48 protein-coding genes and 1 riboswitch (1 of these 49 running past the window's edge) are annotated in these 47,146 nt (G+C 38.6%); of the genes, 29 read left to right on the top strand and 19 right to left on the bottom strand.

Annotated elements, in window-relative coordinates; genetic code table 11:
* The 6 genes from A6749_RS19235 to A6749_RS19260 all read left to right on the top strand — a co-directional run.
* Nucleotides 1-803 carry the 3' portion of a gluconokinase gene (locus A6749_RS19235; RefSeq protein ID WP_066394288.1) on the top strand. Its footprint begins 673 nt before the window's first position, so the window shows 803 of its 1,476 coding nt (coding positions 674-1,476); the start codon falls outside the window, past its left edge; the stop codon is at nucleotides 801-803.
* A gap of 16 nt (nucleotides 804-819) precedes the next feature.
* On the top strand, nucleotides 820-1,593 hold the full coding sequence (larB, locus tag A6749_RS19240; RefSeq protein WP_066394295.1) for a nickel pincer cofactor biosynthesis protein LarB: 774 nt from the start codon (nucleotides 820-822) through the stop codon (nucleotides 1,591-1,593).
* A complete protein-coding gene (larC, locus tag A6749_RS29175) occupies nucleotides 1,574-2,413 on the top strand; it encodes a nickel pincer cofactor biosynthesis protein LarC (RefSeq protein WP_066394298.1) in 840 nt (279 codons plus the stop codon). Before larB ends, larC begins: the two co-directional genes overlap by 20 nt.
* A 38-nt stretch (nucleotides 2,414-2,451) precedes the next feature.
* Nucleotides 2,452-2,934, top strand: coding sequence for a nickel pincer cofactor biosynthesis protein LarC2 (gene larC2 / locus A6749_RS29180; RefSeq protein ID WP_066394301.1), 483 nt, complete (start codon nucleotides 2,452-2,454; stop codon nucleotides 2,932-2,934).
* A 169-nt stretch (nucleotides 2,935-3,103) separates the two neighbouring features.
* Nucleotides 3,104-4,120, top strand: a complete 1,017-nt coding sequence (locus A6749_RS19255) for a DUF1646 family protein (RefSeq protein ID WP_066394302.1) — start codon at nucleotides 3,104-3,106, stop codon at nucleotides 4,118-4,120.
* 457 nt (nucleotides 4,121-4,577) lie between these two features.
* Nucleotides 4,578-6,890 (top strand): WD40/YVTN/BNR-like repeat-containing protein, encoded by a 2,313-nt coding sequence (locus A6749_RS19260; protein WP_066394304.1) that lies wholly within the window; start codon nucleotides 4,578-4,580, stop codon nucleotides 6,888-6,890.
* 47 nt (nucleotides 6,891-6,937) lie between these two features.
* Here A6749_RS19260 and A6749_RS19265 read toward each other — a convergent pair whose 3' ends face one another.
* A complete protein-coding gene (locus tag A6749_RS19265; protein WP_066401060.1) occupies nucleotides 6,938-9,076 on the bottom strand; it encodes a YhgE/Pip domain-containing protein in 2,139 nt (712 codons plus the stop codon).
* A 200-nt stretch (nucleotides 9,077-9,276) separates the two neighbouring features.
* Between A6749_RS19265 and A6749_RS19270 the strand changes: the two genes are divergently transcribed.
* Both A6749_RS19270 and A6749_RS19275 read left to right on the top strand, forming a co-directional pair.
* On the top strand, nucleotides 9,277-9,594 hold the full coding sequence (locus tag A6749_RS19270) for a hypothetical protein (RefSeq protein ID WP_066394312.1): 318 nt from the start codon (nucleotides 9,277-9,279) through the stop codon (nucleotides 9,592-9,594).
* Between the two features lie 147 nt (nucleotides 9,595-9,741).
* On the top strand, nucleotides 9,742-10,083 hold the full coding sequence (locus A6749_RS19275; RefSeq protein WP_066394316.1) for a cupin domain-containing protein: 342 nt from the start codon (nucleotides 9,742-9,744) through the stop codon (nucleotides 10,081-10,083).
* 18 nt (nucleotides 10,084-10,101) lie between these two features.
* On the opposite strand, the gene A6749_RS19280 is transcribed toward A6749_RS19275, so the two are convergent.
* Complete coding sequence (locus A6749_RS19280) at nucleotides 10,102-12,276, bottom strand: MMPL family transporter (protein ID WP_066394320.1); 2,175 nt, start codon at nucleotides 12,274-12,276, stop codon at nucleotides 10,102-10,104.
* Between the two features lie 254 nt (nucleotides 12,277-12,530).
* On the opposite strand from A6749_RS19280, the gene deoC reads away from it, so the two are divergent.
* Nucleotides 12,531-13,205, top strand: a complete 675-nt coding sequence (gene deoC / locus A6749_RS19285) for a deoxyribose-phosphate aldolase (protein WP_066394323.1) — start codon at nucleotides 12,531-12,533, stop codon at nucleotides 13,203-13,205.
* Nucleotides 13,206-13,261: 56 nt separating this feature from the next.
* On the opposite strand, the gene A6749_RS19290 is transcribed toward deoC, so the two are convergent.
* Both A6749_RS19290 and A6749_RS19295 read right to left on the bottom strand, forming a co-directional pair.
* Entirely contained in the window at nucleotides 13,262-14,263 is a 1,002-nt protein-coding gene (locus A6749_RS19290) for an inorganic phosphate transporter (protein WP_066394328.1), read from the bottom strand.
* Nucleotides 14,264-14,274: 11 nt separating this feature from the next.
* Entirely contained in the window at nucleotides 14,275-14,889 is a 615-nt protein-coding gene (locus tag A6749_RS19295; protein ID WP_066394330.1) for a DUF47 domain-containing protein, read from the bottom strand.
* A 331-nt stretch (nucleotides 14,890-15,220) separates the two neighbouring features.
* Between A6749_RS19295 and A6749_RS19300 the strand changes: the two genes are divergently transcribed.
* Nucleotides 15,221-15,475, top strand: coding sequence for a GlsB/YeaQ/YmgE family stress response membrane protein (locus tag A6749_RS19300; RefSeq protein WP_066394335.1), 255 nt, complete (start codon nucleotides 15,221-15,223; stop codon nucleotides 15,473-15,475).
* Nucleotides 15,476-15,519: 44 nt separating this feature from the next.
* On the opposite strand, the gene A6749_RS19305 is transcribed toward A6749_RS19300, so the two are convergent.
* Nucleotides 15,520-16,434 (bottom strand): RluA family pseudouridine synthase, encoded by a 915-nt coding sequence (locus A6749_RS19305; RefSeq protein WP_066394338.1) that lies wholly within the window; start codon nucleotides 16,432-16,434, stop codon nucleotides 15,520-15,522.
* A gap of 109 nt (nucleotides 16,435-16,543) precedes the next feature.
* On the opposite strand from A6749_RS19305, the gene A6749_RS19310 reads away from it, so the two are divergent.
* Entirely contained in the window at nucleotides 16,544-16,942 is a 399-nt protein-coding gene (locus A6749_RS19310) for a DUF5365 family protein (RefSeq protein ID WP_066394346.1), read from the top strand.
* 175 nt (nucleotides 16,943-17,117) lie between these two features.
* On the top strand, nucleotides 17,118-18,851 hold the full coding sequence (locus A6749_RS19315) for a phospho-sugar mutase (protein WP_066394350.1): 1,734 nt from the start codon (nucleotides 17,118-17,120) through the stop codon (nucleotides 18,849-18,851).
* 102 nt (nucleotides 18,852-18,953) lie between these two features.
* Here A6749_RS19315 and A6749_RS19320 read toward each other — a convergent pair whose 3' ends face one another.
* Entirely contained in the window at nucleotides 18,954-19,208 is a 255-nt protein-coding gene (locus tag A6749_RS19320; RefSeq protein ID WP_066394359.1) for a YhdB family protein, read from the bottom strand.
* A gap of 136 nt (nucleotides 19,209-19,344) precedes the next feature.
* Here A6749_RS19320 and A6749_RS19325 point away from each other — a divergent pair, with 136 nt between their 5' ends.
* Nucleotides 19,345-20,328, top strand: coding sequence for a M14 family zinc carboxypeptidase (locus A6749_RS19325; RefSeq protein WP_066394363.1), 984 nt, complete (start codon nucleotides 19,345-19,347; stop codon nucleotides 20,326-20,328).
* A gap of 134 nt (nucleotides 20,329-20,462) precedes the next feature.
* Nucleotides 20,463-21,875, top strand: a complete 1,413-nt coding sequence (locus A6749_RS19330; protein WP_066394366.1) for a SpoVR family protein — start codon at nucleotides 20,463-20,465, stop codon at nucleotides 21,873-21,875.
* Between the two features lie 33 nt (nucleotides 21,876-21,908).
* On the opposite strand, the gene A6749_RS19335 is transcribed toward A6749_RS19330, so the two are convergent.
* The gene (locus A6749_RS19335) at nucleotides 21,909-22,436 is read right to left on the bottom strand and encodes a helix-turn-helix domain-containing protein (RefSeq protein ID WP_066394378.1); all 528 of its coding nucleotides are present in this window, start codon (nucleotides 22,434-22,436) and stop codon (nucleotides 21,909-21,911) included.
* Between the two features lie 224 nt (nucleotides 22,437-22,660).
* Here A6749_RS19335 and A6749_RS19340 point away from each other — a divergent pair, with 224 nt between their 5' ends.
* The 3 genes from A6749_RS19340 to A6749_RS19350 all read left to right on the top strand — a co-directional run bounded on the left by A6749_RS19340 (nucleotide 22,661) and on the right by A6749_RS19350 (nucleotide 24,602).
* Nucleotides 22,661-23,440 carry a dioxygenase family protein gene (locus A6749_RS19340; RefSeq protein WP_066394381.1) on the top strand — a complete coding sequence of 260 codons (780 nt, stop codon included), beginning with the start codon at nucleotides 22,661-22,663 and terminating at the stop codon, nucleotides 23,438-23,440.
* Nucleotides 23,441-23,532: 92 nt separating this feature from the next.
* On the top strand, nucleotides 23,533-23,946 hold the full coding sequence (locus A6749_RS19345) for a DoxX family protein (RefSeq protein WP_066394388.1): 414 nt from the start codon (nucleotides 23,533-23,535) through the stop codon (nucleotides 23,944-23,946).
* Nucleotides 23,947-23,999: 53 nt separating this feature from the next.
* The gene (locus A6749_RS19350) at nucleotides 24,000-24,602 is read left to right on the top strand and encodes an NADPH-dependent FMN reductase (protein ID WP_066394397.1); all 603 of its coding nucleotides are present in this window, start codon (nucleotides 24,000-24,002) and stop codon (nucleotides 24,600-24,602) included.
* Between the two features lie 86 nt (nucleotides 24,603-24,688).
* On the opposite strand, the gene A6749_RS19355 is transcribed toward A6749_RS19350, so the two are convergent.
* Nucleotides 24,689-25,561, bottom strand: coding sequence for a cation diffusion facilitator family transporter (locus A6749_RS19355; protein ID WP_066394406.1), 873 nt, complete (start codon nucleotides 25,559-25,561; stop codon nucleotides 24,689-24,691).
* 217 nt (nucleotides 25,562-25,778) lie between these two features.
* Here A6749_RS19355 and A6749_RS19360 point away from each other — a divergent pair, with 217 nt between their 5' ends.
* Nucleotides 25,779-26,684: a DUF2935 domain-containing protein gene (locus A6749_RS19360; protein WP_066394408.1), complete on the top strand. Its 906-nt coding sequence runs from the start codon at nucleotides 25,779-25,781 to the stop codon at nucleotides 26,682-26,684.
* A 74-nt stretch (nucleotides 26,685-26,758) separates the two neighbouring features.
* Here A6749_RS19360 and ald read toward each other — a convergent pair whose 3' ends face one another.
* Nucleotides 26,759-27,895: an alanine dehydrogenase gene (ald, locus tag A6749_RS19365; protein ID WP_066394412.1), complete on the bottom strand. Its 1,137-nt coding sequence runs from the start codon at nucleotides 27,893-27,895 to the stop codon at nucleotides 26,759-26,761.
* A gap of 123 nt (nucleotides 27,896-28,018) precedes the next feature.
* Nucleotides 28,019-29,257: a helix-turn-helix domain-containing protein gene (locus tag A6749_RS19370; RefSeq protein WP_066394421.1), complete on the bottom strand. Its 1,239-nt coding sequence runs from the start codon at nucleotides 29,255-29,257 to the stop codon at nucleotides 28,019-28,021.
* A 204-nt stretch (nucleotides 29,258-29,461) separates the two neighbouring features.
* Between A6749_RS19370 and alaP the strand changes: the two genes are divergently transcribed.
* Nucleotides 29,462-30,877: an alanine permease AlaP gene (gene alaP, locus A6749_RS19375; RefSeq protein ID WP_066394429.1), complete on the top strand. Its 1,416-nt coding sequence runs from the start codon at nucleotides 29,462-29,464 to the stop codon at nucleotides 30,875-30,877.
* A 65-nt stretch (nucleotides 30,878-30,942) separates the two neighbouring features.
* Nucleotides 30,943-31,761 (top strand): 5'-nucleotidase, lipoprotein e(P4) family, encoded by an 819-nt coding sequence (locus A6749_RS19380; RefSeq protein ID WP_066394435.1) that lies wholly within the window; start codon nucleotides 30,943-30,945, stop codon nucleotides 31,759-31,761.
* Between the two features lie 85 nt (nucleotides 31,762-31,846).
* Here the strand turns inward: A6749_RS19380 and A6749_RS19385 are convergent, their stop codons facing one another.
* The 4 genes from A6749_RS19385 to A6749_RS19400 form a co-directional block, all read right to left on the bottom strand.
* Nucleotides 31,847-32,212, bottom strand: a complete 366-nt coding sequence (locus tag A6749_RS19385; protein ID WP_066394442.1) for a cytochrome-c oxidase — start codon at nucleotides 32,210-32,212, stop codon at nucleotides 31,847-31,849.
* Nucleotides 32,213-32,387: 175 nt separating this feature from the next.
* Nucleotides 32,388-33,644 carry a DUF445 domain-containing protein gene (locus tag A6749_RS19390; RefSeq protein WP_066394445.1) on the bottom strand — a complete coding sequence of 419 codons (1,257 nt, stop codon included), beginning with the start codon at nucleotides 33,642-33,644 and terminating at the stop codon, nucleotides 32,388-32,390.
* 126 nt (nucleotides 33,645-33,770) lie between these two features.
* The gene (locus A6749_RS19395) at nucleotides 33,771-34,337 is read right to left on the bottom strand and encodes a DUF3939 domain-containing protein (protein WP_084797903.1); all 567 of its coding nucleotides are present in this window, start codon (nucleotides 34,335-34,337) and stop codon (nucleotides 33,771-33,773) included.
* A 97-nt stretch (nucleotides 34,338-34,434) separates the two neighbouring features.
* Nucleotides 34,435-34,743 carry a HesB/YadR/YfhF family protein gene (locus A6749_RS19400; protein WP_066394455.1) on the bottom strand — a complete coding sequence of 103 codons (309 nt, stop codon included), beginning with the start codon at nucleotides 34,741-34,743 and terminating at the stop codon, nucleotides 34,435-34,437.
* A 240-nt stretch (nucleotides 34,744-34,983) separates the two neighbouring features.
* Here A6749_RS19400 and A6749_RS19405 point away from each other — a divergent pair, with 240 nt between their 5' ends.
* Together A6749_RS19405 and A6749_RS19410 are read left to right on the top strand one after the other, a co-directional pair.
* Complete coding sequence (locus A6749_RS19405; protein ID WP_066394466.1) at nucleotides 34,984-35,241, top strand: CGCGG family putative rSAM-modified RiPP protein; 258 nt, start codon at nucleotides 34,984-34,986, stop codon at nucleotides 35,239-35,241.
* A 106-nt stretch (nucleotides 35,242-35,347) separates the two neighbouring features.
* Entirely contained in the window at nucleotides 35,348-35,644 is a 297-nt protein-coding gene (locus A6749_RS19410) for a hypothetical protein (protein WP_066394469.1), read from the top strand.
* Nucleotides 35,645-35,695: 51 nt separating this feature from the next.
* On the opposite strand, the gene A6749_RS19415 is transcribed toward A6749_RS19410, so the two are convergent.
* From A6749_RS19415 to A6749_RS19435, 5 genes are all read right to left on the bottom strand, one after another.
* The gene (locus A6749_RS19415) at nucleotides 35,696-35,881 is read right to left on the bottom strand and encodes a hypothetical protein (protein ID WP_066394480.1); all 186 of its coding nucleotides are present in this window, start codon (nucleotides 35,879-35,881) and stop codon (nucleotides 35,696-35,698) included.
* Between the two features lie 110 nt (nucleotides 35,882-35,991).
* Nucleotides 35,992-37,347: a hemolysin family protein gene (locus tag A6749_RS19420; RefSeq protein WP_066394487.1), complete on the bottom strand. Its 1,356-nt coding sequence runs from the start codon at nucleotides 37,345-37,347 to the stop codon at nucleotides 35,992-35,994.
* A 61-nt stretch (nucleotides 37,348-37,408) separates the two neighbouring features.
* Entirely contained in the window at nucleotides 37,409-37,810 is a 402-nt protein-coding gene (locus A6749_RS19425) for a MerR family transcriptional regulator (protein ID WP_269085730.1), read from the bottom strand.
* Nucleotides 37,811-37,973: 163 nt separating this feature from the next.
* Nucleotides 37,974-39,281 (bottom strand): hemolysin family protein, encoded by a 1,308-nt coding sequence (locus A6749_RS19430; RefSeq protein WP_066394496.1) that lies wholly within the window; start codon nucleotides 39,279-39,281, stop codon nucleotides 37,974-37,976.
* A gap of 178 nt (nucleotides 39,282-39,459) precedes the next feature.
* Nucleotides 39,460-40,020 (bottom strand): GNAT family N-acetyltransferase, encoded by a 561-nt coding sequence (locus A6749_RS19435; protein ID WP_066394500.1) that lies wholly within the window; start codon nucleotides 40,018-40,020, stop codon nucleotides 39,460-39,462.
* A 129-nt stretch (nucleotides 40,021-40,149) separates the two neighbouring features.
* Nucleotides 40,150-40,257: riboswitch (TPP riboswitch) on the top strand.
* A gap of 77 nt (nucleotides 40,258-40,334) precedes the next feature.
* On the opposite strand from A6749_RS19435, the gene thiT reads away from it, so the two are divergent.
* From thiT to A6749_RS19470, 7 genes are all read left to right on the top strand, one after another.
* On the top strand, nucleotides 40,335-40,949 hold the full coding sequence (thiT, locus tag A6749_RS19440) for an energy-coupled thiamine transporter ThiT (RefSeq protein WP_066394508.1): 615 nt from the start codon (nucleotides 40,335-40,337) through the stop codon (nucleotides 40,947-40,949).
* Nucleotides 40,950-41,069: 120 nt separating this feature from the next.
* The gene (locus tag A6749_RS19445; RefSeq protein ID WP_066394511.1) at nucleotides 41,070-41,294 is read left to right on the top strand and encodes a FeoA family protein; all 225 of its coding nucleotides are present in this window, start codon (nucleotides 41,070-41,072) and stop codon (nucleotides 41,292-41,294) included.
* Nucleotides 41,294-43,297: a ferrous iron transport protein B gene (feoB, locus tag A6749_RS19450; protein WP_066394512.1), complete on the top strand. Its 2,004-nt coding sequence runs from the start codon at nucleotides 41,294-41,296 to the stop codon at nucleotides 43,295-43,297. Before A6749_RS19445 ends, feoB begins: the two co-directional genes overlap by 1 nt.
* Before the next feature lie 19 nt (nucleotides 43,298-43,316).
* Nucleotides 43,317-43,472, top strand: coding sequence for a FeoB-associated Cys-rich membrane protein (locus tag A6749_RS19455; RefSeq protein ID WP_066394518.1), 156 nt, complete (start codon nucleotides 43,317-43,319; stop codon nucleotides 43,470-43,472).
* A 104-nt stretch (nucleotides 43,473-43,576) separates the two neighbouring features.
* A complete protein-coding gene (locus tag A6749_RS19460) occupies nucleotides 43,577-44,044 on the top strand; it encodes a helix-turn-helix transcriptional regulator (protein WP_066394524.1) in 468 nt (155 codons plus the stop codon).
* A 103-nt stretch (nucleotides 44,045-44,147) separates the two neighbouring features.
* Nucleotides 44,148-46,211, top strand: coding sequence for a transglycosylase domain-containing protein (locus tag A6749_RS19465; protein WP_066394533.1), 2,064 nt, complete (start codon nucleotides 44,148-44,150; stop codon nucleotides 46,209-46,211).
* Nucleotides 46,212-46,752: 541 nt separating this feature from the next.
* A partial coding sequence (locus tag A6749_RS19470) for a transposase (RefSeq protein WP_180321139.1) occupies nucleotides 46,753-47,146 on the top strand: 394 nt, incomplete at its 3' end.

Here is a 47,146-nt window from a genome sequence, read left to right on the forward strand (position 1 = left end):
CAGAGATGGGAATTGACATTGAAACAGCCTTTGTCATCGGCGCTGCTGATGGTCAATTGGCGAATTTAGGGATTGGAGCGATTCTTCCTGGGGAAGTGGCAGTTTCTGTCGGGACAAGCGGAGCCATTCGACAATTTACAAAAGGGGCTAAAATAAGTGAAAATCAGGAAACCTTTTGTTATTCTTTTACCGAAGACAGCACGATTATTGGCGGGCCGACGAATAACGGCGGAATTGCCCTGCAATGGTTAAAAGATCTCTTAGGAAGTAAAGAAAGTTTTGGAGAGTTTCTAAGGTTTGCCGAACAAGTTCCTCCAGGTGCCGACGGACTTATTTTTCTTCCTTATATTAATGGAGAGAGGGCACCGCTTTGGAATCAGCGGGCAAAGGGTAATTTTTACGGGGTAACGGTGACACATAAAAAAGAGCACTTCATTCGTGCTGTTCTTGAAGGTATTACTTTTAATCTTTACCAAATTGGGAAGGCTTTAGAGGAGTTAACGGGGGAGCCGAAAAAACTCTATGTTAACGGTGGATTAGCAAGGTCGCCTTTATGGCTCCAGATGATGGCCGATGTCTTTGAGGCAGATATTTATGTTCCGGAAAGCCATCATAGCGCAGCATGGGGAGCAGCCTGGACTGCATTGGTGGCAATGAACAAAGCAGCTTCTTTTGAAGAAATTAAAGAGAATATTCCGATGAGTGCAGCAATTGTTCCAAATCCCCAAAATAGTGCAATATATAAAAAGATTTATCAAAACTATGTTATGCTGGCAAAGGATATGGAGAAATACTTTAAATAAAAGGGGCTGAATTCGAATGCTTGAAGATATTTTAAAGCAGGTTCAAAAAGGGACCCTTAGTATTACAGAGGCAAAGGAACAGCTGGCTACCTTTGAAAATCTAGGATTTGCTAAGGTTGACCACCATCGAAAGAAACGTCAGGGATTTCCTGAAATTGTTTTCGGGGAAGGGAAGACAGCAGAGCAAATCATTTCAATTATTCAATCGTTAAGAAAGCGAAATCACCAAGTGCTAGTGACAAGAGTGTCTCTGGAAAAGGCGGCGATCATTCAACAAACATGTCCGGAGTTTATCTATCAGGAAACAGCTGGCATCATGTATTGGAAGGATGCAGACAACCAAGAAGAATTGTCGGAAGGGTATGTGGCCGTTATTTGTGCCGGGACATCGGATTTACCGGTCGCGGAAGAAGCGGCACTTACGGCTGAGGTGCTTGGAAGTAAAGTGAAGCGAATCTATGATGTTGGTGTCGCGGGAATTCATAGGCTGTTTAATCATCTTGAGGAAATTCAAAATGCAACGGTATCTGTTGTTGTTGCTGGAATGGAAGGAGCACTGCCGAGTGTAGTGGGCGGGCTTGTTTCCCATCCAGTGATTGCCGTCCCAACCAGCGTAGGTTATGGTGCGAACTTTAATGGCCTGTCCGCCCTGCTCACGATGTTAAATTCATGTGCATCAGGGATCAGTGTAGTTAATATTGATAACGGCTTTGGCGGAGGTTATAACGCCGTCTTAATTCATCAGCTGGCACAAAAAAATGGAGGAAAGAATGAAGACACTGTATTTTGATTGTTTTTCAGGTATTAGTGGTGATATGGTGATTGGTGCCTTAATTGATGCAGGCGCCGATCCGAATCATCTGGCGGAAGAATTAAAAAAGCTTAACATTCAGGACGAGTACGAACTAAAGTGGCAAAAGATCGTAAAAAACGGAATTACCAGTACGAAGTTTGATGTGATTTTATTAAACAATACTACGGGGCATCAGGAACACATTCATGAACATGGGCATGAACACCATCACGAACACAGCCACGAACATGGGCATGAACACCATCACGAACACAGCCATGATCATAGTCATGGACATCATCACCATCACCACCGTGCCTATCAAGATATTGTCAAGTTGATTGAGGATGCTGATTTTTCTCAACAAGTAAAAGAAACGGCGCTAAGAATCTTTAAAAAAATTGGTGAGGCTGAAGGACTAATCCATGGTATTCCATTAGAAGATGTTCATTTCCATGAAGTGGGAGCAATTGATTCCATTATTGATATAGTAGGTGCTTCAATCCTGATTCATCAATTAGAGATTGGCGCTGTAAAAGCCTCTCCTATTCCTGTAGGGACAGGACATATACATATAGATCACGGTATATACCCGGTGCCGGCTCCAGCAACACTAGAAGTATTAAAAGGGGTTCCAATTCAACATTCCGATATTAGATTTGAATTGACAACACCAACGGGTGCGGCTATTGTTGCCGTACTGGCTGAAGAATTCAGTGCCCTTCCAACGATGACAGTTCAGGCAATCGGCTATGGAGCTGGCACGAAGACCTTCAAAGACCGTCCGAATGTACTGCGTGTTATCATTGGGGAATAAAGACTATTGACACCTTGAAACTGAAAGGAGATGGCCAGATGATCCCTCATCCTCCTAATGGTGAACATATTGACGATCAAATGGTTAAGATAGAGGTTAATCTCGATGATATTCCCGGAGAATGGCTTGGGTATGTGATGGACTTGTTATTTGAGGCTGGGGCAAATGATGTTTTCTATACCCCAATTTATATGAAAAAAAACAGGCCTGGAATTTTACTGCAGCTCCTCTGTTCCTTGGAAAATCTAAATAAAATGAAGGAGATTTTATTTAGAGAAACCACTACATTAGGCGTTCGTTACTATCCATTAACTGTCCATCGCCTGGAAAGAAAGTTTTTAAAGGTTGCAACAGAGTGGGGAGCCATAACGGTAAAACAGGGAATGTTGAATGGACAAATTGTCCAGACTGCTCCCGAATTCGAGGAATGTAAACAAATTGCCCGTACTCATAGTATCGCACTAAAAAAAGTTTACGAACAAATTTGGCTGGCAATAGGGCAAGAAGAAAACCTAGAATAACAGCTGCTAATTAACAAGCAGCTGTTATTTTTTGTTTGACTAGCAGGGAAAAGTGTTTTTTCGACTAAATTTGTCAAAAAAACAAGAGAATCGCATGCAAAATTCCCGTAAAAGGTTTATAATAGTTTAATAATTTACATAATTAATTCAACATAAAGGAGAGGAAAAAGTGATAATTGGGTTACTTATTATATTAGTTTTAGTATTATTTTTGCCCTTCTCTGTTAAAAAGGTAGAGCACAATCTAGAGGCATTCCTTTTTATCATGGGGGTAGCAGCCGTATTGATCAGCGGCAGTATGAATCAACATTTAATCAGTAAAGCCCTTATCGATCCGATTAATATTACAATTGCTGTCCTTATAGCCGGATTAGTTACAAAATGGGCCCAAGCTCCATTGGAAAAGTCCATTTTAACCATGAGCAGAATACTGACACCAAGGGTATTTCTAGCATTAACTGTTATCGTTCTTGGATTAGCATCCAGCATTATTACTGCGATTATTGCAGCTATCGTACTTGTAATTGTTATTAATGTCCTTCCGCTTGACCGTAAGTCAGAGATTCGTTTCACCGTATTAGCCTGCTTTGCGATCGGTTTAGGGGCAGCGCTTACACCAATTGGCGAGCCGCTTTCAACGATTACAGTCAGCAAAATGAATGAAGGCTTCTTCTATTTAATCGATTTAATCGGCGTTGAGGTAATCCCTGCCGTTGTGATTTTCGGGATCTTATCCATGTTTCTCGTGAAGCCGCAGGAAAGTACAGATGGCTTAAAGTCTGATGAAAAATCTGAGAGCTATAAAGAGATTCTCATTCGATCCGCTAAAATTTATTTATTCGTTATGGGCTTGACATTCCTTGGACATGGATTCGAACCTTTAATCAATGAGTACATTCTAGGGCTTCATCCGATGATTCTTTATTGGATTAACATGATTTCTGCGATACTGGATAATGCCACTCTGGCAGCGGCGGAAATTAGTCCTCAAATGGATGGAGAGACAATCCGCGCGATTTTACTTGGGCTTCTAATCAGCGGCGGAATGCTTATCCCTGGAAACATTCCAAACATTATTGCTGCTGGTAAGCTTAAGATTACAAGTAAAGAATGGGCTAAATTCGGTGTTCCGGTCGGCCTTGTAACAATGGTGCTTTATTTTATTGTTCTTTTTGTGTTTTATTAAAAATAGATTTGTTGTCCGGCACTACAATGCCGGATAACAAATCTATTTTTATTTATTTCTATTTCTAATTCTTTAATATTTAAAGCTCTCCCGCTTCATCCCTCTATAATCTACTGAATTTTAACAAACTTTGCTTTGCCAAAATGAATTATTCTTATAATACCTTTTTATGAAAGTCTCTGTTATGTTTAAATACTAGAAATTACATTTGTGTTTTAGAATGAGCTCCTAAGCCCTGTTTATTACACTCCATAATCAGTTCTTTATTACTAAAATAAAAGAAAATAGTGGTAATTAATAATCATAATTTTCGGAATATATTGTTTTTATTTCTTAATCCTTATAATATTGACCTCAGAAGGAAAATTATTTTCCTACAGATATTTTTGGAGGAGGGGCTGTTTAATTTAAATAATTTTTATGTCTTAAAAATAATCATTTTTAAGGAGGATTTGTCATGTCAAAAAAAAGGCTATCCCTTCTAACTGGGAGTCTAGTACTTGTTATTATTTTTGCACTTCTATACACGACAAACAAAAGTACAGAGAAAGCAAGTACCCAAATAAAGGAACATGATGAAGTGAAGGAAATTGAAAATATGATTAAGGGACCCGGAAAAAGGGATGATTGGTTTATTAGTCAAAAAGTTTTTCCAAACAAAACTCTCCCACAAGAAGCCTTTCAGAAAGCTACTAAACAGGCAAAACAATTAAAAGAGACAACGATGAAGGAGTTACCAGAGCTTAAGAATGAAAAATGGACATTTATGGGGCCGAAGATTGTCGGGGGCAGAATTGTAGATATGGCTGTCGATCCGCAACAAAAAGACACAGTCTATGCTGCTGCGGCAACAGGTGGTGTGTGGAAAAGTGTTGATGCAGGAAAATCCTTTACAGCCGCATGGGATGATAATAATACTCAATCGATGGGAGCTTTAACTGTTTCACCTGATGGGACACTTTATGCAGGTACCGGCGAAGCGAATCCAGGAGGCGGAAGTATCGTATTTGGTGGAACAGGCATTTATAAATCAACGGATAAAGGGGAAAATTGGGAATCTATTGGTTTAAAAGAATCAGGAGCAATTGGAAGAATTGCACTAAATCCGAAAAATCCCCAGCAAATTTTTGTAGCTGCTGCTGGACAGCTCTTTAATCCTGGGGGAGAACGTGGATTATATCGTTCTCAAGATGGCGGAAAGACGTGGGATCACGTTCTTAAAGGGAAAAATAATACGACAGGAGCTGTAGATATCGCGATTGACCCAGTAAATCCAAACCGAATTTATGCAGCGATGTGGGATCACGTGCGATATCCGAATAACCGTGTATACGGTGGCGAAGGGTCTGGAATTTATCGTTCTACTGATGGTGGAAACACCTGGGAGCAACTGACAAATGGACTTCCGGCTTCTGACAAAAATTTAGGGCGAATTGGAATTGCTCTTTCACAAACACAGCCTGATCGCTTGTATGCAATAACCATTAAATCAGACGGTTACTATGAAGGGTTTTATATTTCGGAGAACGGCGGGGATACGTGGACAAAACAAGAAGTGTCAAGGACATTTTCAAATGCTCAATCATCATTTGGCTGGTGGTTTGGCCGCATTTGGGTAGATCCGAAGGATGAAAAGCACGTATTTGTTGCAGGTGTAAATATGATGGAATCAAAAGATGGTGGAATAACTTGGGTAAGTTCAAGAGGGATTCATGCAGACCAACACGCTGTCGCATGGGACCCCAAACAACCTGGACGAGTATATGTCGGAAATGATGGCGGTGTTTATCGTTCCGAGGAAAATGGCCTCGTCACCGGAAAGTGGGAAAAAGCCGTCGATTTACCAGCTACCCAATTTTATACAATGGATGTAAGTCAGCAGGATATCACACGTATATCAGGTGGAACACAGGATAACGGGTCTATCCGATCTTGGGGAAAAGATGATTGGAATGAATATTATGGCGGGGATGGATTAAAGAATTTAATTAACTATAAGGATAAAGAAAAAGTTTATGCATGTTATCAATATGGAAGCTGTGCATGGTCTGAAGACGGCGGAAATACTATGACTTATTTTACTAATAAGACTGTATCTGATCGCCGTAACTGGTTAAGCCCACTTCTATTTGATCCAAATGACCCATCTATCATGTATTATGCAGGGAATCGTGTGAACCGTTCAACTGATGGCGGAAAAACATGGGAGGTAATAAGCCCAAGCCTAACAGAAGGGAAATCCGAAGATTCTTATCCTTATGGCACCATTACAACTATCGCGGTTTCTAAGTCCAATGGAAAGGTGTTATATGCTGGGACGGATGATGGCCGACTATGGAAAACTTCTGATTTAGGGAAGAATTGGACAGAAATAATTAACAAGACTTTACCTAACCGCTGGGTTACAAAGCTAAAAGTCGATGCCAAAAATGAAAATTATGTATATGCAACCTTTTCTGGCTTTCGTAATGGGGAAGATAGTGCACACGTCTTTAAGAGTGAGGATGGCGGGAAAACTTGGGAGAACATCAGTGGAAATCTCCCTAATACACCTGTTAACAATTTAATCATTGATCCTAAAAACCGTCATAAGCTTTATATCGCAACAGATGTCGGCGTATTTATGTCAAAGAATGACGGAAAGAGGTGGTACAGCTTAGGTTCAGGAATGCCAATGGCACCTATTACTGACCTAGTCATGCATGAATCAACAAACACCTTATTTGCATCAACATTTGGACGTGGGATTTTCGAGATTAAGCTTAAATAAATATAGAGGGTGGCAGATTTTTTTACTGTCACCCGACTATTTTTTCTTTAATGAATAAGTCTGCTTCCCTTCGCTTTCCGCTTTACAGCTCCGCTATATTTTTCAATCGGCTTTTTCAAAACAAGTCCAAATAATAAGGTGATAATTGTAATTAATAGGAAGACTGTTAGATCCCTATTAGCAACATCCCATTGAATTCCACCGACCGCTTCCCGCATTAAGCTAATTGCATAAGTAAAAGGCAAGTAAGGGTTCAGCTTTTGGAAAAAGATCGGCATTACTTGAACCGGAAAAGTTCCGCCGGCTCCTGAAATTTGCAGTACAAGTACGACAATCGCCAATCCCTTCCCGACATTTCCGAAAATCGACACGAATGTATATACGATTAACATGAATACAATACTGGTCAGTAACCCGAAGATGACAAACCATGGTTTTTCTGATACATACGTCTTTAACAGATACATATCCCCTAAAGTGACGATAATGGCTTGGCAGAGAGCAAACGTTAAAAACGTCAGTAATCTTCCTACATAAACATGATTTGGATGATAATTTTCCGGGGCGCCGTTGATCTCTACGGGAATCAATGAAATTAACAATGTTGCCCCAACCCATAAAGATAAAGTAGTAAAAAATGGTGACATCGCAGAACCGTAATTAGGAATGGGAAAAAGCCGTTTTTCTTTTAGTAACACCGGTTCAGCAAAATAATCACTTTCTTTTTTTACATCATTACGCAATAAATCAATGATTTCGCGAATATCCTCAGATTTTTCAAAATCACGAATCTGTTTGGCAAGTAAAGTTATTTTTTGCTTAACTGCAGGAAAATCCCGTTTGATTAGGTCTAAGTCCCTTTTTCCAATTACAATTCCCTTTGAGGCATCGTTCAAGATTTTCTTTATTTGTGGAAGTGTTTTGTCCGCTTTAGCGAAAAATACATCCGCTTTTATTGGAACATTTTTTACAGTTTCACTTAAATTTTTTATTTTTGGAGCGATATCGGAATCGTATCGTGCTAGTATATCCCCCAGGCCTGTTGAAATTGTTTTCGCCAGCTGGTTTGTCTCTTCTAATAATTTCTGTGAGGGGGCATCTAATGCTTGAATTGTTTTTAAATTTTCCAATAGCTTTTCAGAGTGATTTTTCTGTTCGGTCAGATGTGATATTTCTCGGTCAAATATGGAAGTTCCGGCAAGACCGTTTAATTGTTCTAACAGATCAATGAATAATGATTCAATTTTAATCAGCCCATTAACCCGGGTGATGGCTTCCTGTATGGCTTTTTTCTTATCATCTTCGCTTATATTGTCTGAAAGAATCAGTCCTGTTAATTGTTCAACTGTTCCTGCGGCTGTAGTTAGATAGGTTAAGTTTTGTTTAATAGCAGGGACAAGGTTTGCAAACGCGTCTTTATTTTTCTCTAGAAATTTTGTAATATCTCCGGAAATTCCGTGGGCTGTGGCGATGATTCCCGCCGCGGTATCTATGTTACGCTGTAAATCTGCAATGATCTTTTGGGCATTATTTGCATCAGCATCAGCCGTATTGATGATCTTTTCTGCTTCGGACAAATGATCATTCAACCAAAATATCATTGTTTTTACCTTTTCAATATCGGGCAGGTTTTTTTGCAGTTCAATCCCAAGGCGGTTAAAAATATTAAATATAACACCATTGGCGGTTTTAACAAAATTTTTACTAACCTCCTCCTTAATCCCGCTTGCTCCTTTACTGGTGATTTTCGGTGCTATGGCGTTGATTTTTTCATTTACGGTATATATGAGTTCAGGCTTTTTGGGCTGATCGCTTAAAACGGTCGCTATTTTAGCGGAAAAATCACTTGGAATTGAAATGCTGGCAAAATATTTGCCCGTTTCTACACCATGGTTTGCTTCTGTTGCACTGACAAATTTCCAGCCTAACGATTGGTTCTTTTGTAATGAGGTGACGATTTCATTTCCGATATTAATACTGCTTCCTTTTAAAACAGCGCCTTGATCGTTATTTGTAATGGCGATAGGAATCCCTTTTGTATTGCTGTATGGGTCCCAGGAGGCTTTAATATTCAACCAGGCATACAGAGAGGGCAGAAATATTAAGGCAATTATAATAATCGCTGCAGCCCAATTTGTTGTAATGCTTACTAAATCATCACGGAAAATCGTAAATACCTTTTTCACTTCCATTAACCACCTAATCTTCTTATTTCCTTTATTATTTGTTTAATAGGAAAGTTGATACGCTTGGAGGGAAGAGCAATAGGGGAAGAGACAGAAATTTGTCAAAAACATGTGAATAAATAATGAAAACTGATGTTTCAAGCCATTATTTAGTTCAAAGTTTTTTATAATGAAGGTAAAGAAATAGGGAGGTAAGGAAAATGAATATCACCACTATAATAGAGTTAGAAAATCAGGAAGTAGAATCAATTGCTGGGGCAAAATTAGTTTTTGCACAGGAACAAATTGAAGAAAATATTGTGGAAACATGTGTGGAATGCTTTCAGATGGAGGATTCTGAAGATACCCTTACTACGGAAGAAGCGATGGAGAAAGTCTTTAACCGCCTGCAGCAGCAAGGAATTATTCCGCCGAATGTGATCGATTTCTCTTTTGAGATGCCATCATGTGAACGGTTAAGAAGTATTAATCAGGAAACAGACATTCCGCAAAAGGTCATTCTTTCATATATGTCGTAAAAGAAGTTCTTCGGAGCTTCTTTTTTTGACGCTATAATCTGTTAATTTTAGGTTATGGGTGAAATAGTAAGTAATGTGATAAGCCTCACTTGATTGAAAATGATTTTCAATTAAACTTAAAGCAGAATAGTAAAAGGAGGAATAAAAATGGAAAAAAACTCAGTTAAAGCATTTATGGAATACAACGAAGAGAAATTTACCAAACGGATTATGTATAAAAAAGGGGAAACAACCGCCTTTGTCTTAAACTTTTTACCAGGCCAGGCGCTGCCCGCCCATAAACACCCAGGAACTGAGGTTTATCTTTATGTCATTACCGGTAACGGCATGATAATCACAGACGGAAAAGAAACTGAGGTGTCTGAAGCGGATTTAATTCATGTTAACAGCGACGAAGAAATGTCATTTAAAAATAGCGGCACCGACCCTGTCAGCTTGTATGTCGTATTAAGCAAAACTCCAAGCGACCAATACGCCAAAAATATTTAATGGAAAAAGCCAGCTGATTCAAGCTGGCTTTTTCCGATGTTTAGAAATGCTTTTATTTTTAATACCAAAAAACCACCAATTCCAATTACCAAGAAGCTTCATTAAAGAAGGAACAAGAACCATTCTGACAATTGTGGCATCTATAAAAATCGCAATCGCAATACCCACACCTAACTGCTTAATCGGCATCACCCCTGTAAAGGCAAAGGCGCCAGTTACCACAATCATGATGGCTGCGGCCGAACTAATAATTTTACTTGTGTAGGTTAATCCAGATATCGTTGCAAGGCTATTATCCCCTGATTTAAGGTAGAATTCCTGTATTCGCGAAATCAAAAAGACTTCATAGTCCATTGACAGCCCAAAAACAAGGGTAAACACAAATACCGGAAGTATTAAACCGATATGTACAGGAGTGACCCCTAAATGCCCTTCCTGGAAAATCCATACCACAATCCCAAAGGTGCACCCTAAGCTTAAAATATTCATCAAAATTGCTTTTAACGGAATGAGAACTGAATGAAATGCCGCCATCAAAATAAAAAGCGTTGAAACAACAATCAATAGCAGGCCATAAGGTGCCTTTTTAAAAATCTCCGCAAAGATTTCCTGCTCAAATTTAATTGGGCCGCCAAAAGAAGCTTCTACATCCAAGTGTCGGCCAGACCAATCATTGACCCACTTACGAGCTATAGCCGAATGTTCTCCTGTTTTCAAATACACTTCAACCAGCATCTTATTATTTCTGATGTAATAATCCGTCACGGGTGCTAACTTCATTTGGCTACCCATTTTTAAAACCTTTAATAACTGGTTCTCACCCTTCGCACCGAGGGCTGAAAAAGGGGAGTCGACAGTATAAACAAGTTGATCCTTTTCTAGTTTTTCTATTGTCTTCCAAACCTTTTCAAGGTTGTCTTTGTTTAATACATTTCCATTTGTTTCAAGGATAATTGTTACCTTTTTCTGATCGCGTTTTTCTTTGGCAATGAATTTGTCTTGATATGTTTCAAGTGCAATTCTGGATGGGTAGTCAGGCGGCAGTGAATCTGTTCCTGGGATGTTAAGAATCATTTCCCTGACTGGTATAAGCCCCGTTAACAAAATGGCAAGAGCAACAACTGTCATGATGACTGGACGCCTCATAACAAACTGTGCGAACGTATGCCATAAACTTGTTTGCTGGTCTTTAATCTTGAGAATACTGAATTTATTTATCCTTTTCCCTATCAGACCCAGTAAAGCAGGAAGAAATGTTAACGCTGAAAGAACAGATACAAATATAACAGTCATTCCGCCAAGGGCAACATTTTGAAAAATATCAATTTGGATAAACCAAAGTCCTGATAACCCAATGAACACACATAATCCTGAAAAAATAATCGAACGACCGGCCGTGGCGACGGTGACCTCAATGGCTTCTTGAATCGATTTCTGTTTTAATTCCTCTTTATAACGATTTATAAACAGCAGGGCAAAGTCGATACTCAACGCCAGGCCAATCATGGGAATAATGTTTAATATAAAGATCGTTAAATCGGCCTGATAGCTGAAAAAGTATACAATCCCCATTGTGGTTAAGATTGAGATCACCCCGATGACAAGCGGAAGTGCAGCTGCTACAAGGCTCCCAAACGCAAGGATTAACACAATTAAAGCGATCGGGAGACCTATCATTTCCGCTTTTGCAAGGTCCTCCTGACTGGCTGTATTCAAGTCTTTAACAATAACTGGTTCACCGGTCATTGTTACCTTTAAGCCGTCCTTGTTTTTCAATAACTTCTGTAATTGTTCGATTTCCTTTCCCAGGTTCTCGGCATTTTTGGAGAAGGTTAAGGTGCCATAGGCATAATTACCTTTCACCATCCCAGGCTGTTCCAGCGGAGAGGTAATATTATCAGCAGCATCAAAGTCTTTTAAGTTTTCAAACGTATGCTTAATAAATTCGCTAAACTTCTTGGGGCTGACATCTTTGTCTTTTTCAAAAACGAGAAGGATTGAGGATTTCGGCTGGCCAAAATCTTTTTCAAGCACTTTTCTTGTTTCATTGTACTGGCCTCTGTATTCAAATCCATTACCACTTAAGACAGACGGCAGTTTTACGGCAAAAAAACCAAAAACAATAATCATAACAATCCATAAGAAAAGTACCCATTTTCGCTGCTTGTATATAACCCTGCCGAATTTATGCAAATTATAAGCCCCCCTTTACGGAAAAATTTAACTTCCTCTATTATACAAAAGAAAAGAAGAATGGGCAGATGACTTTTTTATGACATTCATCAACTCAGGTATTTTCATTAACTTTACCCTTAAACCAAATAGAAAATACGATAACCTTCATGAGTAAATTTGTTATTCGGAAATAAAATAATATTGGAATCGCTTGCTCTTCTTTGTTATAGTTACTTTGTAAAATATCAACGTATGACCTGGAGGTTGTTTAAATGACGCAAAATATTGCCGGAATGATTGACCATACATTATTAAAAGCTGATGCGACGAAGGAGCAAATCGTTAAATTAGTCAAAGAAGCAAAGGAATATTCTTTTGCGTCCGTTTGTATTAACCCAACATGGGTAAAAACGGCTGCAGAGCTGCTCGCGGATGCCCCTGAGGTAAAGGTATGCACGGTAATCGGTTTTCCCCTTGGGGCAACAACACCGGAAACAAAGGCATTTGAAACGAAGAATGCCATTGAAAATGGTGCGACTGAAGTAGATATGGTTATTAACATCGGTGCATTAAAGGACAAGCAGGATGATCTTGTAGAGGATGATATTCGCAGCGTTGTTGAAGCGGCAAAAGGAAAGGCATTAGTAAAAGTCATTATCGAAACCTGCCTCTTAACCGATGAAGAAAAGATAAGAGCATGCGAGCTTTCTGTTAAAGCAGGTGCAGATTTTGTGAAAACGTCAACCGGCTTTTCAACCGGCGGTGCAACTGCCAGTGATATCAGCTTGATGCGTAAAACTGTCGGACCGGAAATCGGGGTAAAAGCATCCGGCGGTGTTCGCAGCCGTGAAGATGCATTGGCAATGATTGAGGCCGGGGCAACCCGGATTGGAGCAAGCTCAGGTGTAGCTATTTGTAATGGTGAGGTTTCCAATAGTAATTACTAATCAAAAACAACAAATAAAAACCAGGGACTGTATTCGTTATCCCTGGTTTTTTATTATTAAAAGAAAAGCTGTAAAACGAAATAGGATATTGCTGCTATTAAAGCAGTGATGGGCAGTGTTATTACCCATGTAATCAGCATACGCTGGGCTGTATCCCACTTAACACCTTTAAGACGGTGGGAAGCCCCAACCCCCATGATACCTGATGAAATAACATGTGTTGTACTTACAGGCAAATGGATGTACGTAGCTCCAAAAATAATTGCTGCACCAGTTAAATCAGCTGCAACACCGTTTACTGGACGAATCTTCATAATTTTTCCGCCGACCGTTTTAATGATTTTCCAGCCCCCGATAGAAGTTCCAAGTCCCATTGCAAGCGCACAGGAGAATTGAACCCAGAACGGCACGTCGGCATCATGCGGGAGATATTGGTTGGCGATAAGTGCCAAAGTAATAATCCCCATCGACTTTTGGGCATCATTTGTCCCGTGAGAATATGATTGTAGAGCAGCCGTTGCAATTTGAATGTAACGGAAATTTCGGTTTGTTTTAGCAAGATTAAAATTCTTAAAAACGACTTTGAAAATACTGTAAAGGATATAACCGACTACAAAAGCTAAAATTGGTGAGAGAATAAGTGCTTCGAGAATCTTAATAAATCCACCGTAATTAAGGACATTTAATCCTTCAGCAGCAATTGCAGCCCCGGCAATTGATCCAATTAGTGCATGGGAAGAACTGCTCGGTATACCGTAGTACCAGGTGAGTAAATTCCAGGCAATGGCTGCAATCAATGCAGCTAAAATGACAATAGAACCGTGTTCAAGTTTAAATGGATCAACAATATCTTTTGAAATGGTTTTGGCAACCCCGGTAAACGTTAATGCACCGACAAAGTTCATCGTTGCTGCTAACATAATTGCCTGTCTAGGTCTCAATGCTTTTGTTGAAACAGAGGTTGCAATCGCATTTGCTGTATCATGGAATCCATTAATAAAGTCAAATGCAAGAGCACCAATTACGATTAATATGGTTAAAATCAATAATACGCTCATAAATAAGCTCCTTATGCATTTTTCATGATAATGGACTCAAGAGTGTTGGCAACTGTCTGACAGCTATCAGCAATCTCCTCAAGATTTTCATAAATTTCTTTATACTGAATAATGCGGATCGGATCTTTTTCAATGTTAAATAAATTTTTAATGGACTGTCTTAAAATATTATCACACTGGGATTCGTAATCCTTAATTTTAATGGCATGCTCCCTTAAAGGCGGTAGCTTTTTCTTTGATAACAATTCGATTGCTTTATCAATTTCTAGGACGCTTTTATGAATGGCGTCAACGAACTTTTTCATAAAATCATCCGCATTTGTAATGGAATACATTTCGAACAGTGCTGCTGTCGCTTCCAAACCATCAATAACATCATCCATTGTCATGGCAAGCGCAAGGATGTCTTCTCGTTCAATTGGGGTAATAAAAGTGTCGTTAAGTTCTTTAATTATTTCGTGAACAAAGGTATCGCCCTTTGATTCATATTCCTTCATTTTCTCTGAGAAAATTTTTAAATCGCTGACGTTTTTTAATTCATAATCAGTAAAAAATTGGGAGCCTTCTTTTAAATTCGCAGAAATGCTATTGAGCAAATTGTAAAATTTATCGTGTTTTTTTGCCATTTTAGGGACCTCCATCTATCGAATAAATAATGCCGAATCAACTTAACTATTTTATCGAATAATTGTCGAAAAATGAAACAATTCTTAACGAAATTTACAAAAACTTAACATTAGAATTTTCTGAAAAATGGTTTCACTTAACTATTATGTTACTTTTTCCAGAATTTATTTTCTTTATGTATGCAATATTTTAGTTGGACTGTGAGTATATAAAAGAAATTAGGGTAATTTAAAAGGTATAGACGAGGAGTAATTTTACTTCATTGTCTTAGGATTGCTCAGACGCTTATCGAGTAAGTGAAATACCGAAAACTGAAAAGGAGTGTTCTACATGAGCTTTATTTGGTCATTAATTGTCGGCGGAGTAATCGGATGGTTAGCAGGTCTAATCGCTGGAAGAAATATTCCTGGGGGCATTATTGGTAATATCATTGCAGGGTTTGTAGGTGCGTGGCTGGGAACAGCTGTTTTAGGAAATTGGGGACCGCATGTTGCTGATTTTGCGATTATCCCTGCCATCATTGGTGCAGCCGTACTGGTACTCCTGTTAAGCTTCATTATGAGAGCCTTCAGGAAAGCAGACTAACAGCATAAAAATGGATTAAAAAGCCTCCCCAGACGGGAGGCTTTTTATAGTAAGTGCATGTCGATTTGTTTGAAGATTTCTGGTTTGTCCCTAAATGGAGCTATACATTCGATTTTTTCCTGTGTAAATGGATGATGAAATTCAAGCTTAATTGCATGCAGGGCTTGTCTATTGACAATCGGTTTTCCGCCGTAAAGGGTATCGCCTGACAAAGGATGGCCAATTGAGTCTAGATGAACGCGAATCTGGTGAGTTCTGCCGGTCTCAAGCCAGCATTTGACGTATGACACATTTCTTTGTTTATCTTCTTTGATCACCTGATAATGGGTAATGGCGGGCTGTCCAGAAGAAGACACCCTTCGTTTCGTTGGATGATGACGATCCCTTCCAATCGGTGCATCAATAACTCCTGTTTTTTTTCGTAATAACCCTTCCGCCATTGCCAAATAGGTTCGTTTAATTTCCCGCTTAATGAGCTTTCTATCAAGGATTGCTCCAGCAAGTGCGTGCTTAGCAAATAAAATCGCTCCGGACGTATCACGGTCTAATCGATGGATTTGCCTCACGTTTCTTATTTCACCATTTGCAAGCATATGGAATTGTACCGCATTGATTAGTGTATTTTCTTCATCTCTATTGTCATTAGGATGTGTTTTCATGAATGGGGGTTTATTAACTACAATTAAATGGTCATCTTCATAAAGCACTTCAATTTCATGATAATAAGATGTTACTTGGATTTCTTCCTCGTTGAATACTCTGACCTGCAGCCTGGAGCCTGCAGAAAGGGGAGTATTCCAATTAATAGCATGGCCATTTACTTGTACGCTATCTTCCATTCTGAACGAATGAGTCAGTTTTTTGGAAGATTCCCATTCCTTACGAAAAAGCTCATCAATTGTAATCCCTGCCCACTCTTTAGGGATAATTAATTGAAACCAATCTCCTAAACGTTGCATAACTTCTCCTTTGCATACCACTAATTACCACCGTTATGGCAAACTTTATTATGTTATTCTTATCATATATTTAATGAGTGAAAAAAGCGATGGCAAGGGTGGGTTTTACGTGAAAATAGTTTTTGCCTCGACACCAAGTCAAGAGCAAGAAATCTGTGAACTAATCGGACATATTTATTCAAATATTTTTCCACTTTATTTTACTGATGATGAGATTTCACAGTTTGAACAATTAAAAGTATTGCATATTTCCAAAAAGCAGTTTGATGAGATCGGTACATTAAAGGATGCCTTTCAGGTGATGACAAGTATCCAAACAGTCATTTCAATTCTTGAGTCAACAGAGCTTAATGAACAGTATGCCGACTTATTTAATAAAAATGCGGCTAATCTTAATGAACTTGGTTTGTTTTTTCCTTTTGAATTTGAGCAGTTTGAAAATGCTAAAACGATGAAACCAATGATGTTAAGTATATATTCAAAAGCAGACAATGAACTGCTCATCTAGAAAAAGCCTTTTAATGAGGCTTTTTCTTTTTTGATTTTTTGGTAAAATGATTATGGTGATTGAACGATTGGATATTCGCAGAAAATGTCGGTTTATTTCAGGCAAGTTTTAAAGGAGTTAACCAATACAACTTAGAAAGTATAGTATAGTCTTAATAACTGGAGGGAATGTTGTAATGGATTGGAAAGCGGCAGCTAGAAGCTGGATGGATTTTGAAGGATTAGATGCTGAATTAAAACAGCAACTGGATCAATTAAAGGATAATGAAAAACATCTAGAAGAAGCTTTTTATAAAAATTTAGAATTTGGTACTGGAGGCATGCGCGGAGAAATAGGTGTCGGAACCAACCGTATGAATCTCTATACGGTCCGTAAGGCGTCTGCAGGACTCGCAGCATACATAGAACAATTTGGTCAGGAAGCTAAGAAGCAAGGTGTTGTGATTGCTTATGATTCACGTCATAAATCCCCGGAATTTGCAATCGAGGCGGCAAAGACATTAGCTTCCAAAGGAATTCAAACATACGTATTCGATGAACTTAGACCGACGCCGGAACTGTCTTTTGCCTTAAGGCATCTAAAGGCCTTTTCAGGGATTGTTGTCACCGCCAGCCATAATCCGCCTGAATATAACGGCTATAAAGTATATGGTTCTGATGGAGGGCAATTGCCTCCTAAAGAAGCGGACGAACTGATTGTTAAGGTCAATGAAATCAAGAATGAGCTATTAATCGAAGTTGAAAGTGAAGAGAAATTACGCTCTTTAGGGCTGATAAAAACGATTGGGCGAGAAATCGATGAGGTCTATATTAACAAACTCAAAAACATTTCAGAAAATCCAAGCCTTGCTAAAGAATCGGATATTAAGATTGTTTTCACCCCATTACACGGAACCGCCAATAAGCCTGTCCGTGCCGCACTAGCAGCGCTAGGATATAAAAATGTTACGGTCGTCAAAGAGCAGGAACTTCCGGATGCGAATTTTTCTACGGTAAAAAGTCCAAATCCAGAAGAGCATGCAGCTTTTGAATTAGCCATCCGCGACGGGAAAATGGCAGGAGCGGATTTGTTAATTGCTACTGATCCGGATGCTGACCGTTTGGGAATTGCCGTTAAGAATCATGAAGGGGAATATGTTGTTCTTACAGGCAACCAAACCGGAGCCTTGCTTCTTGATTATTTGCTTACACAGAAAAAGGAAAAAGGGACCCTGCCCGAAAATGGGGTTGTTTTAAAAACAATTGTAACATCTGAGCTAGGAAGAATGATTGCCTCCGCTTATCAACTAGAAACAGTCGATGTATTAACCGGCTTTAAATTTATTGCAGAAAAAATAAAGCAATATGAGACAACCGGTGACCATACATTCTTATTTGGATACGAAGAATCCTATGGATATTTAATTGGGGATTTTGCCCGTGATAAGGATGCGGTTCAAGCGGCGTTGTTAGCTGTTGAGGTTTGTGCGTATTATAAAAAGCAAGGCATGTCCCTTTATGACGGACTAGTGAAGGTTTTCGAAAAATACGGCTTTTATCAAGAAGGCCTGCGTTCCTTAACACTTAAGGGGAAAGAAGGAGCGGAAAAGATTCAGCGTATTTTGGCCTCTTTCCGCAGTGAGCCGTTAACTGGTTTAGGGACCGTGAAAACCGTCGTAACTGAAGATTACTTAACGGGGAAACGAATTACAAGCCAGGGAGAAGAAACTATCCAATTACCTAAATCCAATGTCCTTAAGTATTCCTTTGAGGATGGTTCGTGGGTTTGCTTAAGGCCGTCAGGGACAGAGCCAAAAGTGAAATTCTATTTTGGCGTGAATAGTGACAGCCTAGAAAAGAGTAAATCCAAACTTCAAGAAATTGAAAAGGATTTTATGGCATTAGTCCAACAAAAAATGGAAATAGTGTAAAACATAAAAGAAGCACGGCATACAGAAGCCGTGCTTTTTTGGTGGAATTCTTTGGTCCGGTTAAGTAAATGTTTTTCATAAATAATGTATTCACTTGTGTTTTCAGGAAAGACTATACATCGGAATCTCATTTATTTCCTCTTCAACCGTCTCGTTCGCATGGTCGATGTAGCGAAGCAGACTATAGAGTTTTCTTTCAATGATAGTGTAATCACGTTCAAAATTGTAGGCGTGCAGGAAATGTTCAATCTTTTTAGAAAGAAAATGGTCGGTTGTTCGTACCATCAAAATTAACAAATTGTCCCATTCAGAGCGGTGCGTATAAAATAAAGCACGGTCGTAATCCATTTTATTCATTTAATCGCTCCTCCTTATTAGGAGTTGAGTTTATTGTATGACATTTTAATAAGAACACACGCAGAAAATGTTGGACAGTCAATATTAATGCGGTTTTCAACATTTTCCTGTATATTTTTTAATCCAGTGAGGGTTTATGGCGAAATATTTATTTTTATTTTTGATATCATTTATTGTATTTGAAAATTTTGCATTTGCTAATTTGGTGGAAACAAATAAACCATATACATATGAACAATTAAATGAAGACTTAGCAAAGATTCAACATAATTTTGGGAAGGTTATTGAAGTCCGGTCCATTGGAAAGTCAGAGTTTGGCAGGGAGATTTGGGGTGTTAAGCTTGGAAAAGGGGAAAAGACGGTTTTGTTAGTTGGTTCCCATCATGGACGTGAGTGGATGACCACAATGCTGTTGATGAAAATGCTTGAAACATATGCTGGAGCTTATGATAAAAAGGACAAATTGGGTTTGGAATCGACACAAATTTTAAACGAAGTATCAATTTGGTTTGTGCCAATGCTGAACCCAGATGGTGTTTCAATCCAGCAGCAAGGGCTGAAGTCCGTTTCTGCTGTGCATCAAAAACGGCTGTTGGACATGAATGAAGGGATCATGAATTTTAAACGATGGAAGGCGAATGGGAACGGGGTGGATTTAAATAGGCAGTATCCAGCGGATTGGGAAAAGCTTTCACAAACCCCACCTGGCCCTTATTATAAAGCCTTTAAAGGGAAGTCTCCGCTAGAAGCTGCGGAGGTTCAGGTCTTAACTAAGTTTGTGAAGGAGACCGATCCAGCCATTGCCGCAGCTTACCATTCAGCTGGCAGAGAAATTTATTGGAATTATAAAAATGGAAAATATTTTCTTCGAGATTATTTACTGGCCAGAAAAATGGCTAAACTGACTGATTACAAGCTGGCAAAACCGGAAAAGGATGCAACAGGCGGGGGTTTTACAGATTGGTTTATAACTGCTTACCGAAGGCCGGCACTGACGATTGAAATTAGTTATCTGGTCGGAGAAACAAACCCGCCTTTATCTGTGTTTAAAACAGAGTGGAAAAGGAATAAATATGTGGGACTAAAGCTTGCTGAAGAAGCGAAAAAAATAAAGAATTAACAACATGATGTTGCCTATTTGTTAAATCAATCTAATTTAAAAGGTGATTTGTACTCACCATTTACTGATTTTACTTTTCATCATTCGTGCTTTTCCTTCATACATTGAGTTAAGAGGAAAAGGGGGGAGAAGCTATGAATGAAGCAGATCGTAAGGCACTTGAATACGCCATTAGCGAGATAACTGAAATCGCAACCGATTTTGGACTGGATTTTTATCCAATGCGCTATGAAATCTGTCCGGCTGAAATTATTTATACTTTTGGTGCTTATGGGATGCCTACCCGATTTTCGCATTGGAGCTTCGGGAAGCAGTTCCATAAAATGAAACTTCATTATGATCTTGGCCTAAGTAAAATATATGAATTGGTGATTAATTCTGACCCATGCTATGCCTTCTTATTGGACTCAAATACATTAATCCAAAACAAATTGATTGTTGCCCATGTACTGGCTCATTGTGATTTCTTTAAAAACAATGTCCGCTTTCAAAATACGAAGCGGGATATGGTAGAAAGCATGGCTGCAACAGCTGACAGGATTCATCAATACGAAGTTCAATATGGCAAAAAGGAAGTGGAATCCTTCCTTGATGCGATTCTGGCAATTGATGAACATATAGATCCGTCCCTTATGAGGCCAAAGCTTGCTTGGTCGATGGAGGATGATGGGGATGAAGATGATGATCAGCGTTCGCCCACACCGTATGACGATTTATGGAACTTGGACGTAAAGGATAAAAACATCCTAAAACAGACTCGGAAGAAGAAATTTCCGCCCAAACCAGAAAAGGATATCCTTTTATTTATTGAATCTTATAGCAGGGAGCTTGAGGATTGGCAGCGCGATATCCTAACAATGATGCGTGAAGAAATGCTTTATTTTTGGCCGCAGCTGGAAACGAAAATCATGAACGAAGGCTGGGCTTCATACTGGCATCAAAGAATATTACGGGAAATGAATTTGACCAGCGGGGAAGCCATTGAATTTGCCAAGTTAAATGCCGGTGTCGTACAGCCATCCAAAACGGGAATTAACCCTTATTATCTTGGATTGAAAATTTTTGAAGATATTGAGGAACGTTATAATAATCCTTCTGAAGAAATGAAAAAACGCGGCGTCGAACCCAACTCTGGAAGGGAAAGAATATTTGAAGTTCGGGAGATTGAATCAGATATTTCCTTCCTCAGAAATTATTTAACTAAAGACCTTGTTTTTAGAGAGGATATGTACCTTTTCCAAAAACAGGGGAGAGATTATAAGATTGTTGATAAAGATTGGAAGCATATCCGCGATCAATTAGTAAATATGAGGGTAAACGGCGGATTCCCGTATATAACGGTGAATGACGGCGACTACATGAAAAATGGCGAGCTTTATTTAAAGCATTGGTATGAAGGGATAGAACTGGATGTAAAATACCTTGAGAAAGTATTGCCCTATATCCATCAGCTTTGGGGCAGAACAGTTCATATGGAAACCATCATTGAAGAGAGAACAATGTTATTTTCATATGATGGGAAGGGTGTTCATCGAAAATATCTATAAGAATAAAAAGGGCAGCCCCCAGAGCTGCCTTTTTTAATTTTCGGTATAAATGGCAATTAAGACAGCAGCTGTTTCATCTCCGATATTTTTAACAAAATGAGGGACGCTTGCACACCAGCTAAAAGTATCTCCTTCCTCCAGAATAAAGGAGTCCTCACCTTGTTCCGCAAGAATTTTCCCTTTTAAAACCAAGTGGCATTCTTCACCTGCATGCGCCTTTTTTTCTCCAGTAGAATATCCTGGCGGGAATTCAACCAACCTCATGCTTAATCCCCCTCTAGATGCTAAATGTTCGACCTTTAAATCAGGATCTTTAGAAACCGTAAATTCCCTATCTTCTTTTCTAATAACCGTCATCTGTTCATCCTTTTCTAGAAGCAAATAGGGCAGTGGAACCTTTAGGTAATTAGCAATTGTCTGTAATGTGCTAATGGACGGAGAAGTATTGTTATTTTCAACATTGCTGATAAAACCTTTTGAAAGACCGGTCCCTTCACACATTTGAGCAATCGTTATTTTTTTTCTATTTCTAATTGATCGTATTTTAGAACCAATATCCATGTTCATACTCCTCGAATGTTTCATACTTGTAAACTTAATTTCATATTAACAAAAAAATGATTGACATGCCAGAAGTACCTTTGGTATTCTATAAAAGAACAAAGATTCATATGAGAAAACAAAATGAAGTTTTATGATTTTATGTTTTTTAATATGAAACATATTTGTTTATTTAAATAAATTTTGCTCTACTATTTAAAGTATAATACAGGGAGGGATTTCAAATGATGCCATCATTATTTATTGCTCATGGTGCACCATTGCTCGCTATTGAGGATAATGAGTATACGCAATTTTTAATGCAATTAGGCAAAACAATGCCTCGTCCTAAGGCGGTTGTGTTATTTTCTGCTCATTGGGAGTCTAGAGCCCAAAAGGTCAGTAATGTAGACCAATATAGTACGATATATGATTTCGGGGGCTTTGACGAAGCATTATATCAAATTCAATATCCCGCGCATGGGGATGAACAAATTTCCAAAGAAATTGAGGGTTTATTTACGAAGAGTGGAGTGCCTTTTGAAATTGAAACGCAGCGTGGATTAGATCATGGGGCGTGGGTTGTCCTCCGCTTACTCTATCCAAATGCAGAAATTCCGGTTATTTCTATGTCGGTGAATTCTAGTCTTACACCTGAGGAACAATATAAAATTGGTAAGGCTTTGTCCTCATTAAGAGCTAAAGACATATTAATAATTGGCAGCGGCGGCACTGTGCATAATCTTAGAGCATTAAAGTGGATTGACAATGGGGAAGCAGATCAATGGGCACTTGAATTCGATGATTGGTTAGCCCATCATTTGCAAAAATGGGATTTACCATCTCTATTTAAGTACGATTCATTAGCTCCAAATGCAGAATATGCGGTACCAAGATATGGGTCTGAACACTTTATTCCTATCTTTTATGCCATGGGCGCTTCGGACGATAATCGAAAAGCCGAACTGATTCACCGTAGTTTTCGATATGGCAACCTAAGTCACAGTGTCTGGCAGTTTGGTTAATGATTAAAACAAATTTTTTCGCTAATTTATCTCGAATTAAAAACATCTGGATTTGAGATAAAATAAATATAAAAACAGGGAGAGAAAATTTTATGAAATTTAAAAATGAAGTTGGTGCTATTGTTTTACGAGTCGTTCTAGGTGTAACATTCTTTATTCATGGGCTGGCAAAGTTTCAAGGTGGAATTGGAAATATAGCTGGATGGTTTGACAGTATCGGAATACCAGGGTTTATGGCATATGTTGTTGCAGGGATAGAACTAGTTGGCGGAATCGCCTTAATTATCGGGCTAGGAACTCGTATAGTATCAGCATTATTTGTATTATTAATGATTGGGGCGATTATCAAGGTAAAACTGGCCGTTGGTTTCTTAGGCAATGGACAAATGGCAGGATATGAATTAGATCTGGCATTCCTAGCTATGGCATTATTCTTAGCTATTAACGGCAGTAAACAGTTTTCAGTTTCACAGTTTTTTGTAAAAAATGAATCTGCAAAGATTTAATTAAAAGGGAAAATTATGAGTAATTTCACATTCTAAAATAGGTGGTAAACATAATGGGATTCTTTAGCAATTTATTTGGAAATTCATCTCAAAAGGAGACAGAAATCATGACAAATGAAAAATTAAACATTGGCATTATTTTAGGAAGCACACGTGAGGGACGTGTAAGTCCACAGGTAGGAGAATGGGTAAAAGGTATCGCCGATAAGCGTGGCGATGCAAATTATGAAATTGTGGATATTGCTGATTACAATCTACCGTTCCTAGGAACAGGTACTGGTCAAGAACCAGGTATTCAATCTTGGAACGAGAAACTAGCAAGCTTAGATGGATTCGTATTTATTGTCCAAGAGTATAACCATAGTATCACCGGGGCTTTAAAAAATGCCCTCGATTTAGCTCGTGAAGTTTGGAACAATAAAGCTGCAGGTTTTGTAAGCTATGGCTCAACTGGAGGTGCTCGTGCTGTAGAACATTTACGTGGAATCTGTGGAGAATTATTAATTGCCGACGTTCGCGTGCATCCAACATTGTCATTATTCACGGATTTTGAAGAAATGAGCACTTTCAAACCAGCAGATTTACATCTCGATAATGTCAATGCAATGCTTGACCAAGTAATTGCTTGGAGCGGAGCATTAAAAACTTTACGATAAACCGTATATAAAATTTTTATAAAAAAAACGCTATTCTTCCAGATAACATGTTTAGAAGAATAGCGTTTTTTTCGGAGTAAATTATATTAATTTGGTTCAACATGGACGTGAACATCATAAACTCCATGTTTCTTTATTAGAACATTTTCTACTTCAGTAGAAATATCGTGTGCGTCTCGTATATCTAGATTGGAATTTACAAGGATTACTATATCAACAACAGAATTATTTCCATATGACCTTGCTTTAAGAGCTTTCACGCCTTTTACCCCTTTAATAGCAAGAACTGTTCCTTTATACGAGTTTATTCGATTCTCATCATAACCATCTGTTAAGCCATGGGAGGATTCACGAAAAATATCCCACGCTGTTTTGCATATGATTAATCCAACAATTAATGCGGTAAGAGGATCGAGCCATGGAAGATTAAATTGAGAACCGATTATACCAACCGCTGTTCCAATACTTACTAATGCATCTGAAAGATTGTCTTTGGCAGCTGCAGTTAATGCTTGACTATTAATTTTTTTTCCTAGAATTTTGTTATAACGGTAAACAAAATACATAATCCCCGCACTAAAAAATCCAGTCCAAGCAGAGATGATATCCGGTGATTCACTTTTATCATTTAAAAAAACAGTGGATACTGCCTCGATAATTACCTGGATACCAACAGAAGCCATAATAAATGAAGCAATCATAGAAGCAACCGTTTCTGCCTTCCGATGGCCATAAGGATGATCTTGATCAGGCGGTTTTTGGGATAAACGGAGTCCAATAAGTACCGCCAATGAGGCAATAATGTCTGTCGTATTATTTAATCCATCAGCTTTTAAAGCCTCTGAATTAGAAACATATCCAATGGCCAGCTTTAATATAGATAAGAAAATATAAGCTACTATACTAATGATGGCCCCTTTTTCTCCCATTTTTAAATTTTTATTAATATTCATTTCCATTTGCCTTACCTCCAACTACTGCCTAAAAAATCATAACAGTTAAGCAGCTAGTGGGTCTACAGCAACCTTTTTTCACTCTGCTATACTTTTAAGATGAGTAAAAAAAAGTTTAGCATGGGAAAATAAGAGATTAGTATTAAAATTTATAATTTGTCCAAAACATATTCCCATTTTAAGTTCAATATTATTAGTAATAAAGCCAAATGGGGGGGGAGCCATGCAAAATCAGCATCACTTACCTGGTCATGTAAGCCAAGATCAGTTTAATCAAATGTTAGTTGCCCCTGAGTCATTTGCTGCCAAACCAGAGTCTTTAACTGAACAAATGTTTGTTGATCGTTCCTTAACGGAAAATAGGTTTTGGCTTAGGATTATGAAAGAGCATGCCTTATTTTTAGGTGAAGGGTTTAACCGAAAAGATACACATTTAATCCAGCAAACCGACAGATTTCATTACTTCTTTGAACAGCAAGAAAAAAAGGCTTATCAAGTTCCAAATAACGTATCCTTGGTTAGGAAATTAAACGAAGAAAGTATTGAATTGGTGCATGGTTTTCGAAATTTTAAAAGAAACCTCTTGATACTGATCATTAATTGTAAGATAAGCGGTTTTAATTTTCCTTTGCTTGTAGACCATATTGCTAGGGAAGCAGAGTATTTTATGAGGACACTAACAAAATTTAATCAAGGAATATTAGACCCAATTCAGGATGCTATTATTAGTGAGAATGTTTTTTGGCTGAGAATTATGATGGAACATTCCCGCTTTATAGTGTCATTACTTGATCAATCTGAAAGAAATTTAATTAATACTGCAAGGAAATTTGGAGATGATTTCGAAGTACTATTAAATCAAGCAAGGGACGTGGAGTCAATGTTATATCAAAAACAGCCCACCTACCCAATTATAGGAAAGATGAATAAAGATAGTGAAAGTGCTGCCCAAGAAATTCGTGATTTTAAGAAAACTGGGCTTGAATTAATTAAATCATGCCAAATCCGAAACGTGATAAATCCTTTATTAGCAGATCATGTTGTAAGGGAGGCTGAGCACTTCCTGTATATGATTCATGTTCTAGAAGATAGATTAAATAAAAAGAAAATGGAAGAGAAGCATCTATAATTATAGTTTATGATGTTTAAGAAAAATCAAAAAGGCAGCTACATGTGAAAGCTGCCTTTTTTCATATTATATAATTATTTTACTTCAGAAAGCTCTTTTCCAAGCGCTTCTTCCACGGATACATAGTTATATCCAAGGTCTTTGGCCACAGCCTCATATGTGATTTCACCGGCAGCAACATTGACGCCAAGCTTCAAGGATGGATTTTCAGTGATTGCTTTGAAAACACCTTTATTAGCAATTTGCAGGGCATATGGAACCGTCACATTTGTTAAAGCGATTGTTGATGTTCTTGGAACAGCACCAGGCATATTGGCTACGGAATAATGAATAACACCGTGTTTTTCGAATGTTGGGTTATCATGTGTTGTGACATGGTCGCTAGTCTCAACAACACCGCCTTGGTCAATCGCAACATCGACGATTACAGAGCCAGCTTTCATGGTTTTTACCATTTCTTCTGTAACAAGCTTCGGAGCTTTCGCGCCAGGAATTAAGACCGCACCAATTAAAAGGTCTGCTTCCTTCACCGCTTCCGCAATATTATATGGGTTAGACATTAATGTTTTTACTTGGTTACCAAAAATATCATCTAGCTGACGCAGGCGGTCTGCACTTAAATCGATAATCGTTACATCAGCACCTAAGCCGATTGCCATTTTCGCGGCATTTGTACCTACGATACCTCCGCCGATAATTGTTACTTTACCGCGGTTGACACCTGGTACACCGGCAAGCAGAATACCTTGTCCGCCATTATTTTTTTGTAAAAATTGAGCGCCGATTTGTGCTGCCATTCGGCCTGCAACTTCACTCATAGGTGTTAATAAAGGAAGAGTTCTGTTTACTGATACTGTTTCGTAGGCAATGGCAATAACGCCTTTTTCTTTAAGCGCTTTAGCCAGTTCCGGTTCAGCAGCAAGGTGTAAGTAGGTAAAAAGAATTAAGCCTGAACGGAAGTATTGATATTCACTTTCAAGAGGTTCTTTAACCTTCATGATCATATCTGCTTTTGCCCACACGTTTTCGACGCCGTCAATAATTTCGGCACCAGCCTTGGCATAATCCTCATCAGCGAAACCGCTTCCAATCCCAGCCCCTTTTTCAACCAGTACAGAATGCCCGGCATTTTTGAACGATAGAACACCAGCTGGAGTTAGAGCCACACGATTTTCATTGTTTTTAATCTCTTTTGGTACACCGATAAACATTTTCTTTCCTCCCCATTATTCAAAAAATTTGTTCTATGGATAAAGTATAAAATGTTTACCGGTGATTTTCTTTGTTTAGAATGGAGAAAGATATTTGCGACTTTTGGAGATTTTCACAAACATTTATATTCTTTGATACTTTTGCAGCTTTAAATCAATATAAAGCGTCATTTTCTGATTGGGATCTTTAAAGTCAACACCGCCAATTTCAGCAATTCTTTTCAATCGATAATTTAATGTATTGGCATGTACATTTAACTCTTTCGCGGCATCATTGATATTCGTATCTTTACTTAAAAATACATCAAGTGTCTCAATGAGATTGCTATTATGTTTTTCGTCGTATTCCCGCAGCATCCTCAACGAATAATTTTCATACTGTTCATGTTTCCGCTTTTCTAAAAGGATATGGAAGAATTGATAAATACCTAACTTTTGATAGGTATATATATTTTTCGTTTCATCAGGAAATTGATGTTTAATTGATAAGACTTCCAGCGTCTCATTATAGGCCTTCGTGATGGTTGAATAGTCGTTATAAATACTGCTGAAAACAGGTGTTATGCCTGTAATTCTGTAACGTTCCTTCATTTTATGAATAAAAAGCTGAGCAAATTCGCTTAGTTCTTCAAATGGATTTTGAATACTGTCTGCAGATATGAGCAGAATCAACTGATTACAATCAATCGTTGACAGCATTATTTTCAAACGTTGATTTGTTTTTAATGAATAGGAAATGTTTTGCTCTTCTTTATTTGTAATATTTTGCTGGAACTGAAACACAAGTAATCCATAGGTGGAAGCAGGTGTAATTTGCAGTGATTGAAAATGATTCATTATTTCTTCATGAATGTGTAAATGCCCTGTTAATAGCTTCCAAAAGAATTCCTGTGATCGCTCTTCCTTTCTATTTTTTCTTGTCCGAAGCTGCAGGAGTTTATTTTTTGCTGACTGTGCCGCTTTTTTTAACAGTGCAAGGTCTTCATCTGTTAAAGATCTATCAATTTCTATTGCCCAAATAAACCCCAATACTTCTTCCTGCTTCCAAATAGAAATTGCCACCCGATGCCCAAGTCCAATCTCGGCCATATTTTTCACACGAATCGGCTCTTTTGTTGAAAGAAGAGCTGGAATTGTCCCTTCCTTCCACAGTTGATTGATAACCTTCTCAGGTACTCTGCGGCCAATAATGGTTGAAATTCGTGCTTGGTCAGTCCGCTCATCATGTGTGCTATAGGCCAGAAGGCGGTGATTAGCATCCTCGATGGTCACTGGACATTGAAGCACTTGGCTGATTCTGTCAGCTAATTCATCCAAACTATCGAAATCAATTTTAAAAGGATCATATACGCCATAATTCAATTTTGTTACCTCCAACTAAATACAAAGAAGACGATTTTTATTAATTGAATTCCCTTTGTTTAATTTTACAAAAAAAATAGGTCTATTTCATGTTTTTAAACAAAAAATATACAAAAAAATGATAAAACAATGTAAAATATCTTCAGATTATTATTTTAAAATAAAAATTTGCTTATTTCGAGTTCCATTAGGGAGATGTAAAAAATGAGTTCGCATCATCAAGGGAAAGAACTTCAGCGGGGATTAGAAGAACGGCATATTACGTTAATGTCCTTAGGAGCTGCAATCGGGGTCGGATTATTCCTTGGGTCCGCAACGGCCATTCAAATGGCAGGACCGGGGATTTTGTTCGCTTATGCATTCAGCGGTATGATTATGTTCTTTATCATGAGGGCACTTGGGGAAATGGCTATCCAAAGACCTGTTGCCGGCTCGTTCAGTACGTATGCAAGAGAGTATTTAGGACCGCTTGCAGGGTTCATTACAGGGTGGAATTATTGGTTTCTATGGGTCACAACATGCATGGCGGAAATTACTGCTGTTGGAATATATATGGAATATTGGTTTCCGGCAGTACCAAGGTGGATTTGGGCCTTGGCTGCATTAGTGCTTATGACCGCCGTCAATGTGATGGCGGTAAAGGCTTATGGTGAATTGGAGTTTTGGTTTGCGCTAATTAAAATTGTAACTATTGCAGCGATGATTATTGTCGGTGCGGCCATGATATTTTGGGGTTTGGGCAATGGCGGTATTGCTACGGGAATCAGCAATCTTTGGAATCATGGCGGTTTATTCCCGCATGGTTTAAAAGGTGTGTTACTATCCTTGCAAATGGTTATGTTTGCTTACCTAGGGATTGAAATGATCGGGGTAACAGCAGGGGAGGTTAAAAATCCTGAAAAGTCCTTGTCAAGAGCGATTGATACGGTGTTTTGGCGGATCCTATTATTTTATGTCGGTGCTCTTTTTGTCATTATGTCCATTTATCCTTGGTCAGAAATTGGTACAAAAGGCAGCCCGTTTGTTCTTACCTTTGAACAAATAGGCATTAAGAGTGCGGCGGGAATTATTAACTTTGTTGTTTTAACTGCTGCTTTGTCCTCCTGTAACAGCGGAATCTTTAGCACTGCAAGGATGTTATTTGACTTAGCCGGCCATGGGGAGGCACCAAAACGTTTTGGGAAAATAACAAAAACAGGAGTACCTGGATTTGCTGTATTGGCATCGGCTGTTGCCTTATTGATTGGTGTGCTGTTAAATTATATTGTTCCTGCCAAGGTCTTTACTTGGGTGACCAGCATTGCCACCTTTGGAGCCATTTGGACATGGGGGATTATTTTACTTTCACAAATTCGTTATCGGAAGTCCTTAAAACTTGAGGAAGTGAAGCAAATGAAGTATAAGATGCCGCTATTTCCTTACACATCTTATATTTCATTAGCTTTTTTAGCTTTTGTTATTGTACTGTTGGCGTTTAGTCCTGATACAAGAATTGCCTTAATTATTGGGCCAGTATGGCTGCTTCTCCTAGTTGGGAGTTATTTTGGAAAAGGATTTCATAAATGGGAAAACAAAAGAATCTCTGCTGACAAAAGCAAATTTGAAAGAATGGGACCTTGACGGGTCTCATTTTTTTTGTTTTTTTCCACATACTAACAGGTAAATGTGAATGGGAGGTATATTAAATGAAAAAGATTTCAATCTGGTTTCCGGCAGCTGTGATCACACTAATTCTTTCAAGTCTGACTGTTTCTGCTGAGCCTGCAAAAAATCCACCGCCGCATCTTTATGAACAAAACACAATGTCGATTCTTTGGTTTCAAAATGCCGGGGAAGCAAAAGCATTGTATTACCAAGGATATAATATTGGGAAACTAAGATTAGACGAAATCCTTAGAAAAAAGCAGTATAATCGTTCATTAAAGCCGGCAATTGTTCTTGATATTGATGAAACCGTTCTGGATAACAGCCCGTATCAAGCCTCGTTTGTCGTTAATAGGAATGGAGACCCGTTTAATTGGAGTAATTGGTTTGATCGGGCTGAAGCAAAATTACTTCCGGGAGCGCTTGAATTCTTACAGTATGCTGATGCAAAGGGGGTAGAAATCTACTACATTTCCAACAGGAAAGAAACACAGAAGGCCGCAACAATTAAAAATTTACAGCATGTTGGTGCACCTCAGGCAGATGCTCGGCATGTGCTGCTGCAGCAGGAAAATGAAAACGGGAAGGAAACACGCCGCCGTCACGTGGCCAAAACGCATGATATTTTATTATTATTTGGTGATAACCTTGGTGATTTTAGCGGTTTTGATGGTTTAACAGATACCGGCAGAGTGGATACAGTTAATAAAATGAAAGAAGAGTTCGGTAAAAAATTGATCGTGTTCCCGAATCCGATGTATGGGGATTGGGAAGGAGCTATTTATGATTTTGATATGAAAAAATCATGGAAGGATATCGAAAGAATTAGAAAGGAACATCTGAATAGTATAGAACCATAAAGGGACAAAAACGCTGCAAATAAATACTGCAGCGTTTTTGTCGAAAATTGAAGAGAGATAAATAATATATAATAGTTCTGTTTACTTAGTTCTTTACATTTAGAAGAATATTAATGGCGAAAATAATGATGCTTAATACCATAACTGTGCCGCCAATGGCAACGGCAGTACCAGCAGCAGCAACACCGGAAACTAATAATGCAAGCCCGATCATCATGACAGGAAGAGCAAGATTATGCCCCCAAAAATGAACTTTAGCGAGTCTTGTCTCTGATGCACTAGGAAATGCGACATAAATCAGACCGGCAAGGGTCATTGCTGTCCAGCCTAATAAATTAATGTGGACATGTACAGGGGTAAAAGTAAATTTTCCGGTCATGGACATAAACATCCCTAAACAAACCCCAATGACAAAGTAACAAACGGAAATCTTAATAAACTTAACTCCCATTCGCAATCCTCCTTTTCGAAGTTAATAAATGTGACTATAGTACTAAATATGTGGGAGGATAAACAGATAGAACTTTGATTTATTAGGACGAGAAAGGTTTTTTTATGGAGAATATTGCAGAATAGCAAACGAAAAAAGACCTCCAACTTTAGGAGGTCTTCTAAAAAATAAAATCTTAAAATAGAGCCTTTATTCCTACAAGAACAAGCCCGATTAAAAAGCCGCACACAGCACCGTTTACACGAATCCACTGCAAATCTTTCCCGACATTTGTTTCTATCATATGAGTTAGTGTCTTCGTATCTAATTTATCTAAATTCTCTTTCACAAGTGTTCCGATTTTTGAATGGTTATGATCAACAAAGCTAACGATTTGTTTTTTTAGCCAGGTTTCCAACTGTTGAACTTTCTCTTCATCAGCTTTTAATTTCCCAAGATTATTAGCGATGATTGGGAGAACATATTTGTCATAAAAGTTAGGCTCTCCTGTGAAGTCTAATGCTTTCTGCTGAATCTCAGTTAACAGCTCTACAATCTTTTCTTCCAGATGCCAGCGGTCAATTATTTGTGTTCGGAAGTGCTCAAGTTCTTCATAAACCTTCTCATCTGATTTTAGACTTTCCAGCTTTTGATGAATATGAAGCAATAATGTCTGCCGATTTTGATTATTTGGGTCACGGAAGCTGTCGACCCCTTTTACAATGAGACTCTGAATGATATTGCCTAGTTTTTCTTCGTTTACAAGACTACTGAAGGATCTTAGGGCAAACTGCATGAAACCATCTGCTTTAATATTTTCAATCATCTCCACTGCCATACCGCCGAGTCGATACTTCGTGCTGTCTCTTTTGGCCCATTCATCAACTTCCTTTAATACGTAATCTAATGCTTTTTCATCGTATTTTCGCAATGAAATTTGGTCAATTAATAAAGGAAGATAATTTTTGATATCGATTTTTTGCAGCCGTACCTTTATTTCCTTTTTAAGGATAGGGGCTATTTTTTGGATATCGATGAGATTAATAAAATGCTGCAGCAATGAAATAATATTTTTTTTGGCTGCTTCTGATTCCATTTCTTTTTCGGCTAATTCAAATAATTTCTCGCTTATTTGAAATGAATTAATTTTTGCCCGAATACTCTCTTTTGTAAGCCAATCATTCTCCAGCATCGAAATAATTTTACCGGTGATTTTTTCGCGATTCTTTGGTAATAGGGCCGTATGTGGGATTGGAACACCAAGTGGGTGACGGAATAACGCTGTTACGGCAAACCAATCGGCAAGTCCGCCTACTAATCCAGCCTCAAACCCACCCTGAAGGATCGTTTTCCAAATGGATGGCTCTAATGGAATGGTAATCAGAAAACCGGCAGCCATTACAGCGAGAGAAATAGTCGCTAAATGCCGGGTGTTTTTTTTTGGTTTTTCCATCTTATAACTCCTTGTTTGGTTTAATCATTGTTTTGAATATCAGGTCAAGAACTAATATAGCGAAAAAAAGAGGAATACACAAACAGAAATGATTGAAGAAGCAGAGGGGAAAAGAAAAAGCACTTCTCACGATTGAGAAGTGCCTTTCTTTTCAGGCCTATTGTGTGTGATAAGTCCATCGAGTTCGGTAATGTAAAATTGGATTTCGGGCGCCGCTTTGAGATATTTTTCCTGTAATAATTGATAATAATTTACCCTTCGCTGTGGATCATAGCTTAATATAGGAAATTCTTTACGTTCTTCTACATATAGGTCGACCGCTTTTTGCACCATATCCATTGCTGGTGGAATATGTCGTTCATCTTCCTCGAATAAATCGTAGGTTTCCTTTGACATATAGAATTTTTTTGTGGGAATTCCGCCAAGTATAGGAGCTAACTGATGGAAGTCAATACTGTGGTCATCTTTGACAAGGATAGTCCGATAGACTCCTTTTGGGAGGCACTCGGAAAATTTTCTGATGGCCATGCGGACATCGTCGAGAGTCACATCAATAGTTGGATAATTTTTCGCCGCTGCCTGTTCGTTTTTTATTCCTTTTTGATTAGGTGGTGTAAAGAATTTAATGATAAAGTAGACAACAAAGACAGTAAAAATAATACCGAATATCCAGCTGAAGGAAAGCGGGTTCATAACAACCTTCTCCTTTACATTAATATCCTTTCATCTTTATTATATATAAATATTAACAAAAAAGGTATCTGCTATATAACCGCAGATACCTTTTTTGTTAATGTATATGATTATTTTCATTTCTGTATTTAATCTTCAGTTCATCAAGATGTTCATCAACTGATAAATATGTTTCTGTATCTTCAAAGAACCATGAATCATTGCTTTCGACAAAGAAAGTGATCCCATTCACTTCTTTAGAAAATGCGATATCTCCTGGCGTTTCAAGCGAAAAAGCTAAGCTGTAGCCTTTATGCTTTGCCCCTAAGCCGGCATATTGCGGGAACAATCTTACAGTGAATGGCTTGTGGAAATCAAATTCTTGAGTAAACCATGCTGCTGCTTTTTCATCGATTGATAAGAACATATTTATGCACCAACCTTTTTGTAGGAGTATGTTTTTTTTACAGAAGGATGTAAGAGTTTACTTATAGGGTATAATTTTTTTGAAAAATTGACTATGATATAACTCACAAACTGCTTCTTGTGTTGTTGTTGTAATAAAATGTTCAAATTTAAGGATGTTAAAGTGTGAACTAAATCAATATTCTATTTAGCAAAATGAGTTTAAATAAAGATAGTTAATAAATACGCTGGTGGGGATTATATGAATAAAGATTGGACAAAGGATTTAGAGCATGATGAATACGAGCAGGATATCGATCTTATCATAAAGGCTGCTTTGACAGCGGTGGAAGAAACAGCGGCAGGGTGCTATGTAAATTTAGTCACCGCCTCAGCCTTTGGCAGCCCGGAGGATTATTTACAGCCTTTACTCGAAGGGCTTTTTCCAAATAAGCTTAGAGTCAAATTTATTGATCAATGTGGATGCGGCGGATATGTTCTCAGGGTTTGGAAACTATAAGTGCTTTTTGAATTGTTTCCTCTATGAATTGTTCCCTTTTTTGTAACATTAAAATTGTAAGAATGATGATATGATGAAGGAAATTAGAAAAAGGAGATTTTGACCTATGGAGCATGAATTCACAAGGCTTTCCGAAAATGTTAATGATATAAAAACGCTTATTAAGATGTTTAATGAAACATTAGATAATATTGAAAAAAGATTGTCAAGATTAGAGAAAGTGGATAGCATTGAGCATCGAGTTACGGTTAATCAAATTGATTTATCCGATATTAAAGATTCATTGCACAGAATGGAAGAAACTCAGAAGAACGATATTCAGCACATTAATCGCCGCCTTGATTCCCATCTGGTCAAAATTGCAAAAGCAGAAGAAGAAATATTAATTTTTAAAAATAAATAATAAGCAAAAGAGCCAGACGAATGTAACGTCCGGCTCCAAATTTATAAAGCATCAAAGTTTATTTAACAAACCCTTGACACCAAGATATAGTATTGCGACAGAAAAGACAAGGATGGCAAGTGCTCCTACAACATCAAATAATGATGACAAACTAGCTAAAAATGAAATCGCTGGCATTTTGACTAAGGCGAACCCTGCCAAAATACAAGCTAAAAAAAGATATGCCGCTTGATTCATTTTCATCCCTCCTTACTAGCAGAATATGCAAATGCCGAGAAGAGGGAATAGGAAATTGTCCTATTTTTCATCAAAAAAACCAAACCATTATGGTTTGGTTTTTATCAAGGCTAATATAGTACCTCTGATTTTGGTAAAGCGATTTGCTGTTGGACAGCTGTTTCATCATCGGTGCTTCTCTTTGTGACTTCAATATATTTTAAATGGTGTTCTTCCATTTCAATAATTTTGAAGGCATAAGAGTCATGAAGAATGGTATCGCCTTCTTTGGCCTCATAATTTTCCGTTAAAATCCAGCCGCCGATTGTATCCACATCTTCATCATTAATTTCGATGCCAAATAAATCGTTTACTTCACTAACCAAAACTTTAGAGTCAATGATATAGTGATTTTCTTTTATTTTACGGACCTCAGGAATTTCATCCATATCAAATTCGTCGCGAATTTCCCCGACAATTTCTTCGAGGATATCTTCAACCGTTACTAGACCTGAAGTACCGCCATATTCATCCATTAGTACAGCCATATGCAGTCTGTCTTTTTGCATTTTAACAAGTAAATCATGAATTGGAATGGTTTCAATGACTCTAATGATTGGACGGGTATAGGTTTCGAGTGTCATCGACGTCAACTGACCATTTCCAATAAGGTCTGTCATTATTTCCTTTATATTCACTAGCCCGATAATATGATCCTTATCCCCATCAATAATTGGGTAACGGGTAAATTTCTCTTCCCGTATGACCTTAAGCAGGGTGTCAAGTGTATCATCTTTTGACAATGATACAATCTCTGTTCTTGGGACCATAATTTCTTTGGCAATTCGATCATCAAAATCAAAAATTTTATTTACATACTTAAACTCTGATTGGTTAATTTCGCCACTTTTATAACTTTCCGACAGGATGATTCGAAGTTCTTCTTCCGTATGGGCAATCTCATTTTCCGAAACCGGCTTTAAACCGAACAGACGGGAAACTACCCGAGCTGAACCGTTCAGAACCCAAATTGCAGGGTACATGATCTTATAAAAAAGAATCAGCGGTTTTGATAAATTAAGGGTAATCCATTCTGCCTTTTGAATTGCCAATGTTTTCGGTGCAAGTTCGCCGACAACGACGTGAATGAAGGTTATCGATGCAAAGGCAATCGAAATGGATAAAACAGTAACGGCATTGTCAGGAATACTTAATTCACGGAACACCGGACCAAGCAGATGCTGGATGGTTTTTTCACCAATCCAACCTAAACCTAATGCAGTAATGGTGATCCCAAGCTGACAGGCCGACAAGTATTCATCCAGATTTGAAATAACCTTTTTCGCTGAAACCGCCTTCGAATTTCCTTCTTCGATTAACTGGTCAATTCTTGAACTTCTTATTTTAACAATCGCAAACTCCGAAGCTACAAAAAATGCTGTTAATCCAATTAAAATGGCTATTAAAACCAAGTTAAATATGTCCAAATAAATTCCCTTAGCCCGTTTTTAAGACGGGTAAGGAGTCACCTCCCGGTTTATTAAAAAATTAATTTGAAACCTTTACTAAAGACTTCTTTAATGCAATCTTAAGCAAGCTAAGATTGTTAATTAGATTTTCTTTTTGTTTGTCATCCAAGTTTTCTAAAATTGGAATTAAATCAAATAAATCACTATGCAGCTGTTTCACTTGCTGTGTCACAGCACTGACATGTTTATCAACTTCCGAAGCGCGGATATTGCCAGCCTTCCGCATTTCTAGCTTTCTCTTAATCTCGTCTAATGGAAAATGCAGATTCTTGCATTCTTCAATAAACTTTAGATCATGCAAGGATTCCTCGGAGTAGATGCGGTAATTGGACTTAGAACGCTCCGCTTTAAGCAAGCCAATGGACGTGTAGTAGTCAATGGTTCTTTTCGAAACCATTGCACGTTCTGCTAGTTCACCAATTCGATAGACAGCCCCATTTTACCACCTCAACAAATGTAAATTACCTACTATTATAAAATAAATAAACCGTACAGTCAAACGTTCTAGTTTAAATATATCCGTATTTCTACATTTTATGGAATAACTCTAACAAATATGAATCCAAATTAATAAAAAAAGTCTCCTATTCAGGAGACGAGGTAATTTTTTTTACATCGATATATAAAATATGGTGACCTTCATTTTCTTTTATTTGAAAAACGAATCCTTCTCTTTCAATGGAGTCACCTTTCTGAACATCAAACTTTTGGGTTAAAAACCAGCCGCCGATTGTATCGATATCCTCTTCCTCCAGGGTTGTCCCTAATAAATCATTTACCTCACTGATTAAGACTTTGCCATCTAAAATAAAGTGGTTTTCTCCAGCTTTTTGGATCAGCGGGAGCTCATCGAGGTCGAATTCATCACGTATTTCACCGACAATTTCTTCTAGAATATCTTCAATTGTTACAATTCCTGCCGTACCACCGTATTCATCAGATAATATGGCCAGGTGAGAACGGTTCTTTTGCAGCTTGATTAATAATTCTTTAATGGGGATGGTTTCTATCACATGAATAACTGGATTGATGTAATTTTCAAGCGGTTCCTCCCCTAAACATTTTTGCTGAATACAATCGGTTAATACTTCCTTAATATTGACGATTCCCAAAATATTATCTTTGTCACCGTCAATAACGGGATAACGGGTGTATTTTTCTTCTCTCACTGTCCTAATGATTTCGTCCATTGTTGCATCTTTGGAAAGTGTGATTAGCTCTGTTCTAGGCACCATGATTTCTTTGGCTACACGATCGTCGAATTCGAAGATATTATTCATGTAGCTGTATTCGGACTGGTTAATTTCTCCACTCTCATAGCTCTGGGAAAGAATCATTCTTAATTCCTCTTCAGACATCACAATATCATTTTCAGAAGCGGGCTTGATGCCGAATAATCCGGTCACAAAGCGAGCTGAATGATTAAGAACCCAAATGAAAGGGTACATGATTCGGTAAAACCAAATTAGCGGTTTTGCAATTTGCAGTATAATTTCTTCAGCCTTTTGAATGGCGAAGGTTTTTGGCGCTAACTCACCAATGACAACATTAAAAAAGGTAATTATGGCGAATGCCAGGATAAAGGAAATAATCTCCTTAACTGAAAGCGGCATGGGAATTAAATCAAAAATCGGCTTTAACAGTTCACGGACGGTTGACTCACCGCGCCATCCTAAAATAAGCGAGGTGACAGTGATGCCAACCTGTGTCGCCGACAGGTAACCATCCATGTTGGAAATGACCTTCTTAGCCGCCTCCGCTTTTCTATTTCCTTCTAATATTAATTGATCGATTCTTGTTGTCCGCACCCTTACAATCGCAAATTCGGATGCAACAAAAAATGCGGTAAAAGCAATTAAGAGTGCAATAATTATAACGTTAATCCAAATCATCGGTCGCCTTACAAGGTGTAAGGCACGCCACCTCACTTACAAGATTACTGATTGTCTCAGTTGAACTTTAATAAATTTGACTACTTATTATATTATTTCAAAAAAAAATTTGATTAGCAAATCCGCTGTTTGCTGCAAAAAAAGAACTGCCTTTAGGGGCAGCTGTTACTGGGGTATGTTATTTGATGACACGATGCATGCCATTCCATTCACGAGCGAGCATGCTATAAATTATTATATCATGGTAATATCCACTTAATAGTTCACCATCTCTGACTGTGCCTTCCCTAATAAATGCTAGACGTTCAGGAATGGCCCGGCTTTTTTTATTTTTCACCCCGCAGCGTATTTCAATTCTGTTAAGCCCTAAATCAAAATAGGCGTAGTTTAGCATGGCCTTGACGGAACGTGAAACAATTCCATGCCCTTCAGCATCTTTCGATAGATAGTAACCAATACTCGCTAATTTGTTATACCAATCGATTTGATGAATTCCGATGACTCCGACAAGCGTACCCTTATAAAGAATCCCAAGATTATAGGCGCTGTTTTCGGCGAATTGATTCAGCCAGATTGGGATCAAATTTTCAAAATCGAAGGGAGTCAACATAGTATCCACCCACGGCAGCCATTCACGCAAATGGACCCGATTTTCTTCAACGAGCTTAAAAAGCTTCATCGCATGATGTCGCTGCAATAATTGCAATTCAATATCATGATCAACCTTTAAAGTAAACATAGGCAAACTCCTAAAATTTTTACTACATGATATGAGAGCGGAAGGGTTCGGTGCTTTTTTCTTGCAATCATTATAAGTTTTTTCTTGTGTTTATGATGGAAGCGTTGTATATTTGAGTTAATTTGAGGGCTTTTCCACAAGGGGTGCTGCGGTTACGCGGCTGAGAGTGAACAAATAAGTTCTAACCCTTTGAACCTGTTAGTTAACGCTAGCGTAGGGATGTGGTTTTATTGCTGAGTTCTAAGCAATGCAGACAATCCTTATGTTTGCATTGCTTTTTTGCGTTTTTAAAAAAATAAAAGGGGGCAGTTTAAGTGAACAAGACAAGAAGCAATACATTATTTATTTCCGAAGTGGCGGTATTTTCCGCACTGGCTTATTTATTGGATTTTCTTGCGGGAATTCTTTCATTAAAAATCTGGCCGCAGGGCGGTTCAATATCCATCGCTATGGTACCAATTTTCCTCATGGCCTACCGGTGGGGAATCAAAGGCGGTCTCCTCACTGGGTTCATTCTCGGTCTATTACAATTTATCCTTGGCTTTGCTCAAATTTATACAATCATCCAAGGAATTATCGATTACTTCATCGCCTTTACGGTTGTCGGTCTAGCTGGGGTTTTTGCCCGCCAAATCAAACAATCTTACGATATAGGAAATAGAGGAACATGGGTAACTTATGTAGTCCTAGGGGCGTTTATCGGGAGTCTCCTTCGGTATGCCTGCCATGTAGTCTCTGGTGCTGTGTTTTTTGGCGAATATGCTCCGAAGGGCCAGCCGGTGATGGTTTATTCGCTTCTCTATAACGGAACTTATATGCTTCCAAGCTTTGTGATTAGTGCCATTATCGTCGTTTTGGTCATCAGTGCTATGCCAAAAAAAATGCTGATTCAGCAAAAAAAATGGGAAGATAATAGGAAGGTCGGATGACTTTCCTATTTTTTTTCATACAAATGTCAAAAATTTATTATACGAATTTCTGAAAAAAGTGTTAAAATGACAATATAGAAAGAGAATCATTCTCATTTAACTTAGATAGGGTGATCATTCATGATTTGTTCGTTAAAAGCAGGTGAAAAAGGAAAAATCGTAGATCTTTCTCATGTGAGTCACCTTGTACAAAGACGGTTGCTTGACTTAGGAATAACAGAAGGTTCAGAAGTATGTGTAAAATGTGTCATGCCATTTGGCGGACCGATTATGATTGAGTCCTGCGGGCAATGCGTAGGAATCCGCCGGAAGGAAGCGGTACAAATGGAAGTGGTGAAGGTATAATGGAAATCGCTCTTATCGGTAATCCAAATACCGGGAAAACATCTTTGTTCAATAATCTAACAGGTTCCTATGAGTATGTTGGCAACTGGAGCGGTGTTACGGTTGAAAAGAAGGTTGGCTTGTTTAAAAAAATAGAAGGCCATTTAATAGATTTGCCTGGTGTGTATACGTTAAACCCGCTATCTAGGGATGAAGGCGTTGTCACAAACTTCTTTTTACACGAATCGGTTGACCAGCTATTGAATATATTAGATGCTTCACAATTAGAACGAAATTTGCATTTAACACTGCAATTGCTTGAATTTGAAAGGCCTGTTCTTATTGGCCTCAATATGATTGATGTGGCTGATAAACGCGGAATTAAAATAGATCCGGCAAAGCTTTCAAAGCTCTTAGGTGTCCCAGTTGTTCCGGTTATCGCTAGGAGTGGGAAGGGCTGCGACAAGCTTGTCGATATCATTTCAACGAAATCTTTGAAGCCTGTCAACAAGAATCTTGTTTATTATGGAAAAGAAGTTGAAGCAGCAATAGCAGCACTATCTAAGGAAATAAACAATAAAACAGAGCATTCTCATCGCTTTTTAGCGGTGCAATATTTAGAAGGCAATGAATATGTAAAAAATTATTTACACGAAATTGCCGATTCTAATGTACTTAGTGCAATCGCAGCCAACCTGGAAGCGGAACTGCAAGAACGCTATGGCAATAAAGCATTAGCAAACTTTATTTATTTAAAGAGAAAAGAGGCAATTGAAAAAATTGCTGCTGAGGCTGCTGTTAAGAGCAGCAGTGAAATTCCGCTATCTGAAAAAATTGACCGGATTGTAACAAATAAATTTTTAGGAATACCAATTTTCTTATGTTTAATGTATTTTATGTTCATGCTGACGTTCGATTGGATCGGAACTCCGTTGTCAGACGCCTTGGATGGCTTTTTAACTGGTCCGATTACCAATCTTTTCGAAACAGCTTTATCGGCGATCCATGCATCTGATTTTATCCATGCCCTAATTATTCAAGGGTTAGTAGCCGGAGTCGGCGGCGTGCTTGTGTTTGTGCCGCAAATTTTTATTTTGTTCCTGTTTATTTCACTGCTGGAGGATTCCGGTTATATGGCCCGTGTGGCATTGGTTATGGACCGAATCATGGAATCAGTCGGGTTAAACGGAAAGGCATTTATTCCGATGATTATCGGCTTTGGCTGTAATGTTCCGGGAATCATGGCTGCAAGAACAATTGAAACTCCAAGGGAGCGGCTCCTGACGATTTTATTGACGCCGCTAATGTCGTGTTCAGCAAGACTTCCGGTATATGCCCTATTTGTCGGTGCATTTTTTGCAGGACACCGGGCGCTGATTGTCTTAAGTTTATATGTACTGGGAATTATTGTGGCATTAATTCTAGCAAAAATTTTCTCATCTACAATATTAAAATCAGAAACTTCTTTATTCGTCATCGAATTGCCGCCATATCGGCTGCCTCAGTTTCAGTCGTTATGGAGAAGCACATGGGACAAAGGAAAAGGCTTTATTCGAAAAGCAGGAACGTTCATTTTTGCCGGTTCTGTATTTATTTGGCTCTTATCATATGCCGGACCAGGCGGCTTAAATGTGGATATGGATCACAGTTTCCTTGCGTTAATTGGCGGTGTGATTGCTCCGGTTCTCGCGCCAATCGGCTTTGGCACCTGGCAGGCAGCCGCATCCTTAATTACAGGCTTTCTTGCCAAAGAGTCGATTATTGCTTCGATGAATATCATCTATTTTGTTCCTAACGATGCGAGTTTGCAAGGGCTTTTGGCCAATTATTATACACCACTGGCCGCATATAGTTTTATGGTGTTTATTTTATTGTACATTCCTTGTTTGGCAACGACGGCAACCATCTATAAAGAAACTGGATCGAAAAAGTGGACTGTTTTCTCCGTCGTATATGCCCTTGTTATCGCCTATGTTTTGTCGTTGGTGATTTATCAGGGCGGCAGGTTGTTCGGACTGGTGTAATTTTAGGGGAGATGATCATATGATAGCCAGCATCATTATCGGTGCAGCGATATTTGGCTACGCTGCCTATGCAATGGTGAAATTTATCAATAAATCCAAAAAAGGAAAATGTGCTGCATGCGATCTGAAAAATTCATGCTCTAGTAATTGTGGTCTGCCATCAAAGGTTAAATAATGGTTGAAAATTGGCTGCTGTCTTTCGGGACAGCAGCTTTTACTTTTAAAATTAAGAAAGGTTGTGTAAAATTACACTAGATGCTATTGAAGGAAGGGTTTCAAATGAACAGGGATGATATTATCCAGCAAGTCTCTGAAAAACTTCGGTTAATTCGGACAGAGGCAGGCTATACCCAAGATAAAATGGCCGAAATTATTGGTGTTTCCAAGAAAACTCTTGTCCAAATTGAAAAGGGAAGAGTCCTTGCCAACTGGTCCACCGTTGTAGCCATTTGCGCTCTTTTCCGTGAAACAGAAACAGTTCAATTTCTTTTTGGAAGTGAACCGCTTGAAGTCATCGAAACGGTTGCCCGTGACGGGATTGATTTTAGAAAATCAAAAACACTGGGCGGCCGTGTTTGGTGGAAGGTACTTCAAAAGAAAAACGGATTCATTTTGCAGCAACATATTTTAAGTAAACATTTTCGAATATTGGATGAAAGAAACTACCGTATTTTTAGCAGTCTGGATGAAGAGCAAGCTCGGCTGCGTTTTAAGGAATTAACACAAAAAGGAGATGGGTCCTTGTAAGCCCGTCTTTTTTCTTTGTAGGACATAACCGTCATAAAAGTCAGCAAAGTATCGAAAATTATACGTGCTATCATAAATGATTTTGTTACATCTAGGAGGCAATATGAATAAGCAGACGATTGGCAGTGTGGTTAACTATTTACGAAAACGTCATTTCATCCAAGTCATACTGCTGTCTACATTAATAGTTATTTTAGGCTTTTTCGGTTTATTATATTATTTTTCAAAGGATGTTGATATTTCTGGCCTTAAAAATGAAATCCCCCAGCCAACCGTCTTTTTCGACTTAAATGGCAAAGTGGCTAGTAAAATATCAGCCAATAAAAATGAAGGTGTTCCGATACAGCAAGTTCCGGAGTCAATGAAAAATGCGATTGTGGCAATCGAAGACCACCGCTTTTATAAGCATAGCGGTGTAGATTTCATCGGGATGTCAAGAGCTCTTGTCCGTGACTTAAAAGCAGGAGGGATGGCAGAGGGCGGCAGCACGATTACACAGCAGCTGATCAAAAATACATTGCTAACGTCGCAAAAAACGCTGCTGCGCAAATTTGAAGAAGTGTTTTTAGCATTAGCCGTAGAACGGGAATATACAAAACAGGAAATTCTCCAAATGTACTTAAACCAGATTTACTTTGGGGAAGGAGCATGGGGGATCAAACAAGCTGCTGGCAAATATTTTGCCAAGGATGTGAAGGATTTATCGCTTAGTGAATCCGCCATGCTCGCAGGATTAGTTAAGGCTCCATCTGCCTTAAACCCTTATGACCATATGGAAAAAGCAGTGGCAAGAAGGAATCTTGTGCTGCAGCAAATGAAGAATCAGGGCTACATTACAGAGGCGCAATTGGAGAAGGCGTCGCATGAAAAGGTCGTTTTAAATGATAAAGGCAGTGACCCATTTCGAGGGAAATTTCCTTACTATGTTGACCAAGTCTTAAACGAAGCGATTCATCAATATGGTTTTTCTCAGGATGAATTGCTTACAGGTGGGTACCAAATTTATACAGAAATCGACCCGACGATGCAGACTGCGATGGAGAAAACCTATCAGCGAGATGATTTATTTCCGGGGAGTAGTGACAAGCTCGTTCAAAGCGGCGGGGTTTTATTGGATCCCCAAACGGGCGGTGTAAGAGCCCTTGTCGGCGGACGAGGAGAACATACTTTTAGAGGCTATAACCGGGCAACACAATTAAAGGCGCAGCCTGGTTCATCGTTTAAGCCGTTAGCAGTTTATACTCCTGCGCTTGAAGAGGGCTGGAAAATTACAGACATGCTGAAGGATGAGCAGATGAGTTTCGGAAATTATCAGCCGAGCAATTATGATCATCAATACCAGGGCAAAGTTCCAATGTATGAAGCTGTAAAAGAGTCGAAAAATGTTTCCGCTGTTTGGCTTTTAAATGAAATTGGCCTTGAAAAGGGTTTAGAAGCGGTAAAGCGGTTTGGGATTTCTCTTGATCAGGAAGACCGAAATTTAGCGGTTGCTCTTGGTGGACTGCATAAAGGTGTTGCACCAATTGATATGGCTGAGGCATTTTCTGTTTTCCCGAATAACGGGATGCGGGTGAATGCCCATGTCATTAGAAAAATAGTGGATGCTAATGGAAATGTTGTTGCCGAGTGGAAAGGGAAGTCGGTGCGGGTGACCACGAAGGCGGTTGCCGACGATATGACTACGATGCTCATGGGTGTAGTTGAAGAAGGAACAGGGAAAGCTGCCCAAATCCCCGGACGTGAAACGGCAGGTAAAACGGGCTCCACCCAGGTTCCAATCCAAGGCATAAATGGCTTGAAGGATCAATGGTTTGTAGGGTATACGCCGCAGCTGGTCGGAGCCGTCTGGGTAGGCTATGACCAAACAGACGCCAAGCATTATATTACCCCTGTTAATGGTACCGGAGCCGCAGTTGTGTTTCGCGAAGCCATGACCGATGCCCTGCGTAATACGCCAGTTGAAAGCTTTAACGTGCCTCATATCGCCCCCCTGATTGAAAAAAGGGAGCGAGAAAAAATCCTTGAGAACTTCCAAAAAGGTTTTAATAACGAAGTTCATAAATGGGAAGAAAAATGGAATAAACAAAAAGAAAAATGGAACAAGAAGAAGGAGAAAAATAAGGGGAAAGGGCCCGGGCATGGGCATGGTCCCGGCCCCGGACATTAAGTTGTAGTTGGTTGTGGGTTATTTTAAGCAAATTTATAGTACGTGATATTAATAATTATTAATCATATAAATGCCTTACAAGCTTCAAGGAACACGAAATCGTAAGAAAAGAGAAAGAAGTGCATATAGACGCCTCAATGAACACGAAATCGTGAAAAAAAGAGAAAGAAGTGTCCATAGAGGTCCTCAATGAACACAAAATTGTGAAAAAAAGAGAAAGAAGTGTCCATAGAGGTCCTCAGTGAACACGAAGTCGTGAAAAAAAGCGGAAGAAGTGTCCATAGAGATCCTCAATGAACACGAAGCCGTGAAATAAAGCGGAAGAAGTGTCCATAGAGGTCCTCAATGAACACGAAATCGTGAAAAAAAGAGAAAGAAGTGTCCATAGAGGTATTCAATGAACACGAAATCGTGAAAAAAAGCGGAAGAAGTGTCCATAGAGGGATAAAGTCCATATAATTGTGTAAAAAGAAAGAGTCATTTTATTCACTCTTGGCAACACTGTTTTCAACCACGATAAACAATGAAAAGAGGAATAAAAATGACTCACTTACAGTTTAACCTAGATATGGACCTTTTAAAAGAATCCGTCATCAATTCTAACCTAGATATGGTGATTAAATCAGCGCTTGTCTTAGTTCTTAATGAATTTATGGAAAAAGAAAGGGACGATTATTTACAGGTGGCTGCCTATGAACGATCTACGGAGCGCCGGGACTACCGAAACGGTTACTATGAACGTGAATTGATTCTAGGTATTGGCAAATTAAAGCTGAAGGTACCCAGGACCCGAAATGGCGAATTTTCTACTTCGGTCTTTGAAAAGTATGAGCGTTGTGATCAAGCTCTAGTTCTCTCCATGCTTGAAATGGTTATTAACGGCGTTTCGACCCGGAGGGTCACTCACATTGTCGAGCAGCTCTGTGGGGAAAACA

This window comes from Neobacillus mesonae (genome assembly GCF_001636315.1).
In the GTDB taxonomy this organism is placed as follows: domain Bacteria; phylum Bacillota; class Bacilli; order Bacillales; family Cytobacillaceae; genus Neobacillus; species Neobacillus mesonae.

Bases quoted from the DNA above. Each gene is read 5' to 3' on its own strand.
- larB (WP_066394295.1), top strand. From the start codon at position 820: ATGCTTGAAGATATTTTAAAGCAGGTTCAAAAAGGGACCCTTAGTATT.
- larC (WP_066394298.1), top strand. From the start codon at position 1,574: ATGAAGACACTGTATTTTGATTGTTTTTCAGGTATTAGTGGTGATATG.
- larC2 (WP_066394301.1), top strand. From the start codon at position 2,452: ATGATCCCTCATCCTCCTAATGGTGAACATATTGACGATCAAATGGTT.
- A6749_RS19260 (WP_066394304.1), top strand. From the start codon at position 4,578: ATGTCAAAAAAAAGGCTATCCCTTCTAACTGGGAGTCTAGTACTTGTT.
- A6749_RS19270 (WP_066394312.1), top strand. From the start codon at position 9,277: ATGAATATCACCACTATAATAGAGTTAGAAAATCAGGAAGTAGAATCA.
- A6749_RS19275 (WP_066394316.1), top strand. From the start codon at position 9,742: ATGGAAAAAAACTCAGTTAAAGCATTTATGGAATACAACGAAGAGAAA.
- deoC (WP_066394323.1), top strand. From the start codon at position 12,531: ATGACGCAAAATATTGCCGGAATGATTGACCATACATTATTAAAAGCT.
- A6749_RS19290 (WP_066394328.1), bottom strand. From the start codon at position 14,263: ATGAGCGTATTATTGATTTTAACCATATTAATCGTAATTGGTGCTCTT.
- A6749_RS19295 (WP_066394330.1), bottom strand. From the start codon at position 14,889: ATGGCAAAAAAACACGATAAATTTTACAATTTGCTCAATAGCATTTCT.
- A6749_RS19300 (WP_066394335.1), top strand. From the start codon at position 15,221: ATGAGCTTTATTTGGTCATTAATTGTCGGCGGAGTAATCGGATGGTTA.
- A6749_RS19305 (WP_066394338.1), bottom strand. From the start codon at position 16,434: ATGCAACGTTTAGGAGATTGGTTTCAATTAATTATCCCTAAAGAGTGG.
- A6749_RS19315 (WP_066394350.1), top strand. From the start codon at position 17,118: ATGGATTGGAAAGCGGCAGCTAGAAGCTGGATGGATTTTGAAGGATTA.
- A6749_RS19320 (WP_066394359.1), bottom strand. From the start codon at position 19,208: ATGAATAAAATGGATTACGACCGTGCTTTATTTTATACGCACCGCTCT.
- A6749_RS19325 (WP_066394363.1), top strand. From the start codon at position 19,345: ATGGCGAAATATTTATTTTTATTTTTGATATCATTTATTGTATTTGAA.
- A6749_RS19330 (WP_066394366.1), top strand. From the start codon at position 20,463: ATGAATGAAGCAGATCGTAAGGCACTTGAATACGCCATTAGCGAGATA.
- A6749_RS19335 (WP_066394378.1), bottom strand. From the start codon at position 22,436: ATGGATATTGGTTCTAAAATACGATCAATTAGAAATAGAAAAAAAATA.
- A6749_RS19340 (WP_066394381.1), top strand. From the start codon at position 22,661: ATGATGCCATCATTATTTATTGCTCATGGTGCACCATTGCTCGCTATT.
- A6749_RS19345 (WP_066394388.1), top strand. From the start codon at position 23,533: ATGAAATTTAAAAATGAAGTTGGTGCTATTGTTTTACGAGTCGTTCTA.
- A6749_RS19350 (WP_066394397.1), top strand. From the start codon at position 24,000: ATGGGATTCTTTAGCAATTTATTTGGAAATTCATCTCAAAAGGAGACA.
- A6749_RS19355 (WP_066394406.1), bottom strand. From the start codon at position 25,561: ATGGAAATGAATATTAATAAAAATTTAAAAATGGGAGAAAAAGGGGCC.
- A6749_RS19360 (WP_066394408.1), top strand. From the start codon at position 25,779: ATGCAAAATCAGCATCACTTACCTGGTCATGTAAGCCAAGATCAGTTT.
- ald (WP_066394412.1), bottom strand. From the start codon at position 27,895: ATGTTTATCGGTGTACCAAAAGAGATTAAAAACAATGAAAATCGTGTG.
- alaP (WP_066394429.1), top strand. From the start codon at position 29,462: ATGAGTTCGCATCATCAAGGGAAAGAACTTCAGCGGGGATTAGAAGAA.
- A6749_RS19380 (WP_066394435.1), top strand. From the start codon at position 30,943: ATGAAAAAGATTTCAATCTGGTTTCCGGCAGCTGTGATCACACTAATT.
- A6749_RS19385 (WP_066394442.1), bottom strand. From the start codon at position 32,212: ATGGGAGTTAAGTTTATTAAGATTTCCGTTTGTTACTTTGTCATTGGG.
- A6749_RS19390 (WP_066394445.1), bottom strand. From the start codon at position 33,644: ATGGAAAAACCAAAAAAAAACACCCGGCATTTAGCGACTATTTCTCTC.
- A6749_RS19395 (WP_084797903.1), bottom strand. From the start codon at position 34,337: ATGAACCCGCTTTCCTTCAGCTGGATATTCGGTATTATTTTTACTGTC.
- A6749_RS19400 (WP_066394455.1), bottom strand. From the start codon at position 34,743: ATGTTCTTATCAATCGATGAAAAAGCAGCAGCATGGTTTACTCAAGAA.
- A6749_RS19405 (WP_066394466.1), top strand. From the start codon at position 34,984: ATGAATAAAGATTGGACAAAGGATTTAGAGCATGATGAATACGAGCAG.
- A6749_RS19410 (WP_066394469.1), top strand. From the start codon at position 35,348: ATGGAGCATGAATTCACAAGGCTTTCCGAAAATGTTAATGATATAAAA.
- A6749_RS19415 (WP_066394480.1), bottom strand. From the start codon at position 35,881: ATGAATCAAGCGGCATATCTTTTTTTAGCTTGTATTTTGGCAGGGTTC.
- A6749_RS19430 (WP_066394496.1), bottom strand. From the start codon at position 39,281: ATGATTTGGATTAACGTTATAATTATTGCACTCTTAATTGCTTTTACC.
- A6749_RS19435 (WP_066394500.1), bottom strand. From the start codon at position 40,020: ATGTTTACTTTAAAGGTTGATCATGATATTGAATTGCAATTATTGCAG.
- A6749_RS19445 (WP_066394511.1), top strand. From the start codon at position 41,070: ATGATTTGTTCGTTAAAAGCAGGTGAAAAAGGAAAAATCGTAGATCTT.
- feoB (WP_066394512.1), top strand. From the start codon at position 41,294: ATGGAAATCGCTCTTATCGGTAATCCAAATACCGGGAAAACATCTTTG.
- A6749_RS19455 (WP_066394518.1), top strand. From the start codon at position 43,317: ATGATAGCCAGCATCATTATCGGTGCAGCGATATTTGGCTACGCTGCC.
- A6749_RS19460 (WP_066394524.1), top strand. From the start codon at position 43,577: ATGAACAGGGATGATATTATCCAGCAAGTCTCTGAAAAACTTCGGTTA.
- A6749_RS19465 (WP_066394533.1), top strand. From the start codon at position 44,148: ATGAATAAGCAGACGATTGGCAGTGTGGTTAACTATTTACGAAAACGT.